A 56,983-nucleotide genomic window follows, 5' to 3' on the forward strand; every position below is an offset into this window, starting at 1 on the left:
ACCCCGACCTTGGCAAGGTCGTGCTCTACCAACTGAGCTATTCCCGCATGTCATCAAGTAAACGTCTAACCACTTGATTTCATTATCGTCCGGCTTGCTGTGCCGCCGTTCGATGCGTTGCATTCTACTGATATGACGTTATGAGTCAACGTTATTTTTTGCATCCCCGGATCGTTTGCTGAAAATTACGGCGAAACGATCACTGATCAAGCAAATCCCCGCGCGCGGCGTTCAAATATTGCAGCATTGACCACAACGTCAGCACTGCCGCCACCCACAGCAGACCAATGCCCGCCCATTCAACCCAGGCGTTTGGACGCCAGAGCATCCAGACCAGCGCCGCCATCTGCGCGGTCGTTTTCACTTTACCGATCCAGGAGACCGCCACGCTGCTGCGTTTCCCCAGTTCCGCCATCCACTCACGCAGCGCAGAGATAATGATCTCACGGCCAATCATGGTAGCCGCCGGCAGTGTTACCCACCAGGTATGATAATGCTCGGCCACCAGCACCATTGCGATAGCCACCATCACTTTATCCGCTACCGGATCGAGGAAGGCACCGAAACGGGTGCTTTGATTCCAGCGACGGGCCAGATAGCCATCAAACCAGTCGGTAACCGCCGCAATCAGGAAGATCAGTGCGCAGGCGAAAGGCGCCCAGACAACCGGCAGGTAAAACGCCAGCACAAAGAATGGAATGAGTACGACACGAAAGAGAGTGAGCAACGTAGGGATATTATATTGCATAGTGACGGTAACTATTTGTTGTCAGTAAAATTTAGCTCTATGTTGCTACAGAGCCCTCAATGTTTCAACGAGTAGTAGATCTTTTCTGCCAGCCCTTGCGAAATACCCGGCACTTTTGCAATTTCTTCCATACTGGCGTTGAGTAATCCTTGCAATCCGCCCATATATTTCAGCAGCATCTGGCGACGTTTCGGCCCCACGCCCTCAATCGTTTCCAGGGTGCTGGTATTTTTCACCTTCGCACGTTTTTTGCGATGGCCGCTAATGGCATGGTCGTGGGACTCGTCGCGAATATGCTGAATGACGTGCAGCGCCGGGGAGTCCGGCGGCAGGCTGAAGCCCTCACCTTCCGGCTCGAAGAACAGGGTCTCCAGACCGGCTTTACGATCGGCCCCTTTTGCCACACCCAGCAGCAGCGGATGGTTTTTATCCCAGCTGACGTCAAGCGATTCAAAGACCGCTTTCGCCTGGCCGAGCTGCCCTTTCCCACCGTCAATCAGGATCACATCCGGGATCTTGCTCTCTTCAATCGCTTTACCATACCGACGGCGCAGTACCTGATTCATCGCCGCATAGTCATCTCCCGGCGTAATGCCGGTGATGTTATAGCGACGGTATTCCGCGCGCAGGGGGCCATTAGCGTCAAACACCACGCAGGACGCTACCGTCTGTTCACCCATCGTATGGCTGATGTCGAAACACTCCATACGCTTCACTTCAGGAAGCTTCAGCAGTGTGGCCAGCGCCGTTAAACGCTGGCTTACCGTCGATTGCTGAGACAATTTCGTCGTGAGTGCCGTCGCGGCGTTGGTACGCGCCAGCTTCAGATAACGCGCCCTGTCGCCGCGCGGTTTGGTCTGTACATTGACCCGACGGCCGGCAAGTTCGGAAAGCGAATCGGCCAGCAGGGTTTTATCATCAAGGCTGAAATCAAGCAGGATCTCAGACGGCAGCGTGCGCATCTGGCTCCCCTGCAGATAGAACTGGCCGACAAAGGTTTCCACGACTTCACCCAGTTCGGTGCCGCCAGGCACTTTCGGGAAATAGCTGCGGCTGCCAAGCACTTTGCCCTGGCGAATAAAGAGAACGTGCACGCAGGCCATTCCAGCGTCAAAGGCCACGCCGATGACGTCGAGATCGTCCCCGCTATTGGAGACAAACTGTTTTTCCGTGACCCTGCGTACCGCCTGGATCTGGTCGCGGATGCGCGCGGCCTCTTCGAATTCCAGCGCGGCGCTGGCCTTTTCCATCCGTTCAATCAGCTGGGTTAACACCTGATCGTCTTTTCCGGCTAAAAACAGGCGCACGTACTCCACCTGCTGGGCATACTCTTCTTCGCTCACCAGCCCGGCCACGCAGGGCCCAAGGCAGCGCCCAATCTGGTACTGCAGGCACGGCCGCGAGCGGTTACGGTAGACGCTGTTTTCACACTGACGGATCGGGAAGATTTTTTGCAGCAGCGCCAGCGTTTCACGCACGGCATAGCCGTTCGGGAACGGCCCAAAATATTCACCCTTCGCATGTTTTGCACCGCGGTGCATGGCGAGGCGAGGATGGGTGTCGCCGCTCAGGAAAATGAACGGGTAGGACTTATCATCACGCAGCAGCACGTTATAACGCGGCTGGTAGAGCTTAATATAGTTGTGCTCAAGCAGCAGCGCTTCGGTCTCAGTGTGCGTGACGGTAACATCAATATTATGAATAAGTGAGACCAGCGCTTCGGTCTTACGGGAGGCAAGGTTGCTGCGAAAATAGCTGGAGAGGCGTTTTTTGAGATCTTTCGCCTTCCCCACGTAGATAACCGTACCGCCAGCGTCATACATGCGATAGACGCCAGGCTGGCTGGTAACGGTTTTCAGAAATGCTTTTGAATCGAACACATCACTCACTGACTTAACAACGTCTCTGCATTACACAAACCATGTCGGATGGCCAGATGCGTCAGTTCAACATCACCATGAATGTTCAGTTTACTGAACATGCGATAACGATAGCTGTTCACCGTTTTCGGGCTGAGATTCAGCTGTTCCGAAATCTCATTCACCTTCTGACCTTTGGTGATCATCAGCATAATCTGCAATTCACGCTCAGACAAACTGGCAAACGGGGATTCGGTTTTCTCAGGTTCGATCTGACTCAGAGCCATCTGCTGAGCGATGTCGGACGCAATGTAGCGCTGTCCGGCGAACACGGAACGGATAGCATTCACCACCTCCTGCGGCGCAGCCCCTTTACTCAGGTAACCTGCGGCACCCGCCTGCATTACTTTCGCAGGCAGTGGATTTTCCGTATGCACGGTCAGCATGATGACTTTCGTATCAACAAAGGTACGCGCGATTTTGCGTGTGGCTTCAAGACCACCGATACCGGGCATGTTCATATCCATTAACACCACATCGGCGGAATTTGTGCGGCACCATTTTACCGCGTCTTCGCCGCAGCACGCCTCGCCGGCAACTTTAATACCTTTAATATCTTCAAGAATGCGTCGTATCCCTGCGCGCACCAGTTCGTGGTCATCAACAAGAAGGACGTTGATCAAAGGAAATGTCTCCAGAATAGGGATAACGCTACTGAGTGATAATTTGGTTTATATTAACGGTTTTCCTCACAAGATTAAAACGTTAAAAAACCAGCTATTGGATTCTGCTCTCGTTTTTGGAAATTAGCCTGTACAGTCCCTGGAAAGCGAGTCCGTGCATTCAGGGCTTTTGCGCCTTTTTTTAAGCATCTGTATTCAAAAAGTTACGAAAAATCTGCACCCTTTAGCCGCCAAAAAACAGTTCTCAAATTTTTGTAACAATAATTAACGACAAACGAACCGGGCATATACAATTAATCGCCATTAACAGCGGCTCAGTTTACCGGTACGTTCTGTTTACGCAATTAAACACCCGCGTAAAAGTACGAAAAACAACCGCTGCATTTTTTGCTTCAGCTTGTGGTATACTCCGCCGCCTTGACTTTCGTCGTCGCGCTTTAGCGCCGTTTAATAATGAGGAAAATAAATGAGCACACCTGAATTTGCCACTGCGGAGAATAACCAGGAACTGGCACAGGAAGTAAACTGCCTGAAAGCACTGCTGACATTGATGCTGCAGGCGATGGGCCAGGCTGACGCTGGCCGTGTGATCATTAAAATGGAAAAACAAATCGCGGAGATGGAAGACCAGGCTGAATCAGCGGTATTTGCGAACACCGTTAAGCAAATCAAACAAGCCTACCGCCAGTAACAAAAAACGGCTGAGTGCAGTGCATTCAGCCGTTCGTTCGTCTGTCACGCAGAACGTATTGTCTAATCAGATCAGTCCTGTTGCCGCCGCGTAGCACGCGATTTGCGTCTTGTTCGGCGCGTTGAATTTCTTCTGCATATTTTTCTGATGGAAGTTAACGGTATTCTCCGAGATAGAGAGAATGATCGCTATTTCTGCTGACGTCTTCCCTTCCGCGGTCCATTTCAGAATTTCCCGCTCACGTTTACTGAATTTCATTTCGGGTGGCATCACCATCCCATCTGCAAAACGCATCAGAGAGGTTAAGGCCATTTGCACCAGCATCTGCAGCCGCAGTTCTATTTCTTCCTGCCTGAACGGCACATCCTGCACACTAGTACGGGAAACTGACAGGAAACCGAGCGCGTGATTAGGCAGCATCAGACACTGCGTTATTCCCGTGCGTAAACCGTGGTCCTGTGCGCTATGCCATAATTCCTGCGCATCAGCGAATAATGCGTCTGTCCAGGGGAGATGACCCTGAATGAAATTCTCCGCCTTTAAAACCGGATCAATCGCGAAATAGTTCGCGGAATGATATTGCGCCATCCACTGTTTTGGATAAGTGGTTTGCAACGAGATCTTCGGTCGCGTAAATGGCACGGGATGACGCACGCAGAGCGCGTAATAATCGAATTCCAGCGCCTGCGTTTGTCGCTGAAGTTCCTGATATACCTCGTCGGCACAGGTCAATTCCTGAAACCGGAGGAAGCAATCCCGTCGCCAGGTGAAAAAGTCTGAATCCTTCATACTTACTAAATGAAGCCTCTGAAAAGATAATCATTATTATGGTGAATATAACCTAACACATAAAACTTATTTCTAACTACAAAATATCGGCAATAGCACAATTAACTTTACTATTGATAAGGTTTATCCAGGCAGGATGGAATAAAAAAACATCGAACCAGGCGAAGGAGGAGAATAATTTGCCCCAGAGTAAATTTCTGGAGCAAATTAGTGCGAAAATGCTACTGCATAAGGAATTTTTCAAGGAACTGACGGGTTCGCGGCTGCTGCGGATCGGCAAACAGGCGTTTCGCCGGTCCCTGCTCCACAATGCGTCCCTGGTCCATGAAGATAGCGCGGTCAGCGACGTCGCGTGCAAAGCTCATTTCATGGGTCACGATCACCATCGTCCGTTTTTCCTGCGCCAGCTGGCGAATGGTGTTCAGCACCTCGCCCACCAGTTCCGGGTCGAGCGCCGAGGTGGGTTCATCAAACAGGATCACATCCGGGCGCATAGCCAGCGCGCGCGCTATCGCCACACGCTGCTGTTGTCCCCCCGAGAGGCGTCGCGGATAGCTGGTCTCTTTACCCGCCAGGCCGACTTTGGCGAGCAGTTCGCGCGCGCGCGCCGTCGCTTCCTCTTTCGGTTCACCTTTTACGATGACCGGCCCTTCAATAATGTTCTCCAGCACCGTCCGGTGTGGGAAAAGGTTGAAGTTCTGAAAAACGAAGCCGACATGCTGGCGCAGGCGACGAATCAGTCCTTTCTGCTGGCTGATGGATTTGCCGGTATCAATCGTTATCTCCCCGACCCGGATAGTGCCGCCTTCCGGCTGTTCCAGCAGGTTAATGCTGCGCAGGAGCGTGGTCTTTCCTGACCCGCTCGGTCCGATAATCGCCACCACTTCGCCCTGCTCGACTTCCAGGTCGATCCCGTGAAGTACCGTTTGACCGTGGAATTTTTTCACCAGGTTTTTGACATCGATAGCACTCATTTTGGATCACGCTCCTGGCGGTTAAGCTGGTTTTCGAAGTAGTTTTGCAGCGCAGACAGCACCGTCGCCATCACCCAGTAAATCAGCGAGGCGGCCAGATACATGGTGAAAACTTCAAGCGTGCGGGAGGTAATCAGCTGCGCCTGACGGAACAGCTCCGGCACCTGAATGGTTGCCGCGAGTGAGGTATCTTTCACCAGGCTAATGAAGCTGTTGCTGAGCGGCGGAAGCGCCACCCGGGCCGCCTGCGGCAGGATCGCGCGGCGCAGGGTCTGCCACGGGGTCATACCGATACTGGCCGCGGCCTCCCACTGCCCTTTATCAATGGAGGAGATAGCCGCACGCAGGGTTTCGGAGGTGTACGCCGCGGTATTGAGCGACAGCCCAATCATTGCCGCCGGGATCGGATCCAGCTCGATACCAAACTGCGGTAAGCCGTAGTAGATCATGAAGAGCTGGGCGATGAGCGGCGTACCGCGAAATACGGAGATATAAAAGCGCGCCAGCCAGCGTACCGGCAGGAGGGGCGACATGCGCATTAAGGCCAGCACAAAGCCCAGCACCAGCCCGAAGAACATCCCGCCAATACTGAGCTGTAATGTAAATACCGCGCCTTTCAGCAGATAAGGCAGCGAATCAATAACCAGTTGAATACTTTCTTGCATTATTATTTTTCGACCTGATTTTTAGACATGAGGATGGTAGGCAAACAGCGCAGGCGCCCCGCCGGTATGAACAAATAAAATCGGCCCTTCATCCTTAAAGCGTTTCTGCGCAATGCCATCAATCAGTCCGGCCATCGCTTTGCCCGTGTAGACAGGATCAAGCAGTATGCCTTCGAGGCGCGCCAGCAGCTTAACCGCTTCCATTCCCTCTTCGTTAGGCGTGCCATAACCCGGGGCAAAGTAGTCATCCCAGAGCAGGATCTCGGCCTTTGCCTGCAGATCCAGTTGCTCAGCCAGCGCCTGTTGCAGAGCCACCACTTTGGGCTTCTGATCCGCGACGCTGCGGGACACCGTGACGCCAATCAACTCCACCTCCGGCAGCAGTTGCTCCAGCCCTACCGCCAGCCCGGCATGCGTGCCCGCACTGCCGGACGCGACCACCACCGAGGAGAGGCTAACCGCCCCCTCGCACTGCTGCGCAATTTCCAGCGCGCTTTCCACATACCCCAGCGCACCCAGCGCATTCGAACCGCCAACGGGGATGACGTAGGGACGGAAGCCCTGAGCTTCGAGACGCGTCGCCAGTTCATCGAGCTGCGCGCTGGGGTCGGTCAACGCATCAACCATCTCAACCTGCACGTTAAACAGATCCAGCAGCAGGCGGTTACCGTTGGTCAGATAGTTTTCTGCCCGCGTGCCAATCGGGTTTTCCAGCAATGCCACGCAATGCAACCCAAGTTTTGCCGCCACGGCCGCCGTCTGACGAACGTGGTTAGACTGAATCGCCCCGGCAGTGACCAGCGTATCCGCCCCTTCGCGCAGGGCGTCCGCCGCCAGAAACTCCAGCTTGCGCAGCTTGTTGCCCCCCATCGCCATCGGCGTCACGTCGTCACGCTTAATAAAAATATCGCGCCCTAAATAATCAGAAAATCGCGGCAGGTACTCCAGCGGCGTTGGCGCGCCGATAAACTCCAGACGAGGAAAGCGCGTTAAATTCTGTAGTGGCATGGGTTCTCCGGTAACTCAGACAAAATGTGATATTTTTCATTATGCACGCAGACGCGTAAGAAATAAAAAAGGCGCTTTTAAAAGCGCCTTTTTTTTACGTCAAAGACTTATTTGGTGACGTCTGCGCCGAACCACTTCTCGGAGAGCGCCTTCAGGCTGCCGTCTTTTTGCATGTCAGCAATTGCGGAGTCGATCGCCTTAACCAGGTCTTCGTTGCCTTTACGTACCGCGATGCCGGATTCCTGACGAGAGAACGCATCACCGGCCACCGCCAGCGTGTTGTTGGTTTTCTTCACCAGATCCAGTGCGGCCAGGCGGTCAACCAGAATGGCGTCAATACGGCCTACGCGCAGATCCTGGTATTTGGTTGGGTCATCATCATAGGTACGAATATCCACGCCCTGCACGTTCTGGCGCAGCCACTCTTCGTAGTTGGTTCCCAGACCGACACCGACTTTCTTCCCTTTCAGGTCCGCGGCCGTTTTAATCCCACCTTCGTTGCCTTTTTTCACCAGCGCCTGAATACCGGACACGGTATACGGGGTGGAGAAGTCATACTTCTTCTTACGCTCGTCAGAAATGGTGACCTGGTTAATAACCACGTCAATACGTTTCGAATCCAGCGACGCCAGCATGCCGTCCCATTTGGTCGGTTTCAGGGACGCTTTCACGCCGAGGTGCTTCGCCAGCTCTTCAGCAAACTCCACTTCGAAACCGGTCAGCTTACCGTCATCTCCCTGGAAGCTGAAAGGAGGATACGTCCCTTCCAGCCCAACCAGCAGCGTACCGCGCTCTTTCACCTTATTCAGCAGGTTTTCTGCGGCGAACGTTTTCACGCTCATGCCTGCAACCAGCGCAACGGCCATAACACCCATCAGCGCCTGACGACCCAGAAGTGCAAATTTCATAAATACCCCGATATAGTGGAATTTTTACGTAGTGTAGAGAAATCGCCTGCAACGTCAAAGGCGACTGCGCTACATCTTATTCTTTTTTAATATATATCAGAAGTTGTTCCGGCGTGGGCTTTCTGCTTCACCGCTCCCGGCATTTGCACCTTATATTGCGCGTACTTGCGCAGCGCAATTCGGTAGTTGTTGGTGCTGGTCGCCGGCAGCCACGGCTCCAGATTCTCATCCAGATAGCCGGTCTTGAGCAGATCGCGGGAAATGTTGTTTACGGTCAGATGCTGGCCGAGGCGGCGCAGGCGAACCACATATTCGCGAACGGTGCCGTGGCTCATCTCCGTTTGTTCAAACAGGAATTGTTTGAAGCCGATAATGTCGAAGAAGTCGCTTTGCTCTTTGCAGTGGAGATCGCCACAGAAACGGCAAAGCGCCACCCACTCTTTTTGCTCTTCGAGCCATGCTGCTTCGTCCATCAACGTGTCGAGGCGCGAAATCGCGATCTTATTGACGATTTCGCCACGGCGAACCAGCGTGATACGATCGAGTAACTTGTTACAGTGGGCGCAATGCGTCTGGCTGTGTTTAAAGTCTTTCAGGTAGCGGCTTAAAGGCCGTCTTTTAGATTGCTGCACCGTCATGATAACTCCTGGTTGTCAATACGTTGTGCGGCATTTTTCAGGTGAATCAATCACCTATAACTTACCCAGTTTGGTTCGTAAGCGTTTGATGGCCTGGCTGTGCAGCTGGCTCACCCGCGACTCTCCCACCTCCAGAACAGCGCCAATCTCTTTGAGGTTAAGCTCTTCCTGGTAATAAAGGGTCAACACCAGCTGTTCGCGTTCCGGCAGAGCGTCAATCGCTTCCATCACGCGCTGGCGTAAATTCCCTTCCATTAAATGGTGTAACGGGTTCTCTTGCTGATGCTCATCCGTCACCAGCTCGATGCTATCGCCATGCTCTTCGCGCCACTCGTCATAGGAGAAGAGTTGGCTATTATTGGTATCGAGCAACATCTGACGATACTCTTCAACAGCAATGCCAAGACGTTCCGCCACTTCGGTTTCCGTTGCGTTGCGTCCCAGTTCCTGTTCCAGCTGCCCCATCGCATGCGCCACTTCGCGTGCGTTACGGCGAACACTGCGCGGTACCCAGTCACGGCTGCGCAGCTCGTCCAGCATCGCACCACGAATACGCTGAACTGCGTAAGTCGTAAATGCCGTTCCTTGCAGAGCGTCGTATCGGTCAACTGCATTCAATAACCCGATACCGCCCGCCTGTAGCAGATCGTCGAGTTCCACGCTCGCCGGCAAGCGCACCTGGAGGCGCAATGCTTCGTGACGCACCAACGGGACATAACGCTGCCACAGCGAGTGTTTATCCATTACACCTTCAGCGGTATAGAGTGAATTCACGATAAACAGCCCTGCGTTAGTTGAGTTATCGGCATGATTATCCGATTCTGCAGGGCGTTCAATTGGATGAAAAAGGGGGATAAAGTGAGGTTATTCTGAGGTTGCCCACAACAGGGGCAACTTTTTTCACTAAATTAACAGTTGTAACAATGAAAGATCGTCGCCCAGTTTGACGCTATCTATATGTTGATGAAAGAGCTTTCCCGCTTCCTGATTATGCTGGCTCAGGGAGTGAAAACTGTAAATAACATCAATAATATTATCTTGTTCAATTTTCCCCGCCACGATGGCCTGCCCGGCCAGTAACGATTTCAGGAAATAGAACTCCGCCACGATTAAATAAAGGTTATTCAACATGCTGCGGCCATTGTTTTGCGGGAAGCCCTGCTCCCAGAGTTTATATTTAAAAAAGTTCTTAAATACATAGTCATGGGTGGCCAGGTAGCTGCCCGCCGCATCGCGCCAGACGGACTCGATGTTTTCCATCACCTGCTCTGCCGGTACGCTATCACCGACAGACTCAAATTGTTGATACAGCTGGGTAAAATAACGGTTCAATACCGCGCCGCCGCGGGTGCCTGCTCTCTTCGTAAAGTAACTTTGAATCAGCGAGATTAAGGCGAATTTCAGACTGTAGTTCTGATTAAAACCGCTTAACTCCGTTTTGATTTTACCGCTCACCAGTTCGTTCACCAGTGAAAAATAAACCGTTTCGAGCGTGCCGATATTCTCCGATAGATTGTCGAGCTTTTCGGCCACCATCAGGAATTTCACTACGGCGTATACCTGCTCTTCAACGGAAACCGTTTCAACGCTGAATATATTCTGACAGAAGAGATTGATGACTTTTGCCTGGAGATCAATCATCGGCGCATTATTGACGTCCTGCTGGACGCTGATAGATTCCATCATCGACATGGCGTCCCGGTCATTCAACAGCAGTCGGGTCACTTCCGGACACGAGAGATTGAGCGATTTTTCGATTTCATTTTTATAGACCCGGTTTGTTCGTGGAAATGACGAACAGGTCGGGCTTAAGGCCTGGGCACCCATCGCGCTGTGAATAGAACAGAGCTTTTCGGTATCCATAAACGGACAATTTTTGCTTTCCGTATGGAAAATCACTTCGCCCCAGTGGCCATAGTGTTTTTTGGTGACATTTATCGCCGTTTTCGCCGTCTGACGAATCGCGGCATTTTTACTGTTCAGATAGCGGTTAACGGAGGGTTTATCAAATGCGATGGTCCAGCCCTGACAACAATGTTCACGGCATTCCCCACCGACACATGAAAAATCTGCGACCAGCTTTGGTTGAGTGACACTGATTTGTTTCACAGGCGGATTCTCAAATAGCAGAGATAAAAAAACCCCGCCGAAGCGGGGTTTCGTGCGTAAAATTAACGCAGCAGAGACAGAACAGTCTGTGGAACCTGGTTTGCCTGAGACAGAACAGAAGTACCAGCCTGCTGCAGGATCTGCGCGCGGGACATGTTGGAAACTTCAGTTGCGTAGTCAGCGTCCTGGATACGGGACTGAGCAGCAGACAGGTTGTTAGAGGTGTTGTTCAGGTTGTTGATGGCAGAAGTGAAGCGGTTCTGCACAGCACCCAGACCGGAACGTGCTTTATCAACTTTAGCGATAGCTTTGTCGATGGTGTCCAGATCGTTAGCATTCTTCGCTGTCAGGTCGATACCGACTACGCCCAGATTAGTAGAGTCAGCAACAGTGCTCAGGTCCAGATCGATGGTGTCGCCGTCGTTCACGCCAACCTGAATTTTAACTGTACCAGCAGAACCATCCAGCAGTTTGATACCGTTGAAGTCAGTTTTGCCCGCAACACGGTCAATTTCATCCAGACGCGCTTTGACTTCATCCTGCAGAGAGGACAGGTCAGTTCCGCTATTGGTGCCGTTTTTTGCCTGAACAGTCAGTTCACGAATGCGCTGTAAGTTGCTGTTGATTTCGTTCAGGGAGCCTTCAGCAGTCTGCGCCATGGAGATACCGTCGTTGGCGTTACGTGCTGCCTGGTTCATGCCTTTGATCTGAGAGGTCATGCGGTTGGCAATCGCCTGGCCAGCGGCATCGTCTTTCGCGCTGTTGATACGCAGACCTGAAGACAGACGCTCAATAGCAGTGCCCAGAGAAGACTGAGATTTGTTCAGGTTGTTCTGAGTAGTCAGGGACAACAGGTTAGTATTGATAACTGCCATAATTTTCTTTCCTTCAAAAATTGGGTTTTAGGTCCGGTGCCTAACACTCACAGCGTCTCTCACCGTCAACAAGGTTATCGACGGGTCCCCAAAAGACTTTAGAACCAATTTTGAAAAAATTATAACACACTGTTTTATAATGATTTTATTTTTAAAAAGCCATTAAGGCCCGCCAGGGGAATATTATTTACGCTTTTTAAATGCATAAAAAGATGCTCAACAGGACGCTTGCTTATCCCCGTTTTTAATACGCGTATCGCGTGCCTAAAGTGCAATCCTTTCATTAACCCCGTCAGGACGTGTCTATTCTGTGGATTATTTTTTTCTCACCATCGTAAACTTTTGCGGTAAGAGGCCGATAAGAGTCCTGAACTACTTTCGTATTTTAAGGAAAATATGCATGGCTACTATCAGCAACCTCGGGATAGGTTCTGCAGGACTCGGGGATTTATATAATCAGTTGGAAGCAGCAGAGAAAACCAAGCTGACGACGATTACTTCCCAGCAATCAACGTATAACGCACAGTTAAGCGCTTACGGCAAACTGCAGAGCGCCATGACTTCGCTGCAGAGTGCGACGGCTGCGCTGGGTAAAGCAACCACCTGGAACTCAACGTCCGTTTCCAGCACTAACACGGCCTTTACTGCCACAACCACGGCGGACGCGTCCGTAGGTTCCTATGTTGTCAACGTCAACCAGGTGGCAAAAGCACAGGCGCTCACGACGGGCTCCTATGCCAACAATGCGGATCTGCTGGGCGATACGACAGGGACGACGCGTAAAATCACCATCACCCAGCCGGGTACCAAGACACCTTTAGAGGTGACCCTGGCGGATGGCGATACGTCCCTGGCAGGGATCGCGAGTGCGATTAATAAGGCGAACGGCAACGTCACCGCCAGCGTGATTAAAGCGAAAGACGGTGATTACCGCCTGATGCTGTCATCAAAAACCACCGGTACGGATGGGGCGATGACCATCACCGTGACCGGCGATGACAAGCTGCAAAGCGCAATTGGCTACGATTCAACCACCAAAACGGGTGCCCTGACGGTGAACACCGCCGCACAGAACGCCATTGTGGTGGTGAACGACATTTCGATCGAGCGTCAGTCGAATACCATTACCGATGCGCTGCCTGGGATCACCTTCTCGGTGAAGGCCGAGAGCAAAGCGGATGAAACCCTTGAGATTACACGCGCAACGGATGCCAACCAGAAAGCGATCACCGACTGGGTTACGGCGTACAACTCGCTGCAGTCCACGATTAACAGCCTGACGAAGTACGTTCCGGTTGATGCCGGTTCGGGCAGCCAGTCTACCAGCAACGGCGCGCTGGTCGGGGATGCTAACGTGCGTGGGATCCAGTCTCAGCTGCGCGGTCTGCTGACCGAAGTCCAGGCCGGCTCGGTTCAGATTATGGCCCAACTGGGGATTACCCAGGATCCGGTGAAAGGCTCGGACGGTACGATCGGTAACCTGAAAGTGGATACTGATAAGCTGAAAAAAGCGCTGACCGACAACCCGAACGCCGTACAGCAGTACTTTGTGGGCGATGGAAAAACAACCGGTATGGCCACCCAGATGAGTAAAACACTGGATACTATGCTCAGCACCAGTGCCGGCAACGCCGGGGTGATCCAGAACGCGAAAGACGGGATCAACAAAACGCTGAAAACGCTGGGTGAACGTTACGATGCCATGGATGCCCAAATTGAAGCGACCATGGCGCGTTACAAAACGCAGTTCACCAGCCTGGACGTATTAGTCACCAAAATGACCAGTACGGCTAACTACCTGACCCAACAGTTCTCACAGAAATAGTCGTCGCATTGAGGAGTGGATATGTATAACACCTCTGGTGTTCAATCCTATCAGCAGATAGGAGTCGAAAGCGCAGTTATGAATGCCAGTCCACACCAGCTGATTGTCATGTTGTTCGACGGGGCGCATAGCGCCCTTGTCCGCGCGCGTTTGTTCCTGGAAGCCGGACAAATTCGTGAAAAAGGCGAAGCGTTATCCAAAGCCATCAACATCATCGACAACGGTTTAAAAGCAGGACTGAACATGGAGGTTGAGAGCGAGTTGTCGGGTAATCTTGCCTCCTTGTACGAATATATGGTTCGACGTTTGTTGCTGGCGAATGTCAGTAACGACGTTGACGCAATTGTTGAAGTCGAGGGTTTATTAAACAACATTGCGGATGCATGGAAGCAAATCGGCCCCAATGCGTCCTCTATTTCAGGATAATTTTGATGAATACTCCCAGCGCAGCGCTTAGCCACTGGCAGGCGTTACATGCTCAGAGCATTGCTATGCTAAATCTTGCACATTCTGGTCAATGGGATGCGCTTATCGAGCAGGAAATGCATTACGTACAACTGGTGGAAAGGATTTCTCAAACGCCCATCATGTCATGCCCTCCGGCTCAGGTTGAGCAAGCGCGTGCGCTGCTGGAAATGATCCTCGAAAATGAGAATGCGCTAAAGGCGTTGCTGAAAGTCCGCATGGACGAGCTGCGCAGCCTGATTGATCAAACCGGTAAACAGCAATCCATCACGTCTACCTATGGAAAGCTGTCAGGGAATATTCTTTATCCAGAAAGTTTGACCCGCGACACACAATTATGATTTCTTCATCCATACTCCAGAAGTCAGCTAACCGGCTTCTGGAGCAAGGATGATGAAAAACCCCACCCTGTTACAATGCTTTCACTGGTATTACCCCGCAGGCGGTGAATTGTGGCGAGAAGTCACGGCATTAGCCCCCAACCTTAACGAAATCGGCATCAACATGATCTGGCTGCCCCCCGCTTATAAAGGCGCGTCCGGGGGTTATTCAGTGGGTTATGATTCGTATGACCTGTTCGATCTTGGCGAGTTTGACCAGAAAGGCAGCGTTGCCACCAAATACGGCGACAAAGCTCAGCTGCTGGAGGCCATCGACGCCCTCAATAGCAACAACATTGCCGTCCTGCTGGATGTGGTGGTGAATCACAAAATGGGGGCCGACGAGAAAGAGCCTGTTCGCGTTCAACGCGTGAACGAGCAGGACCGCACGCAGATTGATGACGAGATTATCGAGTGCGAAGCCTGGACCCGCTACACCTTCCCTGCCCGCGCTGGGCAATATTCGCAGTTCATCTGGGATTACAAATGCTTCAGCGGCGTCGACCATATAGAAAACCCCGATGAAGATGGCATCTTTAAAATCGTCAACGACTACACCGGCGACGGCTGGAACGATCAGGTTGATGATGAGATGGGTAACTTCGATTATCTGATGGGCGAGAATATCGATTTTCGCAATCACGCCGTGACCGAGGAGATCAAATACTGGGCCCGCTGGGTGATGGAACAGACCGGCTGCGACGGTTTTCGTCTGGATGCCGTGAAACACATCCCCGCCTGGTTCTACAAAGAGTGGATTGAACACGTTCAGGAAGTCGCCGCCCAGCCGTTATTTATCGTGGCGGAATACTGGTCCCACGAGGTGGATAAGCTTCAGGCCTATATCGATCAGGTCGAGGGCAAAACCATGCTCTTTGATGCCCCCCTGCAGATGAAATTCCACGAAGCGTCACGTCAGGGGCGGGATTACGACATGCGCCAGATTTTCACCGGCACGCTGGTGGAAGCCGATCCGTTCCATGCGGTGACGCTGGTTGCCAACCATGACACCCAGCCGTTGCAGGCGCTGGAAGCACCGGTCGAGGCCTGGTTTAAACCGCTGGCCTACGCGTTGATCCTGCTGCGGGAAAACGGTGTACCGAGCGTCTTCTATCCCGATCTCTTCGGCGCCAGCTATGACGATACCGGGGGAGACGGTGAAACGTACCATATTGATATGCCAGTAATTGAGCAGCTTCACGAGCTGATCCTCGCTCGCCAGCGTTTTGCCCACGGCGTGCAGACGCTGTTTTTTGACCATCCTAACTGTATCGCCTTCAGCCGCAGCGGCACCGATGACGATCCTGGCTGCGTGGTGGTGATGTCGAACGGCGACGACGGCGAGAAGGTGATTTGTCTTGGGGAAAACTACGGCAATAAAACCTGGCGTGATTTTCTCGGCAATCGCGAAGAAATCATCACCACCGCAGCGGATGGCGAAGGGACGTTTACCTGTAAAGGGGGAAGCGTCAGCGTGTGGGTGATTGAGGATGCGTTGTAGAAACAATGCCGGGTGGCGGCTTCGCCTTACCCGGCCTACGGGAAGGCACTTTTGTAGGCCGGGTAAGCGTCAGCGCCACCCGGCAACAAACGGCTACGGCAGCTTACTCTCCAGCGGATTTTTGCTCAGGTAATCGGCACACTCCACCGTTGGGCGGTCGACCTTCTGCAGCTCCATGCCGTCGTACTCCAGCACCGAGCCATCGCGCTCCAGCGGATAGATATCCAGCTTGCGGGTCACGTTGTAATAGCTGTCTGAACGCAGCATGATTTTACCCGGCACGGCAATCACGCGCTGCCATTGACGGCAGTCCAGCGTATCGCCCTCCTCCGTCACCACTAACGTGGCAATCGCCTCCGGGCTGACCATTTTGCTCTGCGGCCCTTTTGACTGCCAGTATCCCGCCAGATGTGCCGGGACCGGATGCTTAATCACGTCCTGATAGTTATCTACCTGAACGCATCCGGTCAGTGCCAGCAGCGCGCCAGCAATTGCTATTTTTTTCATCATCTTTCCTGCATTCGAAGAAAAAAATATTGTGGCATTAAAGCGCTAACGCTGCCAGCGAAGATCGCCAGGTCTTAGACCTGCATCCCCATCACCTCTTGATAGGCGGAAACCAGCTTGTTACGCACCTGGATCCCCATCTGCAGGGAGACCGAGGCTTTTTGCAAATCGGTCATCACATCGTTTAGCGCCACGCCCGGCTCGCCGAGGGTGAACTTCTCGGCCTGGGTGCGCGCGGCGGTCTGGGTATCGCTGATACGGTCAAGCGCGGCGTGCAGTTGCCCGGCAAAGCTAATACTCGGCTGCTGTTCTGCCACATTCTGATTACGGGCCGTCATCGCGGTTGCCTGCAGCTGACTGATAACCCCTTCAATACCCTGAATAGCCATGACTCTCCCCTGGATGGTTTTTTACGCGGTCAAGACTAACAGCTTGTCAATAAGATAATGGCGGTAAATAGCGTTAAAAAACCAGGTTATTTGACGCATAGAAAATCACGAATCATCAAATAATGGCTGTGCCATCAATATGGAACTTTTGTCGTGTTTGCCGACCCGGGAGTCAGTTTTGTTTCTCTACACGAATAACGTAAACCACCAGGATTTAAGAGGTGCGCAATGAGTGCTACAGCATCGACAGCGCCGCAAAATAAATCACTCGAGTGGATGAACCGCCTTCGCGCGAATCCTAAAATCCCGTTGATCGTGGCAGGCGCTGCCGCAATTGCGATCCTTGTAGCGATGGTCCTGTGGGCGAAAAGCCCTGACTACCGGACGCTCTACAGTAACCTTTCCGATCAGGATGGCGGCGCCATCGTCACCCAGTTGACCCAGATGAACATCCCTTATCGCTTCGCCGATAACGGGGGCGCGCTGGAAGTGCCTGCGGATAAGGTACACGAACTTCGTCTGCGTCTGGCTCAGCAGGGGCTGCCGAAAGGCGGCGCGGTGGGCTTTGAGCTGCTGGATCAGGAAAAATTCGGTATCAGCCAGTTCAGCGAGCAAGTGAACTACCAGCGTGCGCTGGAAGGTGAACTGGCCCGCACCATTGAAACCTTAGGCCCGGTGAAGAGTGCCCGTGTGCACCTGGCGATGCCTAAACCCTCCTTATTTGTCCGTGAGCAGAAATCGCCTTCCGCTTCCGTGACCGTGAACCTTGAACCTGGCCGCGCGCTGGACGAAGGGCAAATCAGCGCGGTGACGCATCTCGTCTCCAGCGCCGTCGCCGGTCTGCCGCCGGGTAACGTGACGCTGGTCGACCAGAGTGGCCATCTGCTGACGCAATCCAATACCGCCGGTCGCGATCTGAATGATGCGCAGCTGAAATATGCCGCCGATGTGGAAAGCCGTCTCCAGCGTCGTATCGAAGCGATCCTCGGCCCGGTGGTAGGCAACAGCAACGTGCACGCGCAGGTCACCGCGCAGATCGACTTCTCTAATAAAGAACAGACCGAAGAGCAGTACAGCCCGAACGGCGATGCCTCTCAGGCGGTCATGCGTTCGCGCCAGATCAACTCTAACGAGCAGATTGGCGGTGCTTATCCTGGCGGCGTACCGGGTGCGCTCTCTAACCAGCCTGCCCCGGCAAACGCGGCGCCGATCTCTACCCCGCCGGCCAATCAGCAGAACGGTCAGCAGAATCAGCAGACAACCTCTACAACCAGTAACGCCGGTCCGCGTACCAGCAGCCGTAACGAAACCACGAACTATGAAGTGGACCGCACGATTCGCCATACCAAACTGAACGTCGGTGATATCCAGCGCCTGTCCGTCGCCGTGGTGGTGAACTACAAAACGCTGCCGAATGGCAAACCGCTGCCGCTGACCGCCGAGCAGATGAAGCAGATCGAAGACCTGACCCGTGAAGCGATGGGTTACTCCGAGAAGCGTGGCGACAGCCTCAACGTGGTGAACTCACCGTTCAACTCGGTTGAAGAGACCGGTGGTGAACTGCCGTTCTGGCAACAGCAGGCGTTTATCGACCAGCTGATGTCCGCAGGTCGCTGGCTGCTGGTGCTGATTGTCGCGTGGCTGCTGTGGCGTAAGGGCGTTCGTCCTCAGCTTCAGCGTCGTGCAGAAGCCGAGAAAGCGGCTCGCGAACAGATGAGCGCGCGTCAGGAAGTGGAAGAAGCGGTTGAAGTTCGTCTCAGCAAAGACGAGCAGATGCAGCAGCGCCGTGCTAACCAGCGCATGGGCGCTGAGGTGATGAGCCAGCGCATTCGCGAAATGTCAGATAACGATCCGCGCGTCGTGGCGCTGGTCATCCGCCAGTGGATGGGTAACGAACATGAGTAATACGCTTACGGGCACCGATAAAAGCGTCATCCTGCTGATGACCATTGGCGAAGATCGCGCGGCAGAGGTGTTTAAGCACCTCTCCCAGCGGGAAGTGCAAATTCTGAGTGCGGCAATGGCCAACGTGCGTCAGATCTCCAACAAACAGCTGACCGAAGTGCTGTCGGAGTTTGAGCAGGAAGCAGAACAGTTTGCCGCTCTCAACGTCAACGCCAACGACTACCTGCGCTCCGTGCTGGTCAAGGCCCTGGGTGAAGAGCGTGCCGCCAGCCTGCTGGAAGATATTCTGGAAACGCGCGATACCGCCAGCGGTATCGAAACGCTTAACTTTATGGAGCCGCAGAGCGCCGCCGACCTTATTCGCGACGAGCACCCGCAAATTATCGCGACCATTCTTGTCCACCTCAAACGTGGCCAGGCAGCCGATATTCTGGCGCTGTTCGAAGAGCGTCTGCGTCACGACGTGATGCTGCGTATCGCGACCTTCGGCGGTGTCCAGCCGGCCGCGCTGGCGGAGCTGACCGAAGTGCTGAACAACCTGCTCGACGGCCAGAACCTCAAGCGCAGCAAAATGGGCGGCGTGAGAACGGCGGCAGAGATCATTAACCTGATGAAAACCCAGCAGGAAGAGGCGGTTATTACCGCGGTTCGCGAATTCGACGGCGAGCTGGCGCAGAAAATCATCGACGAGATGTTCCTGTTCGAAAACCTGGTCGAAGTGGACGACCGCAGCATCCAGCGCCTGCTCCAGGAAGTGGATTCCGAGTCGCTGCTTATCGCCCTCAAAGGTGCCGAGCAGCCGCTGCGCGAGAAGTTCCTGCGCAACATGTCCCAGCGTGCGGCGGATATCCTGCGCGACGACCTTGCCAACCGCGGCCCGGTTCGTCTGTCTCAGGTGGAAAACGAACAGAAAGCTATCCTGCTTATTGTTCGTCGTCTGGCAGAAACCGGCGAGATGGTGATTGGCAGCGGAGACGACACCTATGTCTAATGAGCTGCCGTGGAAGCGCTGGACGCCGGACGATCTGGCCCCTCCCCTCTCCGAGTTCACGCCAGCCGTGATTCAGACCGAGGAGAGTGACCCGGACGTCGAACAGCCCGAGCTGAGTGAAGAAGAACAGCAGGCACAGATGCTGGCTCAGCTGCAAATGCAGGCGCATGAGCAGGGCTATAATGCCGGTCTGAACGAAGGCCGGCAGAAAGGCCACGAGCAGGGATACCAGGAAGGTCTGGCGAAAGGGTTAGAGCACGGCATCGATCAGGCGCGCCAGCAGCAGGCGCCGCTCCATGCTCGTATGCAGCAGCTGGTCAGCGAGTTTCAGCATACGCTGGACGCGCTGGACAGCGTCATTGCCTCGCGCCTGATGCAGATGGCGCTAGAAGCCGCCCGTCAGGTGATCGGCCAGACGCCGGTGGTAGATAACACGGCGCTGATTAAACAAATTCAGGGCCTGCTGCAGCAGGAGCCGCTGTTTAGCGGGAAGCCGCAGCTGCGCGTCCATCCGGACGACCTGCAGCGCGTGGAAGAGAGTCTGGGCGCCACGCTGAGCCTGCACGGCTGGCGTCTGCGCGGTGACCCGACGCTACATCACGGCGGATGTAAAGTCTCTGCCGATGAGGGTGACCTGGACGCCAGCGTCGCCACCCGCTGGCAGGAACTGTGTCGCCTGGCGGCACCGGGAGTCGTCTGATGACCGCACGCCTCACCCGCTGGCTCAATACCCTCGACAACTTTGAGACGAAGATGGCGCAGCTGCCATCTGTTCGTCGTTATGGCCGACTGACCCGCGCCACCGGCCTGGTGCTGGAAGCCACCGGCCTGCAGCTGCCGCTGGGCGCGACCTGTGTGATTGAGCGTCAGGATGGCCAGGAAACGCGGGAAGTGGAAAGCGAAGTGGTCGGATTTAACGGCCAGCGTCTGTTTCTGATGCCGCTTGAAGAGGTGGAAGGCATCCTGCCCGGCGCGCGCGTGTATGCCAAAAACATCACCGGCGATGGACTGCAGAGCGGAAAACAGCTGCCGCTGGGTCCGGCCCTGCTGGGTCGCGTGCTGGATGGCAGCGGCAAACCGCTCGACGGACTGCCCTCCCCGGACACCACCGAAACCGGCGCGTTGATCACCCAACCATTTAACCCCCTGCAGCGTACCCCTATCGAGCATGTGCTGGATACCGGCGTACGCCCGATTAACGCCCTGCTGACCGTTGGTCGTGGGCAACGTATGGGCCTGTTCGCCGGCTCAGGCGTAGGTAAATCGGTCCTGCTCGGCATGATGGCGCGTTACACCCAGGCCGATGTGATCGTCGTGGGGCTGATCGGCGAGCGTGGTCGTGAAGTAAAAGACTTTATTGAAAACATTCTGGGTGCGGAAGGCCGTGCCCGCTCGGTGGTTATCGCCGCACCGGCGGATGTTTCCCCGCTGCTGCGCATGCAGGGTGCCGCGTACGCCACCCGTATCGCCGAAGATTTCCGCGACCGCGGCAAACACGTGCTGCTGATCATGGACTCCCTGACCCGTTACGCGATGGCGCAGCGTGAAATCGCGCTGGCCATCGGTGAGCCACCGGCCACCAAAGGCTACCCGCCTTCGGTCTTTGCCAAACTCCCTGCCCTGGTTGAGCGTGCGGGGAACGGCATCAGCGGCGGCGGCTCTATCACCGCGTTTTACACGGTGCTGACGGAAGGCGATGACCAGCAGGATCCGATTGCCGACTCCGCACGTGCGATCCTTGACGGTCATATTGTGCTGTCGCGTCGTCTGGCCGAAGCCGGGCACTATCCGGCCATTGATATTGAGGCTTCTATCAGCCGTGCAATGACGGCGCTGATAACCGAGCAGCACTACGCCCGCGTGCGTAACTTCAAACAACTCCTCTCCAGCTTCCAGCGTAACCGCGATCTGGTGAGCGTGGGGGCGTATGCCAAAGGCAGCGACCCGATGCTCGACAAAGCGATTAACCTGTGGCCGCAGCTGGAGGCATTTTTACAACAAGGCATTTTTGAACGCGCCGACTGGGAAGATTCCATTCAGGCACTGGAGCTAATTTTCCCGCAGGTGTAACACAGGTGGAGGGCGAAGGTCATGGCGCAAAACAGCGCGTTATCAACGCTGAAAGATCTGGCAGAAAAAGAAGTTGATGATGCCGCATTGCAGCTTGGCGCAATGCGACGCGGGTGCCAGCAGGCTGAAGAACAGTTGAAGATGTTAATCGACTATCAGCATGAATATCGCACCAACCTCAATACCGATATGACACAGGGCATTGGCAGCCAGCGCTGGATTAACTATCAGCAGTTTATCCAGACGCTGGAGAAGGCGATAGAACAGCATCGCCAGCAACTGAACCAGTGGACCCAAAAAGTCGATACTGCGCTGAATTTCTGGCGTGAGAAGAAGCAGCGACTGCAGGCCTGGCAGACCTTACAGGACCGGCAGATCGCCGCAACGACCCTGGCGGAAAACCGTCTGGATCAGAAGAAAATGGATGAGTTTGCCCAGCGCGCATCAATGAGGAAACCGGAATGATCACACTGCAACAACTGCTGATGAGCGACAGCGAGCTCGCAGGCGGCACGCAGACAGGAAAAGGCACCGAGGGTGCGCAAGACTTTCTCTCTCTGCTGGCGGGCGCCCTGACGGAGGCAACGGGCAAGGGCAACGATGCGCCGCTGACCCTGGCGGACCTGAAAGCTGCTGGCAGCAAGCTCTCTAAAGTGGCTCAGGACGCCAAAGGCGATACCGCTCTGCAGGCTAAAATTGCTGACCTGCTCGCGCGTCAGCCGACACTGAATGGCGAGGAAGCTACGCCTGTCATCTCGCCTGAAACGCTGGTTTCCGGGCTGGTGCCGGTATCGAAGGGCGATGCCCTGAAAGCGCTCAATGCGGTCAACAGCAAAGATGACGGCAAAAGCGAGCTGAGCGAAGAGGAGCTGGCCGGATTAAGCGCGCTAATGGCCATGCTGCCGCACCAGCAGACCCGCACCGTCCAGGCGACAGAGCGTAACGATATTACCGCACCGTCAGCGCTGGGCTCCGCGACGCGTGCCCAAAACGGTGCGACCCAGCCGTTGCTGAACGCGGCGCAGGGCGGCCATGAAAAAGCGCAGATAACGACGCCTTATCAAAGCCAGACGCAGATGACAAACAGCGATCCGGCGCTGCCTGCCAACGCGCCGGCAGCACCGGTTGTGACCGCCACCGCAGAGAAGCAGGACCTCGCCAGTTCATCCTCCTCCTCGTCGCCGACGGCCACCCTGGCACCGATCGTCTCCAGCCATGCGACCAGCCAGCCTGCCGCCACCGTTGCCACCGCGCCGGTGTTAAGTCAGCCGCTGGGTACCCACGAATGGCAACAATCCCTGAGCCAGCACATCACGCTGTTCACTAAGCAGGGCCAGCAGACCGCGGAGCTGCGTCTGCACCCGGAAGATCTGGGGCAGGTGCAGATTTCACTTAAACTGGATGATAACCAGGCGCAGCTGCAGATGGTTTCTGCCCACAGCCATGTCCGTGCGGCACTGGAGGCAGCCCTGCCGGTTCTGCGGACCTCGCTTGCGGAGAACGGCATTCAGCTGTCGCAAAGCAGCGTCAGCAGCGAGAGCTTTGCCGGGCAGCAGCAGTCCTCCTCCCAGCAGCATCAGGCTTCGCGTTCCGGCAACACCGGCAGTTTTAATGAAGAGAGCGATGAGCTTCTGCCTGTCCCTGCGGCCCTGCAATCCGCCGCACGCGGCAACGGTGCCGTAGACATCTTCGCCTAAACGCCAGAGGTAGCGTGATTATCCCCGTCTTTTCCACGCTTTGACGACAGCAGGACACGGGATAATCACCTTATTAAGCTGTACCGAAACAGGAAGCTCGTATCAGATGACTGACTCCGCTATCACCAAAAAAAGTAAGCGTTCCATCTGGATCCCGCTGCTGGTGTTGATCACGCTCGCCGCCTGCGCTACCGCGGGCTATAGTTACTGGCGTATGCAGCAGGAACCTTCAACCGCTGCGGCCAAGGCCGAACCTGCACCGCCGCCGGCGCCGGTATTTTTCCCTCTGGACACCTTCACCGTGAATCTCGGTGATGCGGACCGTGTGCTGTATGTCGGTATTACGCTGCGCCTGAAGGATGAAGCCACCCGCGCGCGTCTGAATGATTATCTCCCGGAGGTGCGCAGCCGCCTTCTGCTGCTGTTCTCTCGTCAGGACGCTTCGGCGCTGGCCACCGATGTTGGCAAGCAAAAGCTGGTCGATGCCATTAAACAAACGCTGGCGACCCCGCTGGTAAATGGTCAACCTAAGCAGGAAGTCACTGACGTTCTGTATACAGCTTTCATTCTGCGGTAACGACATGGGCGACAGTATTCTTTCTCAGGCAGAAATCGATGCGCTGCTCAACGGCGACAGCGATAAGAGTGACGATCCGCAACCGGGTATTGGCGGCGATAGCGATATTCGCCCCTATGACCCGAATACCCAGCGTCGCGTGGTACGTGAACGTCTGCAGGCGCTGGAGATCATTAACGAACGTTTTGCACGTCAGTTCCGTATGGGGCTGTTTAACCTGCTGCGTCGTAGCCCGGATATCACGGTCGGTGCGATCCGCATTCAGCCGTATCATGAGTTTGCCCGCAATCTGCCGGTGCCAACCAACCTTAACCTGATTCATCTGAAGCCGCTGCGCGGCACCGGTCTGGTGGTGTTTTCCCCAAGCCTGGTGTTCATCGCGGTGGATAACCTGTTCGGCGGCGACGGGCGTTTCCCGACCAAAGTAGAAGGTCGCGAATTCACCCACACCGAACAGCGCGTCATTAACCGCATGCTGAAGCTGGCGCTGGAGTCTTACAGCGACGCGTGGAAAGCGATCAACCCGCTGGAAGTGGAGTACGTCCGTTCTGAGATGCAGGTGAAATTTACCAATATCACCACCTCCCCGAACGATATCGTCGTGAACACCCCGTTCCACGTGGAGATCGGTAACCTGACAGGTGAGTTCAACATCTGCCTGCCGTTCAGCATGATCGAACCGCTGCGCGAGCTGCTGGTCAACCCGCCGCTGGAGAACTCCCGCAACGAAGACCAGAACTGGCGTGAAAACCTGGTCCGCCAGGTCCAGCATTCACAGCTTGAGCTGGTGGCGAGCTTCGCCGATATCCCGCTGCGGTTATCCCAGATCCTGAAATTACAACCCGGTGATGTTTTGCCGATAGAAAAACCCGACCGCATTATTGCCCATGTGGATGGTGTCCCCGTGCTGACAAGCCAGTACGGCACGATTAACGGTCAGTATGCGTTACGCGTTGAGCACTTGATCAACCCGATTTTGAATTCGCTGAATGAGGAACAGCCCAAATGAGTGACATGAACAATCCGTCCGATGAAAACAGCGGAGCACTGGACGATCTGTGGGCTGACGCGTTAAACGAGCAAAAAGCGACCCCGAGCAAAAGTGCGGCGGATGCCGTCTTCCAGCAGCTTGGCGGCGGTGACGTCAGCGGCACGCTGCAGGACATCGACCTGATTATGGACATCCCGGTTAAGCTGACCGTTGAACTGGGCCGCACCCGGATGACCATTAAAGAGCTGCTGCGCCTGACGCAGGGTTCCGTGGTCGCCCTTGACGGTCTGGCCGGTGAGCCGCTGGATATTCTGATCAACGGTTATTTGATTGCCCAGGGTGAGGTAGTGGTGGTTGCCGATAAATACGGCGTACGTATCACCGACATCATTACCCCGTCTGAACGTATGCGTCGACTGAGCCGTTAAGCATGAAAACCCAGGCAACACTATCGCAACCTTCTGCCGTCCCCGGTTCACCTCTGCTCCAGGTGAGCGGGGCGTTGTTCGGTATTATTGCCTTTATTCTTATCGCCGCCTGGCTGGCGAAGCGCTTTGGTCTGGCGGGTAAAACCGCCGGCACCCGCGGTCTGAAAGTCAGCGCCAGCACCACGCTGGGGCCACGTGAACGCGTGGTCATCGTCGAGGTGGAAGATGCGCGTCTGGTCCTGGGCGTCACGGCCTCCAGCATCAACGTATTACATAAACTGCCGCCCGCCCCAGTTGAGGTGGACGCGCGCGCAGAGGCCCCTGCGGATTTTCAGTCCGTCATGAAGAGTTTGCTTAAGCGTTCCGGGAGATCCTGATGCGCCGTTTGTTATCCCTGACGCTTGCGGGCGTTGGCCTGTTTGCTCCCGCGGTTTATGCGCAACTGCCCGGTCTGGTATCTACCCCGCTCGCGGGCGGTGGCCAAAGCTGGTCACTTCCGGTTCAGACGCTGGTTTTCATCACCTCGCTGACGTTTATTCCGGCCATCCTGCTGATGATGACCAGCTTCACCCGCATCATCATCGTCTTTGGTCTGCTGCGAAACGCCCTGGGCACCCCGTCCGCCCCGCCAAACCAGGTTCTGCTCGGGCTGGCGCTGTTTTTAACCTTTTTCATTATGTCGCCGGTGATCGATAAGATTTATACCGACGCTTATCAGCCGTTCAGCGAAGATAAAATCTCCATGCAGGAGGCGCTGGATAAAGGCGCGCAGCCGCTGCGGGAATTTATGCTGCGCCAGACGCGCGAAGCGGATCTCGCCCTCTTTGCCCGTCTGTCCAATACCGGCGAGCTGCAGGGGCCGGAAGCGGTACCCATGCGTATTCTTCTGCCCGCCTATGTCACCAGCGAGCTGAAAACCGCGTTCCAGATTGGCTTTACCATCTTTATTCCGTTCCTGATTATCGATCTGGTGATCGCCAGCGTGCTGATGGCGCTCGGGATGATGATGGTGCCGCCCGCGACCATCGCCCTGCCCTTTAAGATCATGCTCTTTGTGCTGGTCGACGGCTGGCAGCTGCTGGTCAGTTCGCTGGCGCAGAGCTTCTACAGTTAAGGAACGGCAATGACACCCGAATCGGTCATGATGATGGGCACGGAAGCGATGAAAATCGCCATTGCCGTTGCCGCGCCGCTGCTGCTTGTCGCGCTGGTGACGGGTCTGATTATCAGTATCCTTCAGGCCGCCACGCAGATTAACGAAATGACGCTGTCGTTCATTCCGAAAATCATCGCCGTGTTCGTGGCGATTATTGTCGCCGGGCCGTGGATGCTGAACCTGTTGCTGGACTATATGCGCAACCTGTTTACCAACCTGCCGTATATCATCGGCTGATCTGACGATGCTGCACTTCACCAGCGACCAGTGGGTTCAGTGGCTCGGCGTCTATTTCTGGCCGATGCTGCGCATTATGGCGCTGGTCTCCACTGCCCCGATCCTCAGTGAGAAATCGATCCCCAAGCGTGTCAAAGTGGGGCTGGGCATTATCATCTCAATTATCGTCGCCCCGTCCCTTCCCCCGGTTGAGATCCCGATTTTCTCGGCGAACGCAGTGTGGGTGGCTCTGCAGCAGGTGATGATTGGCGTTGCCGTCGGCTTTACCATGCAGCTCGCGTTTGCCGCCGTGCGTACCGCGGGAGAGCTGATTGGCCTGCAGATGGGGTTATCGTTCGCCACGTTTGTCGATCCCGGCAGCCATCTCAACATGCCCGTGCTGGCGCGCATTATCGACCTGCTCGCCATGCTGCTGTTTCTGTCGTTCAACGGTCATCTGTGGCTCATCTCCATGCTGGTGGACACCTTCCATACGCTGCCGATTGGGGAAAATCCGGTGAACAGCAATGCGTTTCTGGCGCTGACCCGCGCTGCAGGGCTGATTTTCCTCAACGGGCTGATGCTGGCGCTGCCGATCATCACCCTGCTGCTGACCGTCAACCTGGCGTTAGGTTTACTGAACAGAATGGCACCGCAGCTTTCGGTGTTTGTCATTGGTTTTCCGCTGACGCTGACGGTCGGAATTTTATTAATGTCATTACTGATGCCACTTATCGCTCCGTTCTGTGAACATTTATTCGGCGAGATATTCAACCTCTTAGCGGATATTGTCAGCGAGCTGCCTCGTAAATAATAGCCCGCACTGTTGCTATTGTCTTTCTGAGGATATTCCTAAAATAAAACCTTAAAAACATCTTCCAGGATATATCTGACGCGGTTTAATTGTTTCTAACCACCTCACAATACTTAATATTTACTTTACTTTAAGAAGATTCCTGGCAAATTATACGTAACTTTACGGGATAGTGAGTCCGCCTGAAAGTCTTTGTCATGCTCACAGGTTTATTATTTTTTTCCATCCCGTATGGCTGTTTTGAGCTCTCAGGCAGATGGTGAATTATCGTTACGCATTGAGTGAGGGTATGCCATGTCAACGATCATTATGGATTTATGCAGCTACACCCGGCTAGGGTTAACCGGGTACCTGGCAAGCAGAGGGGTAAGAAAGAGAGACATCAACGATGCACACACCGTTGAAGAGCTCGCGGCCGCTTGTGACGAACTCAAACCAGGCGTGGTGTTTATTAATGAGGACTGTTTCATTCACGATCCAGCCAACAGTCAGCACATTAAGCAAATCATTAATCAGCATCCAAAAACCCTGTTTATTGTTTTTATGGCGATCGCAAATATCCATTTCGATGAGTATTTGTTGGTCCGTAAAAATTTATTGATCAGTTCTAAATCGATTAAACCCGAGTCGCTGGATGACATTCTGGGTGATTATTTGAATAAAGAAGTTAAAAATGTAGGAGCGGTTAACTTACCCACCCTATCATTAAGCAGGACTGAATCAAGTATGCTGCGAATGTGGATGGCGGGTCAGGGAACTATTCAGATCTCCGACCAGATGAATATTAAAGCTAAAACCGTTTCGTCACACAAAGGAAATATTAAAAGGAAAATTAAAACGCATAATAAGCAAGTGATCTACCACGTGGTACGCCTGACCGATAATGTGACGAACGGGATTTTCGTCAACATGCGTTAGTCGCTTAAGAAAAGACCCTGTGCACCCTACCTTTGATCTCTGGCCTGGCCAGAGATTTTTGCTTTTGTACAGGCGGTCGGGCTCGCGAAGCGCGACCCGACGCCGTGTTAGTCGGCTTTCTCGACAAAAATCCCATCCGGATGCCCCAGTTCGTTAAAAAACCAGATGCCGAGCGGGTAGTCTTCCAGTGAGACCAGGTACATTGTCCCTTCACTAAACTCTTCAATTGCCAGCACCACGCCCGGGCGGCGCGGCCCACCGTCCGTTTTAACGGTGACCCGATCGTTGACCTTCATACATTCCTCCTCTGGTTTTGAGCCAGTGTAGAACAAAACGCAAAAACGCACATCGCTGCCCGGTGTGAATGGCGTTTTTATACACAGGCTATACTTACCGTTGGACCGCGTTGAAGGTTGAATGAGGAGCCCCGTAATGAAGACCGATAAAGAGTACAGCGACACCATCAAGCGCGAAGTCGAGGTGGATGTCGATGCCCTGCTGGCCGCCATCAATGAGATCAGTGAGTCAGAAGTCCGCCGGACGGACGACAATTCGGACCGCGTCATTGTCAACGGAAGGGACTATCACACCTATCGTGAGCTGGCGGAGGCCTTCGAGCTGGATATACACGACTTTAGCGTGTCTGAAGCCAATCGGTAGGGCGAAAAAAATCCCGGTCATGGGGATGGCCGGGATCAAAACTTGCTTTTGCAAGAAGCACTTGAAAATTCGTTACACCAGGAAATCTGATGTACATGCCACACTATCCCCAACGAATTTGTCTGACAAGCATATATTCTTATGATGAATATACTATTTTCAGCATTATGAATTTGGTTATGAGCAGCAACATACGCCGAATGCGGGTTTGCCAGGGTCCGTTCTCATTGTTCCGGTTTTTATCCCGGCTATTTTTTAGGAATTTTCTTAGAAAGCGACGCCACCGTTACCAGGAGTCTGTATGCTTTCACTGCGGGATCCCTTGCTGATTTTTTCCGATCTGGACGGCTCGTTGCTCGATATCCATACCTACGAGTGGCAGCCCGCGCTGCCCTGGCTGGACAGGCTGCTGGATAACCAGGTTCCGCTCATTCTCTGTAGCAGCAAAACGGCGGCCGAGATGCTGGACATTCAGCAGGATCTGGGTCTGGAAGGCCTGCCGTTTATTGCCGAGAACGGCGCGGTTATTCAGCCTGACGTGCGGTGGGAAAAGGTGCCGCGTCAGATTAGAGGAATGTCACACCGGGATATTCGCCCGCGGATCGAGCAAATCCGCCTTGAGACGGGCGTTAAGTTCACCACCTTTGACGACGTGGACGATCGCATTATCAGCGAGTGGACCGGCCTGACGCGCTATCGCTCTGCGCTGGCCCGCAGGCAGGAAGCCTCGGTCACGCTCATCTGGCGCGACAGCGACGAGAAAATGGCCCAGTTTGAAGAGGCGCTGGCGCGTAGCGGTCTGCAATGTCTGCAGGGGGCGCGGTTCTGGCATATTCTTGACACCCGCTGCGGTAAAGACGTGGCGGTTAACTGGCTGATTGAACAGTACCGTGAGCAGGAAGCGATCGAACCCACGACGCTGGGACTCGGTGATGGCCCCAATGATGCGCCGCTGCTGGATAGCATGGATTACGCGGTAGTGATTAAAGGCATTAACCGTCTGGGCATCACGCTACGGGACGATAATCCCGCGCGGGTTTATCACACCCAACAACCCGGTCCCGCGGGCTGGCACGAAGGGCTGGATCACTTCCTCTCCTGATCCCGCCACACAACGCGGTTACGCCCGGTCTGTTTAGCCTGGTATAAGCGGGCGTCCGCCACGGACTGCAGTTGTTCAAAATCGTAATTCCCCTTTTCATCCGCGCTGCTGACGCCCAGCGACGCGCTGATGCGCAGGGTCGTGCTCTTCTTCACCAGAATCTCCTTGCTGTTGATGCGACAACGAATACGCTCCGCAACCCCTCTCGCCTCCTCAAGACTAATCCCCGGCAGGGCGACACAAAACTCTTCCCCGCCGACACGCCCTGCGACATCGTTTTTGCGTAATCCGGTGGCAATCAGCCCCGCCGTATGGGACAGCACCTTATCACCGGCCTGATGGCCGAAACGGTCGTTAATGCTTTTAAAATGGTCGAGATCGATCTGAATCACCGAGAAAGGCAGCGACTGCTGGCGACAGGTTTCTGCCAGCATTTTCGCGCGGTCGAACAGCGCGCCGCGATTATTCAGCCGGGTGAGTGGATCGTGCCAGGCCTGCCACTGCAGCGAATGCTGAAGCGTATACATGTTGCTTACCATCCGACGGATCACCAGCCACGAGATCAATAGCATGGCGGTAAACAGCGCCCACAGCAGCGCCAGCACAATACTGATGCTGCCGAAGTCGTCCTGCACCCCTTCATGCAGGGTGTGGATCCGCAGAACGACGCCATCGAAGTGATCGAGCCGCTCCCAGCTAATAAAACGGCTTCCGAGGCGGATGCCGCCGCCGGTATCATGTTCAATCGCCTGGGCAATCTGCGCCGTTTCGCGTTCGTCAAAGTGGTTAACCGGGTTACCCGCATGGGCAGAGGTGGCAATCAAATTGAGCCGGGTGTCGTACAGCTGATACTCCCCTTCCGTTCTGTCTTCCGTCGCGTCAGCCAGCAGGCGTTGCATCGTGCCCAGTGTAAAATCCATCGCCACCACGCCATACCAGTAATGATCAAAATAGATGGGGACGCTGGCGGTGATCGCGCGTTCATCGCCGGTCCATGCGGAGGGCGTGGAGATAAACCAGCGCACCGCGCGTGCGCGGTTGTTGCGTTCTGACTGCTCGGTGAACCAGGCTTGCGTGACCAGATGGTAATACCGGGAGGTAATGTCACCCGCCTGCTCCGGCGTGTCGGTAGAGAGATAAAACCCGGCGCGGGAGACGTAGTTCACCCGCGATTCCGTCTGCGCTCTCGATGAGGCCAGCCGGAGCAGATACCCCACTTCCAGCGCGGCAGAAATTTCATTGCTGATGCGCTCCGCGTCGCGGTTGAGAAGCGTCGTTTTTTCGACGAACGCATCGGACACCCCGTTTATCGGCAGGGTGCGTTTTTTATCCACGGCAAGCTGCCAGGTGGGGAGTACGCGCAGAGTATTGAAGCGTGACACCGCACTCTGTAAAGCGTCAAAGGCCAGAGGCGTCTGGATGGCATCGCGCATGCCCTGGCGGAACAACAGCATCCTGTCCACGCTGTTCTGTAGCTGTCTGTCCAGCGAACTGGCCACCGTATCCAGATGGTTACGCTGGCTGGAGACGTACGCGTCTTCCAGGACCACCACTTCGCGCCAGGTCAGGAGGGTGGAAAACACCAGAACGACAATAAAACAGAGATTAACAATCAGCCCCGGATTGCTACGTTTATGCAGCCATTGCAAAAAAGATTGTCTCACAACAAAGGTATCGCGCTGCACACACACTCCCTGATCACTGCCCTACACCCTGAGATAAAAACGCCCGGCAAAGCCGGGCGTTACGTGATTAAGCCTTGTCCCGCTTGTGCTGTCCGTCACCCGGCTGAAGCTCATCTTCACGGAATGCTTCCCGCTTGATGCCGTAGCCATCATGCCACCGACATTCCACCATTCCGCTGGAATACCCGGTCACAATCATACGTGGACCGCCCTTCTTCGGCTTAACTTCATCACTGACCAAAAAGACCATACCTGCCTCCTGTATCAGGGTGAAACTGTTTCAATTTAGACGAGGAATGGTCTTTTTGCATCCCGCACCGGGTAACAATTAGTGCGACGTACCGCGGAGTTTCTCAACCCCTTTTACCGCCGCAACCACGATGGCGCCAATGATAAAGCCCAACACCAGATTCAGCAGCGTGGGCAGCATCGCCGCGACAACCGCCCCCTGTGTGGCGGAGAAATGTTCAATAGCATGGTGCAGTGGGGCAATGCCGTGAACCACAATCCCGCCGCCGACGAGGAACATCGCCAGCGTACCCACCACGGACAAACTCTTCATCAGCCACGGGGCCAGCACCAGTAAGCTCTTGCCGATGCCTTTCGCCACCGCGCTCGATTTCGTCTCCAGCCAGTAGCCGATGTCATCCAGCTTCACGATCAATCCCACCAGGCCGTAGACACCTACCGTCACCAGAAGGGCAATGCCGGAGAGGATCAGCACCTGATTCAGGAGCGGCGCGTCAGAGACAATGCCCAGCGTAATGGCGACAATTTCAGCGGACAGAATAAAGTCGGTGCGGATGGCGCCTTTGACTTTATCACGCTCGAAGGTCTTCGGATCCTGAGCGGCCAGCGCTTCAAGACGCTGCTGACGCATCTCCGGGGTATCGCTCTCCTTGCGCGCGCTAAAGGAGTGCAGAACCTTCTCGACGCCCTCAAAGCAGAGAAATGCCCCGCCAATCATTAATAGCGGCGTGATCGCCCACGGAATGAACGCGCTGATGAGCAGCGCCAGCGGCACCAGAATCACCTTATTGAGGAAGGAGCCTTTTGCTACCCCCCACACCACCGGCAGTTCACGGTTGGCCCTCACCCCACTCACCTGCTGGGCGTTCAGCGACAAATCATCTCCCAGCACGCCGGCGGTTTTCTTCGCCGCCAGTTTCCCCATCACCGAAATGTCATCCAGTAAGGTGGCAATATCATCCAGCAATGTTAATAAGCTACTTCCTGCCAAAATCTTAATCCTTCATTTTTTGGTAATTAAGTGAATAGTATGGAGCAAAAGTACAAAGCCGGAAACAGGCTCCTCACGTCAACAAAAAATTCACATCAACTACACAATTAAAGGGCTCGCCAGCGCGATAGTTTTCGCGTTTACTATCAGCGAACTTTTTATTTCGTCGTGAGGGATTATGCGTTTCCGGCAATTGCTACCGCTCATCGGGGCACTCTTTTCGCTGTATATCATCTGGGGTTCAACCTACTTTGTCATTCGCATCGGCGTGGAAAGCTGGCCACCCCTGATGATGGCGGGCATTCGCTTCCTTTCGGCAGGCGTCCTGCTGCTCGCGTTCCTGCTGCTGCGCGGCCACAAGCTTCCCCCGCTGCGTCCGCTGCTGAATGCCGCGCTAATCGGCCTGCTGCTGCTGGCGGTAGGAAATGGGTTTGTAACGATTGCCGAGCACCAGAACGTGCCGTCCGGGATCGCCGCCGTGGTCGTTGCCACCGTGCCGCTCTTTACCCTCTGCTTCAGCCGCCTTTTCGGCATCCGCACCCGCAAGCTGGAATGGCTGGGGATTGGTATCGGACTCGCCGGTATTATTCTGCTCAACAGCGGCGGGAACCTGAGCGGGAATCCGTGGGGCGCAGTGATTATCCTGATAGGCTCCATGAGCTGGGCGTTTGGCTCGGTATACGGTTCACGTATCACGCTCCCCACCGGCATGATGGCGGGCGCAATTGAGATGCTCGCCGCGGGGATTGTTCTGCTGCTCGCCTCGGCGTTGACGGGAGAAAAGCTGACCACGCTGCCGGACCTGTCGGGCTTTCTCGCGGTAGGGTATCTGGCGCTGTTTGGCTCAATCATCGCCATTAACGCCTACATGTTCCTGATCCGCAACGTCTCCCCGGCGGTTGCCACCAGCTACGCCTACGTTAACCCGGTGGTGGCCGTACTGCTCGGCACGGGATTAGGCGGGGAAACGCTCTCTGCCGTTGAATGGCTGGCGTTGGGGATCATTGTGTTTGCCGTCGTGCTGGTCACCCTGGGCAAATATTTGCTGCCAGCAAAACCGGTCGTTACGCCTTGCGAGGCGGAGAAACCGTGAGCAGGTGAATCCCCTGCGTGTCGATCTGCGCGGTCTGACCGCCGCCGCAGATCCACTCTTCCAGCCGTTCCGACAGTTCAACGTCGTTCAGCTTTAATCTGCCTCTCAGCGCACACTCCCAGACGATCAGCACCCGCCAGCCCTGCGCCATCAGCGTGGTCAGATCCCGCCTGTCGCGTTCAACGTTCTTGCCAATCTTTTCCAGCCAGAAGTCGGTGCGCGTCGCCGGGACTTTAAACAGGTAGCAGTCGTGATGATGCCAGAAACAGCCGTGGGTAAAGATGATGCACTGCCAGGCGTCGATGACGAAATCGGGGCGCCCCGCGAGGGCGGCATCCTGCACGCGGAAGTCAAACCCCGCCTGCGTCAGCAGCGCGGCCACGCGCTTTTCTATGGCGGTGTCACGCGTGCCGATGGCACGCATGTTTTTACTGCGCGTCGCCTTATTGTGAACATCCGTCATTGACGGCCTCACCCTGACGAAGTGCCACCGCCTGTCTGATGCGCGAGGCCAGCAGTTTTGCCACGGCCGCGAACGCCGGCACCACTACCGAGTTGCCAAACTGGCGGTACGCCTGGGTGTCCGAAACCGGAATGCGGAAGCGATAACCCTGTGGCGTCTCAAAGCCCATCAACCGGGCGCACTCCCGCGGCGTTAAGCGTCGCGGACGGTGTCGCTGGTTGAGCGGATCGTCGAAATCTTTTTCGCCCAGCGCCTTGTCCCAGCCTCTGTCGATAAGGATTTCCGCGCCGTCTTTGTAGTAACGCGCGGAGAGCGTGCGCGTCACGCTGTGCGGATCGTTCGGATCTACCATCCCGAAGCCGAAGCCGTTGCCCTTCGCCTGATGTTTCTTGGCATAGCGGTAGAGGTATTTCCACAGCACCGGGGTGAGGATGAACTTCGCGTCAACGACAGGCTCCAGCAGGTCGGCCACGGTGGGACGGCGCTCGGGGTAGAGAGACGGGATATCCCGCAGGGTGAAATCGCCCTTCAGATTGAGATCGCGGCGGAAACCCACCAGCACGATGCGTTCGCGATGCTGGGGCAGGAAATGTTTACCATCAATGATTTTTGGGTCATCTGCGCCCATGTCCTGGGCATCGGCCACGTCATAACCCAGCTCATCCAGCGTTTGCATGATAATGCGGAAGGTTTTCCCGCCGTCATGGCTTTTTAAATTCTTAACGTTTTCCAGCACGAAAATGGCCGGGCGACGGGCGTCAATGATACGGGCTACGTCAAAAAACAGCGTTCCCTGGGTATCGCAGGCGAAACCGTGGGCGCGTCCGAGGGCGTTCTTTTTTGAGACGCCGGCCAGCGAGAAAGGCTGGCACGGGAAGCCAGCCAGCAGCACATCATGCGCCGGGATGGTCTGGCGAATATGTTCGGCGGCCTGTTCATCGCTGACACCGCTTTTATGGCTCAGGGTGACATCGCGGATGTCGGCGTTGAAATGATGCGCCTGCGGATCGCAATACCAGTTGGCCTTGTAGGTCCGCACGGCATGTTTGTTCCACTCGCTGGTAAACACGCACTGACCCCCGATAGCTTCAAAGCCGTGTCGAATGCCGCCGATACCGGCGAACAGATCGATAAAGCGGAAGGCATAGTTCGGGTGCGCAGCGGAAGGACGTGGAAGCAGGTTTTGCAGATAACGAAACTCGCCTTCACTCAGGCGACGCCCTGCCCGCTCGCTGGTCACCAGCCGTTTAAGAATGGCCGGGCTCCAGTGGTTCTCACCGTGCGCCACCAGCAGATTGGCCAGCGTTTTAGCATCATAGATATCCAACAGCTGACGCAGTAACGCCTGCACCGTTGCCGTTGATTTCTCAGCCTGCTCAGGCGCGGGCTCAGTCACTGATCGTTTTTCCTGCATTCTTTTAACCGGAGAATAAAGACTGGAGACAGATTACCACAGTTCATTCATGCAAACTGCGACGGAAGCGGTTCATCACCTGGCTATCCAGCCCGATGCAGTCGCCATGCAATTCAGCGCTGAGTTTCGCCATAAACTGGATCAGGAAATCAGCGTTGTGCCGTGCCAGCTCGCGGCCCATTTCCGTTTGCATGGTATCAGGCAGACGCAGCAGTTTGGTCTGAAAATGGTCGAGGGCAAATGCCCGATCATCAAGCGTACGCGCATCGGCAAAGGGATCGTCTGCGTCAAACAGCGCCACGCCCAGTGCGCCCGAGACGGCAAAGACGCGCGCGAGGCCGATAGCCCCTAGTGCTTCCAGCCGGTCAGCATCCTGGACAATTTTGGCTTCCACGCTCTGCGGCGCGATCCCGGCGCTGAAGCTGTGCGCCTCAATGGCATGTGCAACGCCTGCATAGTGCTCCGAGGGGAAATCCGGGAAATCGCGCTGCAGAATGTCGCGGGTTTTGCGCGCGGCCAGTTGCGATGACTGACTGCGTTCGGGGTGGTTTTTCGGCAGGCTAACGATATCGTGGAAATAGCAGGCGGTCAGGACCACCAGCGGATCGGCGGTCTGGCGAGACATGATTTTTTGCGCCGTTTTCCAGACGCGACGAAAGTGCGAAATATCATGCGCAGCATCGTCAGAAGTGTGGTTTTCGTCGAGCCAGCGCTCAAAACGCTGCTGCCACTGCGTCAGTTCCATCGTGATGCCCTGTCGTGAAATATGAGCCTGAACTATAACACAACCTAATTGAATGAATTAATAAATAGAAGCTCGAAATACTTAATAATAATTACACCGTATTAAATCAAACAATTAATTCACAAGAAAAATAAAGAGATTGATAGAAATATTTTGCAATATTTAAACGGATTTAATTACATTTATTTTTGAAACTAAAAATCAATAGCTGGAATAGTATCGACGCTGTAATTGCGGAGAGTGATTACATATATTCATATAAATTATCTTTCAAGGGAATATATAATGAAAAGAAAAGTTCTGGCTATTCTTGTACCCGCATTATTAATGTCTGGCGCAGCAAATGCGGCTGAGGTTTATAACAACAACGGCAATAAACTCGATCTGTACGGCAAAGTTGATGGTCTGCACTACTTCTCTGACGACACGGGTTCCGATGGCGACATGAGTTACGTTCGTCTGGGCTTCAAAGGCGAAACGCAAATCAACGACCAACTCACTGGTTATGGTCAGTGGGAATATAATATTCAGGCCAACAATACTGAGAAATCAAGCAACCAGTCCTGGACTCGTCTTGGTTTCGCCGGTCTGAAATTCGGTGAATACGGTTCATTCGACTATGGTCGTAACTACGGCGTGGTTTACGACGTTGAAGGCTGGACCGATATGCTGCCTGAGTTCGGCGGCGATACCTACACCTATACCGACAACTTTATGACCGGTCGTGCAAACGGCGTGGCGACATACCGCAACAACGGTTTCTTTGGCCTGGCTGAAGGCCTGAATTTCGCTGTTCAGTATCAGGGGAATAATGAAAGCGCGTCTAACGATCAGGAAGGTACCAACAACGGTCGTGATGTGCGCAAGCAGAACGGTGATGGCTGGGGTGTTTCAACTTCCTACGATTTCGGTATGGGCTTCAATGCCGCTGCAGCATATGCCTCATCTGACCGTACCAACGACCAGGTGACCAAAACAACTGCTGGCGGTGATAAGGCTGACGTCTGGACTGTAGGCCTGAAATACGATGCCAACAATATTTATCTGGCGACCATGTATGCGGAAACCCGCAATATGACGCCTTACGGCGATTTTGCTGTAGCAAACAAAACCCAGAACTTTGAAGTTACCGCACAATATCAGTTTGATTTCGGCCTGCGCCCTGCAGTCTCTTTCCTGATGTCTAAAGGTAAGGATCTGAATTCGTTCTACGGTAACGATAAAGATCTGGTGAAATATGCGGATGTGGGTGCAACCTATTATTTCAACAAAAACATGTCCACCTATGTTGACTACAAAATCAACCTGCTGGATGAAGATGACGATTTCTACGCGGCGAATGGCATCAGCACCGATGACATCGTAGCACTGGGTCTGGTCTACCAGTTCTAACCCCCCATAAACACCAAAGGCCGCAATCGCGGCCTTTTTTCTTTCTGAAGATCTTACGGCGCTTCCTGCAGCGCCACGCGGATAAACCCGTTATTCTGCGCCAGCAGCTCATGGGCTTTCCACGCATCCAGCCCTGTCAGCACCATCAGTACCGCCGTTTTACAGTGGTGGTTACAGGCTTCCAGCGCCGCTTTTGCCTGCGCCCGGGTGCATCCCCCCGCTTCCATCACAATGGCGATTTGCCGTTCCGCCCAGTGGGTATTGCTTGCCTCAAGATCCACGCGCAGGTTGCTGTAGACGCGCCCGGTACGAACGGCCAGCCCGGTGGCGATCATCGAGAGGATCATTTTTTGCGCAATCCCGGCTTTGGTGTTGAGATAACCAGCCACAACGTCAGGCCCCAACTCTGGCGCGATGACCATGCTCGCCAGCAGTGCTGCTTCACTTTGCGCATCGCTGGTTATAATCGCCACCGGCGAACCCAGCGACCAGGCATGCCGCATGGCGCCCCAGACCCACGGCGTTTTTCCGCTGACGCTCACCGCCAGCATCATATCGTGTTCACCAAAGTTGATGGCCTGCAGGTCGGCTACACCGCGCTCGTAACTCCCTTCCCCCTCTTGCGGCGTCACGGCAATCACCGGGGTTTTGCCCGGCGCATAGTCATCGGCGACCTGTTGCGCGACGCAGCCCGACGGCCCCGCGCCGACAATCACCAGGCGTCCCCCGTGGTTAAGGGTCGCGGCGGCGTTATCCACCACGCGGGCAAGCGCAGGTAAACAAGGGGTGATGGCAGCAGAAATGAGTGCATCATCCTGGTGAATGACTTTCAGCATGTCCAGCGTGGACAATCTATCAATATTCATCGTGCTGGCGTGCCGTCTTTCCTTGACCGAACCGGTAAGCATAATGCTCATAAACAGCCTCCTTATTATGAGTACCCACACACTATAAAGTGTTTTATATAGATGACCTGCGAGGGGGGTCACGAAAAGAGGACCCAATCCTCGCTTTTACATGGCTTTAAGAAAAGCGCGTCATCGGCGATAATTACCCCCTTTCTTTATCATCGCGGAGTGTTGATGAGCGATTTGCAGCCTTTCCTTCCGACGCGCAAGCGCCCCATGAAACTCAATACGCTGGTCACGCTGATGGTGTGCGCGATTATCGGTTCAGTCCTGCTGGTGGTCTTTGCGCTCTATTCGGTGCAGATCACCCGGGCAACACGCGATGATGTCAAAGACACCGCGCTCGGCATTGCCCGCACCCTCGCCGATAGCCCCGAGATCCAGCGCGGCCTGATGCAGGCACCGCAGGAGAATATTATTCAACCCATCGCCCAGGCGGTGACGAAACGAAACGATCTGCTGTTCACCGTGGTCACCGATATGCGCGGGATCCGCTATTCACACCCGAACGAGGCGCTGCTGGGGCTGCATTTTATCGGCGATGATTTGAACCCGGCTCTGGAAGGCAAAGAGAACGTCTCCGTTAACCGTGGCGCCCTCGCCGAAGCGCTGCGCGTTTTTACGCCCGTCTATGATAGCCAGCACGAACAGATCGGTGTGGTCGTGGTCGGTATCTCCCTCAAAAAAGTGGAAGATCAGATTTCCCGTGGGCGACTCAACGCCGTCTGGACCATTTTGTTCAGTATTTTTATGAGTTCTATGGCGATTTGGGGCCTGGTGCGGGTCCTCAAACGCATCCTGTTCGGACTCGAACCTTACGAAATATCCGCCCTGTTTGAACAGCGCCAGGCAATGCTGCAGTCGCTGCGTGAAGGGGTACTGGCGGTCGATATTCACGGGCGCGTGACGATGATCAACCACACCGCCAGAGAGATACTCCTCCTGCCCTCCGGCAAGCAGAGCGAAAACGCCAGCGCTCCCCTGCTGGCCAGCCTGCGGGATGTGTCAAAAACGGGCGTTGCGCGTCAGGATCAGGAGATCAGCTGCAACGGGCGGCTGCTGCTGTGCAACATGGTGCCGGTGAAAAGCCAGGATCGGGTGATAGGCGCCATCACCACCTTCCGCGATAAAACCGAGATCAGCCAGCTGATGCAGCGTATCGACGGCATGGTCAATTACGTCGACGCCCTGCGCGCCCATACGCACGAGTTTATGAACAAGCTGCATGTGATCCTGGGTCTGCTGAACATTAAGCGCTACGACAAGCTGGAAGAGTACATCCTGCAGACGGCGCATAATTATCAGACCGACATTGGCACCATCCAGAGCAAGGTGAAATCCCCGGTGATCGCCGGGTTCCTGCTGGGTAAAATCAACCGGGCGAAAGAGGCCGGGATCACCCTCACCCTCGCAGATGAATGCCAGATACCGGATACCGCCAGCGAAGAGCAGGTCGCGGTGCTGGTCACCGTGCTCGGCAACTTAATTGAAAACGCGCTGGACGCGATGGAAGGCCAGCCGGAAGGTGAGATCACCCTGCTGCTGCACTATCAGAACGGCTGGCTCAGCTGCGAAGTCAGCGATGACGGTCCGGGTATTGATCCCGACCAGCTGGAGACTATTTTTACTAAAGGCTTCTCAACAAAAGGTGAAAACCGCGGCGTTGGGCTGTTCCTTGCCCGTCAGCAAATTCAGAACCTCGGCGGAGACATTACCGTCGAATCTGAACCTGGCGTATTTACCCAATTTTTTGTTCACATCCCCTGGGATAGCGAGAGGAATATCGCGTGATAAATGTATTAATTGTCGATGATGACGCCATGGTAGCCGACCTCAACCGTCTGTACGTCAACCGTGTTGAAGGCTTTAGCTGCTGCGGCGTCGCCTCCACGCTGAACCAGGCCGAGGCCGTGATTAACGACCCGAATCAGCCGGTGGATCTGGTGCTGCTGGATGTCTATATGCAGCAGGACAACGGGCTGGATCTGCTGCCGGTTATCCGCGCATCCGGTCGTCCGATTGATGTCATCATGATCTCCTCGGCTGCCGATGCCGCGACCATTCAGACCTCTATCCACTACGGCGTGGTGGATTATCTGATTAAACCGTTCCAGTTCCCGCGCTTTGAAGAGGCGCTGAACAGCTGGAAGGCAAAGCACAGCCTGATGGGCTCGCACCAGTATTATGAGCAGGCGGACGTTGACCGGCTGATCCACGGCGGGGCGCCGGAACTGGCGGATAACAAAAAGCTGCCGAAAGGGTTAACGCCGCAGACGCTGCGGACGATCTGCCAGTGGATTGACGCCCATCCGGAAACCGAGTTTTCCACCGATGACCTGGCAAGTGCCGTGAATATCTCCCGCGTCTCCTGCCGTAAATACCTGATCTGGCTGGCGCAGATCAATATCCTGTTCACCAGCATTCACTACGGCGCCACCGGGCGTCCGGTGTATCGTTATCGTCTCCAGCCGGAGCAGACGGGCCTGCTCAAGCAGTACTGTCAGTAACGCGGTAGTCGTTATCCAGCAGGGTAAAACGGAAGTGGTGCGCTGAAGAGAGCACCACTTCTTTTGTTTTGGTGACAAAAATAGCTTCAATATCGGGGCGCGAGCGCAGGGCCGCACAGCCCTTCTCCACGCCCATGCCATACATCAGCGTGGTCCAGATATCGCCATCAATGGAATCTGTCGAAATGATGGTCACGCTGTCAAGTTCGTTATCCAGCGGGTATCCGCTGCGCGGATCGAGAATGTGGTGATAGCGTTTGCCGTTTTGTTCAAAGTAGCGCTCATAGGTGCCGGACGTCACCACGGAGCGGTTCTCTACCGTCATGGCGCCGATCAGTTCATCACCGGCAAACGGTTTTTTAAGCCCTACGCTCCAGCCCCCTTCCGGCGAGCCTAACGTCTGGATATTCCCCCCGAGGTTGATCAGCCCAAGTTCAGCGCCCTCTTTGCGCAGGTAATCCCGCACCCTGTCGGCGATATAGCCTTTGGCTATGGCCCCGAGATCAATCTCCATGCCTGCCCGGGTCAGGAACACGCTGCTGCTGGCGTCATCCAGCACCACATCCTCAGGACGGGTAATCGCAAGCAGGGTCGCAATCTCATCGGCTGGCGGTACGCTATCGCCGCGAAACCCGATTTTCCAGCGCTTCACCAGCGGGCCGATGGCCAGGTTAAACGCACTGTCTTTAAGGAGGCTTGCCGCTTTCGCGCAGCGAATCAGCTCAAACACCGGACGGCTGACGCTGACCGGATGCAGCCCCGCAGCATGGTTGATATCCATTACCTGCGAGTGGGCTCGGTTGACGGTGAGCAGATCTTCGTACTGTTTGATCAGGCGAAACACGCGGGACGCGAGGGCTTCGTCATGAGAGAAGAGTTTCAGGAGGATGAGCGAGCCCATCAGGACGGCGGAGTAACTGTAGACGCGGGTGTCATCAGGCATGGCATGTCTCCTCAGATATCGCCCCGGCCAGCACCACGCCGCCGGGGAGAGTGCCGGATGCGCGCATCCGGCTTACAGAACAGGAGCCTTACATTCTTTTCGAACGCATCGCCGCCTGATGTCCGGCAAGGGTACCAAAAATAATGATATCTGCCACCGCGTTACCGCCGATACGGTTACCGCCGTGGATCCCGCCAACCACTTCACCGGCGGCAAACGCCCCTGGCAGCACGTTGTGGTTGCTGTCCAGCACACAGGTATCGGTGTTGATGGTCACGCCGCCCATGGTGTGGTGCACGCCCGGCGCAATCTGAATGGCGTAGAACGGCCCTTCGTTGATCGGCGCACGCAGCGCGGTGGTACGGCCAAAGTCGTCATCGTGCTGTTTTTCCACAAAGCCGTTGTAACGCTCCAGAGTGGCCAGGAACGCGTGATAATCCATTCCCAGCGCCTCTGCCAGGGCTTTTGGCGAGCTGGCGCTGGTCACGAAACCTTTGGCAATGTACTCATCCGCGGCTTTGTTTTTAGCACGAACATGCTCGTCAAAGACGATGTACGCGTATTTCTCCGGCAGCGCGATGATCTGCGCCGAGACTTTATCGCGGGTTTCCATCTCATTGAAGAAGCGGTTCCCCTGCTGGTTCACCAGAATCGCCCCGCCCCCGCGGATGGATTCGGAAATCAGATACGAGGTTTTCTGCTCAACGGTCGGGTGGATCTGGATCTCGCCCATATCCACCGTGCCGGCACCGATACGCTCCAGCAGTGCGATACCGCCACCGGTCGCCCCTTTGTGGTTGGTGGTCACGAAACCTTCGAGGTCCGGACGGTATTTCACCACCATCTGGCTGTTGGCGCTGAAGCCGCCGGTGGCGACAATCACGCTTTTGGTGGCCACGGTGATCGTTTCGTTCTCTTCGGTGGTCAGACGCACGCCGGTCACTTCACCGTTCTCAAAGATGATGTCGCTGACGGAGGTATCGAGCATCACCTCGATGTTGCGTTTGTTGACGTTACGCACCAGACCGCTGATCAGATAGCCGCCGACCGCAGAGCCGTCTTTTGGACGGTGGGTACGGTCAATGCTCATCCCGCCGGTGGTGGTGATGTCGTTCAGCATAATGCCGCGGGTAGCCAGCCACTCAATCGCCTGTGGCGCATTCTCCACGAAGCGGCGCAGCAGTTCAGGGTTGTTCTTGTTACCGCCCCCTTTCAGGCTCTCCTGGTAGAACAGCTCTTTGCTGTCCTGAATGCCTTTCACCCGCTGGAAGCGCGTCTCTGCGGCGTTCATCCCGGCAGAGGCTTTAATGGTATTCCCGCCGATGGTAGGCATTTTCTCGACGATCAGCACGCTCGCCCCTTCGTCATGCGCCTGGATGGCCGCGGCCAGACCGGCACCGCCGCTGCCGACCACTACCACATCCACGCTGCGGGTCTCATTCGGGTCGACACCCTCTTCTGCGGCCCGCGCTTTGCTGGATTTCAGCATCGCTTTAGAGACCGCTTTTTTCACCGCCTCGCTCTGGCTGGTGGCACCGGTGATGGCGTCCACGTGCGGGGTATTGGCATCCAGAATGCGGGAACGGATCTCTTCAAAGCTGGTGACAAACTCAACGTCGTCACCCGGGCCAGAGGCCAGCTCAATATCGGCGATGCGATCGGTTTCCAGGCTGACGTTTATCACCAGCTCGTTCGCCTCGTCCTGCACCTTCTCGGTGAACGTGCCCGGTTTGAATTTCGATTCGCCCATGCTCATGTCGCGGATCATTGCTTCCACCAGCGAGAAACGCCACAGCGGTTCAGGAATGCTCAGCGCCTCGCGTTTGGTGCTGTCCATAAACAGCTCCAGGGTTTCCCCGGCCGCGATGCGGTCAGTCCAGTCCGGGTAAGCAATGGTGGCGCGGCCGACGGCGATCAGATCGTAACCGTGGTCCAGCGCCTCACAGGCATCGGCAGCATTCACCACGCCGCCCACGCCCATGACCGGGATCTGTGCCAGGGTTTCAGAACGCATGGCGCAGTATTTTTCGATAAGCGGCGTCGGGTCCTGGGTATCTACGATGGAAGGACGCAGGGTGGCGCCCACGGAGAAGTGCAGGTAGTCCACACCGCGCGCCGCCAGTTTTTCCAGCAGGTACATGGTGTCTTCAAAGCGGATCCCCGGGACTTCCAGCTCTTCCGGGGAGAAACGGTAGCCAATAATGAACGCGTCGTCCGCGTACTGGCGCACCATTTTGTGGGTAATGTCCAGTACCGCCAGCGGGAATCTGGCGCGGTTGTCGCGGCTGCCGCCCCACTCGTCGTCGCGCTGGTTAGAGTTTGGCGAGTAGAACTGCTGAATCAGATAGGTGTTTGCCCCGTGAATTTCCACGCCGTCGAAACCGGCCTGGATGGCGCGGCGCACTGCTTCACCAAACTTGCCGATCATGCCTTCCACTTCTTCAGCGGTCAGCGCAACCGGTGTGGCCGCACCGTCACGCGGCGCAGCGACGGCGCTTGGGCCCACCGGCGTGCGGCCACCGATCAGTTTCGGGTCAACCATACGGCCGCCGTGGTAGATCTGCAGCAGGGCTTTCGAACCCTTGGATTTAATCGCCTCGGCGATTTTCGCCAGCCCGGCGATTTTCTCGTCGTTATCGATGCCAATCGCGCCCGGGAAAGCGAGACCGAGATCGTCGACGAAGCAGCACTCCACAATAATGGTCCCAATGCTGCCGGAACGGGCCCGGTAGTACTCCACCAGCTCGCTGGTGACCGTGCCATCGTAATAGCCGGTACAGGTGGTCATTGGTGCCATTAACAAACGGTTTTTCAGTTCAGTACCATTCGGTAATGTGAAGGGAGTCAGAATGCGTTCGTTAGTGCTCATAATAGAAACTCCAAACTTTTAAAAATTAAGAATTCGTTATCGGATTGGTTTTTTATTTCGTCGTTATTTGCCGATGTCATGATATTAATATAATGATTTTTTTAGTTTCTAAAGCTATTACGTTAGTTAATAAACTATTTAATCCCTTCGATAACATTAATAACACATTGGTGTTAGCGATTGTGATTCAGGTATTCACATTAATTTAAAATCCGTTAAATTTTTAAAGGTAAGACCATTTCACCGTTAACAACAAAAATCTATATTTTTCAATCAAATACAAAATTACCCACTGCGCAATTGTTACAAGCTTGATAAAAGCACTTAAGAAATTACCTAATACCCACATACGCCTGAATGGTTATTAATAAAAGCACAAAAATAACGCTGTAATTCTCTTTTTTTGATCGCGATCAATAGTTATGGCATCCAAAAGCGCAATATAAAAACATCATCAATTTTTAATTTAGCGCAATCAAAAATGCGTTAAATCGCTATTACTGAAAATACAAAATTGCACCTTTAATAACTAAAAAAAGCAAAGAAACTTAAGAAAGCGAATTTGTCTTTTCACTGCGACCGAATTCTTGACAACTTAAGACGTGAAACTATGAATACAAAAACTGCTGTAACGCCCCCTGTGGCGAACCAGGCATCAAATGGAAAAGCAAAACGACTGCTGATGATGGCACTGCCCGTCATTGTCGCCGTACTGCTGCTGTTTGTTCCGGTACCGGAAGGTCTGCCGCCTTACGCGTGGCACTACTTCGCTATCTTTGTTGGCGTGATCGTCGGCCTGATCTTCGAACCCCTGCCGGGCGCGGTGATCGGCCTGACCGGCGTCGTGGCGATTGCGCTCTGCAGCCAGTGGGTGCTGTTCAGCCCCGATCAGCTGGCCGACCCGAAATTCAAGCTGGCTGGCGCCTCCTTTAAATGGGCGGTGAGCGGGTTTGGTAACTCGACCGTCTGGCTGATTTTCGGTGCCTTTATGTTTGCCGCAGGCTACGACAAAACCCGCTTCGGTCGCCGTCTGGCGCTGATTCTGGTGAAGTATCTCGGCCGTCGCAGCCTGACGCTCGGTTACGCCATTACCTTCGCGGACCTGCTGCTGGCACCGTTTACCCCGTCCAACACCGCGCGCAGCGGCGGGACCATCTACCCGATCATCGCTAACCTGCCGCCGCTGTACGGTTCAAAACCGAACGACCCAAGCGCGCGTAAAATTGGTTCATACCTGATGTGGGTGGCGATCACCGCGGCCTGTATCACCAGTTCAATGTTCCTCTCCGCCCTTGCGCCGAACCTGCTGGCGCTGGCGCTGGTGAAAAGTACAGTGGGGATTGATATCTCCTGGGGGACCTGGTTCCTGGCCTTCCTGCCGCTGGGCATCCTGTTGATTCTGACCATGCCGCTGCTGGCCTACTGGTTCTACCCACCTGAAGTCAAAGTGAATAATGAAGTGCCGCTGTGGGCGACCCGCGAGCTGGAAAAACTGGGCAAACTGTCCCGCAATGAAATTCTGTTGCTGGTATTCGTGTGCTGTGCCCTGCTGATGTGGATCTTCGCTGCCGCGTGGATTGAACCGGCGATGGCCGCCCTGCTCATCGTGGGTCTGATGCTGTGGACCGGCGTGCTGGAGTGGAACGATATCACCGGTAATAAAGCCGCGTGGAACACCTTCGTCTGGTTCGCCACCCTGGTGGCGCTGGCGGACGGCCTCTCCTCTACCGGCTTTATCAGCTGGCTGGGTAAAGAAGGCGGTCTGCTGATGAGCGGTATCTCGCCGGGCGTTGCCACCATCGTGCTGCTGCTGGCGTTCTACCTGCTGCACTACCTGTTTGCCAGCACCACCGCGCATACCACGGCGCTGCTGCCAGCGATGCTGACCATCGCTTCCACCATTCCGGGGATGAATATGGAAGTCTTCGTTCTGCTGATGGTGACCTCGCTGGGTGTAATGGGGATCATCACCCCGTACGGTACGGGTCCAAGCCCGATTTACTATGGTAGCGGCTACCTGCCAACCAAAGACTACTGGCGCCTCGGCACGATCTTCGGTGCCATCTTCCTGGCAGCCCTGCTGCTGATTGGTTATCCGTGGATGTCCATGATGTTCTGATTCCTGACCGCCGGACGTTTCCTCCGGCGGTTTTATTTTTGTGGAGCAATACTATGTCGAATAAACCGTTTTTTTATCAGAACCCCTTCCCGCTTTCCCATGACGACACCGAATACTATCTGTTGACCAAAGAGCATGTCTCCGTTGCCGAATTCGACGGTCAGGAGGTCCTGAAGGTCGAGCCTGAAGCGCTGACCCTGCTGGCACAGCAGGCATTCCACGATGCGGCCTTTATGCTGCGCCCGTCGCACCAGAAGCAGGTTGCCGCAATTCTCAACGACCCGGAAGCCAGCCAGAACGACAAATACGTTGCCCTGCAGTTCCTGCGCAACTCTGAAATCGCGGCCAAAGGCGTGCTGCCAACCTGTCAGGATACCGGCACGGCAATCATCATGGGTAAAAAAGGCCAGCGCGTCTGGACCGGCGGCGGGGATGAAGCCGCGCTGAGCCAGGGCGTGTACAACACCTACATCGAAGATAACCTGCGCTACTCCCAGAACGCCGCGCTGGATATGTATAAAGAGGTTAACACCGGCACCAACCTGCCGGCACAGATCGATCTCTACAGCGTCGACGGCGACGAATACAAATTCCTCTGCATGGCAAAAGGCGGCGGCTCGGCCAACAAAACCTACCTCTACCAGGAAACCAAAGCGCTGATCACCCCGGCGAAGCTGAAAAATTATCTGGTGGAAAAAATGCGTACCCTCGGTACCGCAGCCTGCCCGCCGTACCATATCGCGTTTGTGATCGGCGGGACCTCGGCGGAAGCGACGCTGAAAACCGTCAAGCTGGCCTCCACCCGCTATTACGACGCACTGCCCACCGAAGGGAACGAACACGGACAGGCATTCCGCGACGTGCAGCTCGAACAGGAACTGCTGCAGGAAGCGCAAAATCTCGGCCTCGGCGCGCAGTTTGGCGGTAAGTACTTCGCCCACGATATCCGCGTGATCCGCCTGCCGCGCCACGGTGCCTCCTGTCCTGTCGGCATGGGCGTCTCCTGCTCCGCAGACCGCAACATCAAGGCCAAAATCAACCGCGACGGGATCTGGATTGAAAAACTGGAACCCAACCCGGGCCAGTATATTCCTGAATCACTGCGCCAGCAGGGCGAAGGCGACGTGGTCAGCATCAACCTGAACAAGCCGATGAACGAGATCCTGGCGCAGCTTTCCGCGCACCCGGTCTCTACCCGCCTGTCGCTGAACGGCACCATCATCGTGGCGCGCGACATCGCCCATGCGAAGCTGAAAGAGCTGCTCGACAACGGCGAAGAACTGCCGCAGTACGTCAAGGACCATCCGATTTACTACGCGGGCCCGGCCAAAACGCCGGAAGGTTACGCCTCCGGCTCACTCGGCCCGACCACCGCAGGGCGTATGGACTCGTATGTCGATTTGCTGCAGTCCCACGGAGCGAGCATGATCATGCTGGCGAAAGGTAACCGCAGCCAGCAGGTGACCGATGCCTGTCACAAACACGGCGGCTTCTACCTGGGTAGCATCGGTGGCCCGGCGGCGGTGCTGGCGCAAAACAGCATCAAGAGTCTGGAATGCGTCGCGTATCCGGAGCTGGGCATGGAAGCCATCTGGAAAATCGAAGTGGAAAACTTCCCGGCGTTTATCCTGGTGGATGACAAAGGCAACGATTTCTTCCAGCAGATCCAGAATAAACAGTGCAAAGGCTGTTCACAGCGCTGAGATTTCCCATAACGCTGGCAGCAGCGACAGCGTATCGTTAATTAACGCGCGCTTGTCGCTGCCCTGTATGGAGAATAGTTTTCTTATTCTCCATACACGCCATACAAACGCTTTTTCTTCATTTTAGCCAGCCCGTTACATTTATGGTGGCTGACCCGTTTTGGTGTGATGTGATATCTTTCGGCCACCTGACTGACGTTTAGCCCCTGAGACAAGGCATTTAACACGAGATATTCCTGGCGAGTTAGCGCCGTTTTATTCCCTGATTTCGTTACCTCTACATCTTTCCGATCGTGCCCGGAGAGGGACCTGACCTTATGCTCGACGCTCTTTATACCGCGAGCCGCATTAACCACTGAAAAAGACGCATAACAGTCCCGCGAAGGCAGGCAAATGTATTTGTTATAGCAAAGCAAGACCCGCAGACGCCGGTTTAAGGTGGTCTTTAGATCCACCAGCACGGTTAAAAGATCTAAAAACAAGAGCGTATTGTTGAAATAGTTATCGACATCAACAATCCAGCATCTTCCTGCATCAGCGCCTTTATGTTTATTGATATTTACGCCCACCTGCACGGGCGTCCAGACAGTGCAGCGCTCTTGCTCGTCCTGGGTTAAAAGGGACATTATCCCTTGAGAAAAATAGCGGTTGTTTGTTACCACAACGATATTTAGTTTTTCCATATATGCTAACGCCGCAAACTATTTTCGAACTACGGTCTGATAGTCACGATAATTACCGTCATCAGTAATCACACGATAGGTTAAATTTATTCCCGGCAATAGGGGCTTATCAGGCGACACTGCCTGTTCCGTCCGTGGCGAAACCATAATATTGTTCAGCGGCCTTTGCCCGGGTATCTCAACGTTGAGGCTGATATTCCAGGGCGTCGGGTTAGTAATGATTAACCGGGTATCCTGGGCCCTGAACTGGAGTGTCTGATACTGAAGCGCATCAGGGTCGCCAATGCCGGCAGGACGAATAAAGACTTTCATCCTTAAGCGTAACGGCAGAATTAACTTTTGCTTTTTCTGCCGGGTCAGGTCGCTCTCAGGCTGGAACTGAAAAATATTCAGCCAGAAGACGCTTTCCCGATCGTTCGGCAGCCCCTGACGTGCCGTAAGCAGCAAACGCAACGAACGAATTTCCTTCGGCAACATTTTGAAAACCGGAGGTGTAGCCACAATCGGCGTGCTGACCTTATCCGGCGGCACCAGCGGGTCGCCCATGTCTGTCCAGACCTGAATCATGGCTGGCGTTTCACCATCGTTAGAGAGATTCAGCGACTGGGCCATTTCGCCTGCGCTGAAAATCACGCGAGTCCGATCGACATTAACCACGCCGAATGCCTCACCAATGAGGCTCATCATCAGCAAGCCTGCCAGAGCAAGCCTACTGGAAATTAACAACGACTTGTAATTGCGCATTAACCGTACCCGGCGTCACAGTCTGCCCACTGAGGGCCTCTAATGATGCGGTAAAGTCACCGGTATAGGTGTTTACCTCCCCCGTCGACGTCAGGCTGGTAAGATCCTGATACGCGTACCAGCCGCGCGAGTTTCCCGTGCCGGTAGTGCTTCTGTCGGGTAACAAATTGATTGCCTTTCCGCTCCGGTTAAGGATTTTTATACCCACGCCAGAAGCCACGCCGCTGTTGCCGTAATGCGAATCCAGTAACCAGGTTAGCCCTCCACCGCTGGTTACCAGCCCCAGCGCCTGCGCAGCTCTGACAGCTACGGGCTGGTTGACCAAAAATCCCATGGCTACGTTTGCCTTGCTGGCCGTGGACGTGGCGGTACCGGAAACCGCACCTGACTCACACTCAAGGCTGACCGAGAATGGTGCCTGACTGTTACCACCGGCCTGCAACACCGCGGAGCTGATGGTGGGTAAAAGCACAACGGCGGGATAGTCTTTAACCTGACACAGTGCGCCACGGACATAGCTCACGGCATTATAGGTACTCCATGCACCGGGCCAGTTTGCATACCAGCCATGATAATAAGACGCGCTATCCTGGCCCACCACGATGGAATTTGATGCCAGCCCAGGACCTTTAAAAGCAATATAACCTCGCGGTTGGGTATAGGCATCTTTATAGTAATTGCTGGCGTTAAGATAATAGGTAGTGGATGAAATTTTATACATTTCATACAGCACATTGCTGAATGCGCTGGCTGGAATGTAAATATAGGTTCCATCCTGATACCAGTCTGCCGGGGTGATTTGTCTTTGCTTCCAGTAGCGGCTGTAATATTCCCCGGTGCTGAGATTGGTCATTCTTACCGCGACGTTTTTTGCGACATCATAATACGCACCCTCAATTTCAGCGGAGGCATACATGCCGGTATAGGCGTTATCACCGTTGGTGGCATACATTTCATATAAACTGCCGGCGTCAGACAGGGTACAGCGAAACAGAATTTGCTTACTGGTATAGGTTTTATTGGTCGCTGCCGTTAAAAAATTGCCCACCGCGCTGGCAAGCAACGTCCCCGACGGCTGAAAGTTAGTGCCGCTGTTGATGTTGATTACCGCCGGCAGCCCAATATTGCCATGGCAGGTATCACAGGCACCCGTCCAGTCAGCGGCGGTATACCCTGCCGCGATGGCCATGCTGGAAAGTGATGACGTGCTGGTCACCCTGATGCAGTTTGCCCACGCGGGCTGGCTTATTAGCAAAAACAGCCCCAGCATCAGAAAATGTTTTAACCCGTCCTGCATTTTAATTCTCCTTTTCACATATCTGGCTCAGGTAAACCAGCGGCTCTGCGTTTCGCCCGGTAATTTGATACGGCACACGGCAGTTCTGGTCGCGCTCTTTGCCCCATTTCACGCGCAATACGCCGGAGGCCTCCGGGACTCGGGCATAAATTTGGCCGCCCTGACCCACCATGCCAATCAATGTTCCCTCGGCATCCCGCACCTCCGCCCCCATTGGCGGTAGTTCCCCATCCCCGTTGTTGAGGGTGATGAGAACGGCTTTGCCTTTCAGCGTGGCAAAGTCCACCCGGACCACGGCCCCCGCATAGGGCACGACGCGCTGATTTCCACCTTTCAGTTCGGCATCCGCCATCATATTGCGCGAGTCCAGGCTGACGGTGTTGCTACGGTAAGGGGAAAGCGACGGTAGAATGGCGTAGCCGAGCGCGTCAATAATTGCCCCCTGCCCGTTCTGTACACGCGCCCCCTGTGCGCCATCGGCGTGTACCAGTGCGAACGTGTCACTGGTATACGGCCCGAGCGTTAATCCTCCGGGATGTAGCACCAGTGTTCCGGATGCGCCGAGCCCTGCCTGCCGGTAGTTATCCCCCTGGTCATAGCTGGCCTGCACGGACCCCACGCGGGTATTTTCCTGAACGTTTCCGCCAAACGTCGTGGCGTTATCACCGCTCCCATTCCGATAACGTTCATATCCGCCGTATACGGAGTACGATCTGTCTCGACCGTCCCCTGCCGTGCCGGTTAACGATACGGTCGAGGATCGGCTGGCCCGCGACTGGTTGTAGTTGTAAGCCGCCGATGCCAGGTTGTTGCCCCAGTCGAGAGGGATCGACACGTTGAAAGAGACAGTATTTTCGGTGTATTTCTCTTTTGAACTGTCATCAACCGGCTCGCGGGTGCTGGTATAAAAGCGTCCGTAGTCCCAGCTCGTCCGTTGTCTGGCAACGTTCACCCCGTAGCTAATTCGTCGCCACTGATTGCTGTAGCCCAGCTGCAGCTGGGTCATACGCGACTGATTGCTATAGTAATCCGCCGTGCTGGCACTCAGATTAAGTACCCCCCAGCTTCCCATCGGCTGGCTGACCGTCGCCGTCAGTCTATTGCGCTGATGCAGGGTGTCCGAATAGTACTCCGTACCGTTTTTCTGCTGGCGACGAACGCCCAGCACATCCTCCAGATCGCGATAACCGCTCGTCGAATAACGGTATGCGGCAAGCACAAGGTTAGTGCCTGCCGTGAACGTCTTGCTGTAACTGATTTCTGCACGCCAGCCCTGTTGCCGCTCATCATTTTCAACCAGGGCATCAGACCAGGTGGCATTCAGACCAATGGCGCCGATATCTGTCGCCAGTACGCCTCCTGCCAGAAAAGCCGTGTAATCCTTAGCCACACGCAGGCCAAGGTTGCTGGTGACTTCATTACTCAGCCCTCGCTGTAACACACCTTCCATGAAGGTGTTTTCGATACTATAGTACTGACGAACGCGTCCGAATGAGAGACCATATTGCCAGTTGCCCGGGCGCACGGAATCAGGCACAGCGGAATAAGGCACGGTAAAACGGGATGTTTTCCCGCTAGCCTCAATGACCTCAACCTCAAGATCCCCCTGGCTGCGGGTGTTATATAAGTCATTGATGACGAATGGTCCCGGTGGAACGTTGGTTTCATAAATGACGTTATTTAGCTGCTTAATCACTACGTGCGCGCTGCTGGATGCCACGCCCCTCACTTCCGGAGCGTAGCCCCTCTTCCCCTGCGGCCACATGCGTTCATCGGTTGCCAGTTTCATCCCATTGAACGAGAGGCTGCCAAAGAGGCTGCCATCGGTATAGTTATCCCCCAGCGCCAGCACGCTATCGATCGGTTCGATGGGACGTTGTACCCAGGTTCGAACAACGTTATAACTCGAATCGCTTCCGCTTATGCTGCTGTCCGCATAGCGCAGGTTTCCCTGGTGTCGAACCTGCCACAGTCCAAGGTTGGTTCCGGCATTGATACCGCTCCACAAATAGTGATAGCGATAGTGCGTATCCGTATTTTCCGTCCACGTGTAGCGGGTGTTATGCCGCAAAAAAATCGCCGCCATACCCGCGTCCCATTCACTGACCGGAATATAACCGCGAGGCATATGCTGGAGCGCCGTCATCGGGATAGCCAGTTGAAGGCGCAATGAAGCCTGGTCAAACTGCCAGGTAGCATGTTCCGCCCACTCACTCAAAAGGCGACACGCTGTCTCATTACTGTGGTTTGCTGCTTTCAGTTTTGCGGCCTGCATGAGCGATTTGCCCAGACAGGGTTCAGGCTCCTGGCCGTCTGTTTTAGCGCGAAAAATGACCTTTTCTTCGCTTTTCACCAGCGTATTGTTGACATATACATCAACCAGATAGCGTCCGGGTGAGACCTGATGTCGGTTGAACTGCTCCAGATCCATGCCCCAGGACGAGCCCTGCAGCAGTGAAGAGTCAAAAACATATTCTTTCGCCTCCACCAGACCCGTGCAATTCAATGAGATACACAGCGCCAGCAGATTGCGTCGAAACTCAGGGGTACGAGACAGGATATTGCCCATTGATCCGTGCTCCCTGATCGTTGACAAGCCAAACCCTCACCGTACCGTTTCCCGCGGTTTTGGTTTTCCAGTTGTTAAACCAAAACGTCTGACGATCGAAAGGCGCTACCGTATCAGCTGTGAGGGTATGCTTTTCTCCCCCCACCTCAGCCTCAATGAGGGTCAATGACGCATACCACGGCTGAGGATTCTCTATCGAAATTCCATACCCCTTTTGCGCATCAAAAGTGGCGTTTACCCGCAGCCCATTCAGCTGATTTTTTGGGGAGCCAATGCCGGCAGGCCGGTAAATAACTTTTACCCGGGTACGCAGCATGACCAGCATTTTGTTCTGCCCTTTTTCACTCTCGAGATTTGAGGGTGGAACCTGGAGCGCATTGAACCAGTACAGGGATTCCCGATCCTGCGGTAAATCGCGCGCGCCTGTGTGGGTCACGCGGATAACTTGTCCCGCTTTCGCCTGAATTCGAAACACGGGTGGGGTCGTCAGAAAGGGGATTTTCGCGCCCTGAGCTGGCGTCGCGTTAACATCACCTTCGTCAAACCAGGTTTGAATCACGTAAGGAATGTCGTCATTGTTCTTGAGCTGCACGTCGACGGATAAGGCCCCGGCAGGATAAATAATCCGGCTACCCAGTATTGTGACGCTTGCGGATACGGTGTTTGTCAGCATCAGTACACATGGCAAATAAAGCAGGCACTGAGCGATACGCTTAAGATATGCGCTTATCATTATTAACAACTCCCGGGCCGAATGAACCTGGTGTGGCGAGACCCTGACTGCAATGAGCTGAATGGAATGTGCACGTTTGCATCCTGCAAAACGTGCACACGTTAGTTCCAGTGCGGCCTGTTACTGATAGGAAACGGCGTATTGCAACGTGGCTTCTACCGTACCCGCCGTCGCCGCTGCGTTGGCATAATACTGCGCGGTATAGGTCGCGGAGGCGTCCGTCTGGTTCGCTGCCAGCTTGAGGTCGCCATTACCGGTGAAACCATTGCTCAGGTTCACGACGGCGTTTGCGGTATCCAGGATCTGGACTTCAACGTTCTTCGCAGTACCGGTATTGCCGAGATTACCGTTAGACGTTACCTGGTTGCCGACAAACACCGTTGAGATTTTCGTTTCCCCACTGGCGTTACCCGTGCAACCGCTGACCCCGATATCAAACGTGACCGGTCCCGCAGTATCACCGCTGGCGGCAAGATCAGAGGCGCTGACCGTTGGCAATAACACCACCGGAGAGGCACTGTTACCGTTTACGGCAACTGAACAGGTTTCATCAGTGACTTCCCCCTGGAACGTGATGGTGTTGTCAGACGCAGCAAAAGCCCCACCAGAGACCAATGATGATCCCAGTACTAACGCAATAATATTTTTCTTGTTCATAACGCTTATTCCTGTTTTATCAATTGAACCGATAATGAAAACTTCCTTTTTTACAGACAAACCGGTCATATAAAATAGAACGCCAAATAAAGGCGAACGCGTAAACCCTGCCCGGTAAGTTGCAGAAACAAATCTATACGAAAATTCTTATTACAAAAACAATTAACTATTAAATCACAAATCTTAAGCTTATAATCCTGGTGATTAAGGTTATTTAATGTTGAGTTAAGGTTTTTATATCGGCCACATCATAATTGCAGTGATTACTTATGCGCCTGTGAGGAAGACGAAAAGGAATTATGCTTTTCACAATATGATGAGTGAGAAAAGGCTGTTGACTGTCTGGGTGAAATAAACCGGTAATCAAGAAGGAAGGAGAAATTCCCGGTGAATACCGGGAAAATAAGAGGATAATGCACTCAGCGTGGTGGCAATAACCCCCAGCATATCTCTGCTTTGCCCTCACTCATTATGCCGCAGCGCATGAAGTAGAGACGCGAGAGATTGGAAGAATACGTTTTAAACGAACTGCTTTTGATGATCAGGACATACTCATTACTCTTACATACGGGGTTTAGCTTTATCGCAAAATCCATCACGCCTTTCTTTACGTCAGGATTGGTTATACTGTTCAGCGCCTGTTCAGACATCATGACCTTACAGGAGCCAGCATTTCCTAT

At 54.6% G+C, this 56,983-nt stretch carries 57 protein-coding genes and 1 pseudogene (1 of these 58 cut by a window edge); 27 read left to right on the top strand and 31 right to left on the bottom strand.

Going from position 1 to position 56,983, the window contains the following annotated elements:
• Positions 1-199: 199 nt before the first annotated feature.
• From pgsA to uvrY, 3 genes are read right to left on the bottom strand one after another with little or no spacing between them, the layout of a single operon-like run.
• Positions 200-748: a CDP-diacylglycerol--glycerol-3-phosphate 3-phosphatidyltransferase gene (pgsA, locus tag LDK53_RS00130; protein ID WP_008500348.1), complete on the bottom strand. Its 549-nt coding sequence runs from the start codon at positions 746-748 to the stop codon at positions 200-202.
• 56 nt (positions 749-804) lie between these two features.
• The gene (uvrC, locus tag LDK53_RS00135) at positions 805-2,637 is read right to left on the bottom strand and encodes an excinuclease ABC subunit UvrC (protein WP_059385038.1); all 1,833 of its coding nucleotides are present in this window, start codon (positions 2,635-2,637) and stop codon (positions 805-807) included.
• Positions 2,634-3,290: a UvrY/SirA/GacA family response regulator transcription factor gene (gene uvrY, locus LDK53_RS00140; protein WP_013096026.1), complete on the bottom strand. Its 657-nt coding sequence runs from the start codon at positions 3,288-3,290 to the stop codon at positions 2,634-2,636. The genes uvrC and uvrY overlap by 4 nt, the downstream gene beginning before the upstream one ends.
• 466 nt (positions 3,291-3,756) lie before the next feature.
• On the opposite strand from uvrY, the gene LDK53_RS00145 reads away from it, so the two are divergent.
• The gene (locus tag LDK53_RS00145) at positions 3,757-3,981 is read left to right on the top strand and encodes a DUF2594 family protein (protein WP_008500345.1); all 225 of its coding nucleotides are present in this window, start codon (positions 3,757-3,759) and stop codon (positions 3,979-3,981) included.
• A gap of 66 nt (positions 3,982-4,047) precedes the next feature.
• On the opposite strand, the gene sdiA is transcribed toward LDK53_RS00145, so the two are convergent.
• The 9 genes from sdiA to LDK53_RS00190 form a co-directional block, all read right to left on the bottom strand.
• Positions 4,048-4,770, bottom strand: coding sequence for a transcriptional regulator SdiA (sdiA, locus tag LDK53_RS00150; RefSeq protein WP_025759910.1), 723 nt, complete (start codon positions 4,768-4,770; stop codon positions 4,048-4,050).
• Positions 4,771-4,991: 221 nt separating this feature from the next.
• A complete protein-coding gene (gene tcyN, locus LDK53_RS00155; protein WP_045285389.1) occupies positions 4,992-5,744 on the bottom strand; it encodes an L-cystine ABC transporter ATP-binding protein TcyN in 753 nt (250 codons plus the stop codon).
• Positions 5,741-6,409 (bottom strand): cystine ABC transporter permease, encoded by a 669-nt coding sequence (tcyL, locus tag LDK53_RS00160; protein ID WP_025759914.1) that lies wholly within the window; start codon positions 6,407-6,409, stop codon positions 5,741-5,743. The genes tcyN and tcyL overlap by 4 nt, the downstream gene beginning before the upstream one ends.
• A 21-nt stretch (positions 6,410-6,430) precedes the next feature.
• Positions 6,431-7,417 carry a D-cysteine desulfhydrase gene (gene dcyD / locus LDK53_RS00165; RefSeq protein WP_128339634.1) on the bottom strand — a complete coding sequence of 329 codons (987 nt, stop codon included), beginning with the start codon at positions 7,415-7,417 and terminating at the stop codon, positions 6,431-6,433.
• 107 nt (positions 7,418-7,524) lie between these two features.
• Positions 7,525-8,325, bottom strand: a complete 801-nt coding sequence (gene tcyJ, locus LDK53_RS00170; RefSeq protein ID WP_059385041.1) for a cystine ABC transporter substrate-binding protein — start codon at positions 8,323-8,325, stop codon at positions 7,525-7,527.
• Positions 8,326-8,411: 86 nt separating this feature from the next.
• Complete coding sequence (fliZ, locus tag LDK53_RS00175) at positions 8,412-8,963, bottom strand: flagella biosynthesis regulatory protein FliZ (protein WP_025759916.1); 552 nt, start codon at positions 8,961-8,963, stop codon at positions 8,412-8,414.
• A gap of 54 nt (positions 8,964-9,017) precedes the next feature.
• A complete protein-coding gene (locus LDK53_RS00180; RefSeq protein WP_025759917.1) occupies positions 9,018-9,737 on the bottom strand; it encodes an RNA polymerase sigma factor FliA in 720 nt (239 codons plus the stop codon).
• Positions 9,738-9,866: 129 nt separating this feature from the next.
• Positions 9,867-11,072: a flagellin lysine-N-methylase gene (gene fliB / locus LDK53_RS00185; protein ID WP_225283004.1), complete on the bottom strand. Its 1,206-nt coding sequence runs from the start codon at positions 11,070-11,072 to the stop codon at positions 9,867-9,869.
• A 62-nt stretch (positions 11,073-11,134) separates the two neighbouring features.
• On the bottom strand, positions 11,135-11,947 hold the full coding sequence (locus LDK53_RS00190) for a flagellin (protein ID WP_126800860.1): 813 nt from the start codon (positions 11,945-11,947) through the stop codon (positions 11,135-11,137).
• A gap of 400 nt (positions 11,948-12,347) precedes the next feature.
• On the opposite strand from LDK53_RS00190, the gene fliD reads away from it, so the two are divergent.
• The 4 genes from fliD to amyA are packed head-to-tail and all read left to right on the top strand — an operon-like array spanning position 12,348 to position 16,118.
• Positions 12,348-13,772 (top strand): flagellar filament capping protein FliD, encoded by a 1,425-nt coding sequence (gene fliD, locus LDK53_RS00195; RefSeq protein WP_225283013.1) that lies wholly within the window; start codon positions 12,348-12,350, stop codon positions 13,770-13,772.
• Between the two features lie 21 nt (positions 13,773-13,793).
• A complete protein-coding gene (gene fliS / locus LDK53_RS00200; RefSeq protein ID WP_025912252.1) occupies positions 13,794-14,198 on the top strand; it encodes a flagellar export chaperone FliS in 405 nt (134 codons plus the stop codon).
• Positions 14,199-14,203: 5 nt separating this feature from the next.
• Positions 14,204-14,578, top strand: a complete 375-nt coding sequence (gene fliT, locus LDK53_RS00205) for a flagella biosynthesis regulatory protein FliT (RefSeq protein ID WP_045285399.1) — start codon at positions 14,204-14,206, stop codon at positions 14,576-14,578.
• A 52-nt stretch (positions 14,579-14,630) separates the two neighbouring features.
• Entirely contained in the window at positions 14,631-16,118 is a 1,488-nt protein-coding gene (amyA, locus tag LDK53_RS00210) for an alpha-amylase (protein WP_225283175.1), read from the top strand.
• A 93-nt stretch (positions 16,119-16,211) separates the two neighbouring features.
• Here the strand turns inward: amyA and yedD are convergent, their stop codons facing one another.
• Complete coding sequence (yedD, locus tag LDK53_RS00215; RefSeq protein WP_025759923.1) at positions 16,212-16,625, bottom strand: lipoprotein YedD; 414 nt, start codon at positions 16,623-16,625, stop codon at positions 16,212-16,214.
• A 74-nt stretch (positions 16,626-16,699) separates the two neighbouring features.
• The gene (fliE, locus tag LDK53_RS00220; protein WP_028019587.1) at positions 16,700-17,014 is read right to left on the bottom strand and encodes a flagellar hook-basal body complex protein FliE; all 315 of its coding nucleotides are present in this window, start codon (positions 17,012-17,014) and stop codon (positions 16,700-16,702) included.
• Between the two features lie 228 nt (positions 17,015-17,242).
• Between fliE and fliF the strand changes: the two genes are divergently transcribed.
• From fliF to rcsA, 14 genes and pseudogenes are all read left to right on the top strand, one after another.
• The gene (fliF, locus tag LDK53_RS00225; protein WP_059385097.1) at positions 17,243-18,919 is read left to right on the top strand and encodes a flagellar basal-body MS-ring/collar protein FliF; all 1,677 of its coding nucleotides are present in this window, start codon (positions 17,243-17,245) and stop codon (positions 18,917-18,919) included.
• The gene (gene fliG / locus LDK53_RS00230) at positions 18,912-19,910 is read left to right on the top strand and encodes a flagellar motor switch protein FliG (protein ID WP_008500327.1); all 999 of its coding nucleotides are present in this window, start codon (positions 18,912-18,914) and stop codon (positions 19,908-19,910) included. Before fliF ends, fliG begins: the two co-directional genes overlap by 8 nt.
• Positions 19,903-20,610 (top strand): flagellar assembly protein FliH, encoded by a 708-nt coding sequence (fliH, locus tag LDK53_RS00235; protein WP_025759464.1) that lies wholly within the window; start codon positions 19,903-19,905, stop codon positions 20,608-20,610. The genes fliG and fliH overlap by 8 nt, the downstream gene beginning before the upstream one ends.
• Positions 20,610-21,980 carry a flagellar protein export ATPase FliI gene (gene fliI / locus LDK53_RS00240; protein ID WP_045285403.1) on the top strand — a complete coding sequence of 457 codons (1,371 nt, stop codon included), beginning with the start codon at positions 20,610-20,612 and terminating at the stop codon, positions 21,978-21,980. Before fliH ends, fliI begins: the two co-directional genes overlap by 1 nt.
• A 21-nt stretch (positions 21,981-22,001) precedes the next feature.
• The gene (fliJ, locus tag LDK53_RS00245; RefSeq protein ID WP_014170734.1) at positions 22,002-22,445 is read left to right on the top strand and encodes a flagellar export protein FliJ; all 444 of its coding nucleotides are present in this window, start codon (positions 22,002-22,004) and stop codon (positions 22,443-22,445) included.
• Positions 22,442-23,677, top strand: a complete 1,236-nt coding sequence (gene fliK, locus LDK53_RS00250) for a flagellar hook length control protein FliK (RefSeq protein ID WP_225283016.1) — start codon at positions 22,442-22,444, stop codon at positions 23,675-23,677. Before fliJ ends, fliK begins: the two co-directional genes overlap by 4 nt.
• Positions 23,678-23,783: 106 nt before the next feature.
• Positions 23,784-24,254, top strand: a complete 471-nt coding sequence (gene fliL, locus LDK53_RS00255; RefSeq protein ID WP_021241388.1) for a flagellar basal body-associated protein FliL — start codon at positions 23,784-23,786, stop codon at positions 24,252-24,254.
• Between the two features lie 4 nt (positions 24,255-24,258).
• Positions 24,259-25,263, top strand: a complete 1,005-nt coding sequence (gene fliM / locus LDK53_RS00260) for a flagellar motor switch protein FliM (RefSeq protein WP_008500320.1) — start codon at positions 24,259-24,261, stop codon at positions 25,261-25,263.
• Positions 25,260-25,673, top strand: a complete 414-nt coding sequence (gene fliN, locus LDK53_RS00265) for a flagellar motor switch protein FliN (RefSeq protein ID WP_025759467.1) — start codon at positions 25,260-25,262, stop codon at positions 25,671-25,673. Before fliM ends, fliN begins: the two co-directional genes overlap by 4 nt.
• A gap of 2 nt (positions 25,674-25,675) precedes the next feature.
• Complete coding sequence (gene fliO / locus LDK53_RS00270; RefSeq protein WP_025759468.1) at positions 25,676-26,050, top strand: flagellar biosynthetic protein FliO; 375 nt, start codon at positions 25,676-25,678, stop codon at positions 26,048-26,050.
• The gene (fliP, locus tag LDK53_RS00275) at positions 26,050-26,787 is read left to right on the top strand and encodes a flagellar type III secretion system pore protein FliP (RefSeq protein WP_008500316.1); all 738 of its coding nucleotides are present in this window, start codon (positions 26,050-26,052) and stop codon (positions 26,785-26,787) included. Before fliO ends, fliP begins: the two co-directional genes overlap by 1 nt.
• 9 nt (positions 26,788-26,796) lie before the next feature.
• Positions 26,797-27,066: a flagellar biosynthesis protein FliQ gene (gene fliQ / locus LDK53_RS00280; RefSeq protein ID WP_008500315.1), complete on the top strand. Its 270-nt coding sequence runs from the start codon at positions 26,797-26,799 to the stop codon at positions 27,064-27,066.
• 7 nt (positions 27,067-27,073) lie between these two features.
• A pseudogene (gene fliR / locus LDK53_RS00285) lies at positions 27,074-27,914 on the top strand (flagellar biosynthetic protein FliR).
• A 239-nt stretch (positions 27,915-28,153) separates the two neighbouring features.
• Complete coding sequence (rcsA, locus tag LDK53_RS00290; protein WP_013097740.1) at positions 28,154-28,777, top strand: transcriptional regulator RcsA; 624 nt, start codon at positions 28,154-28,156, stop codon at positions 28,775-28,777.
• Positions 28,778-28,884: 107 nt separating this feature from the next.
• Here rcsA and dsrB read toward each other — a convergent pair whose 3' ends face one another.
• A complete protein-coding gene (gene dsrB / locus LDK53_RS00295) occupies positions 28,885-29,073 on the bottom strand; it encodes a protein DsrB (protein ID WP_008500312.1) in 189 nt (62 codons plus the stop codon).
• A 136-nt stretch (positions 29,074-29,209) separates the two neighbouring features.
• On the opposite strand from dsrB, the gene yodD reads away from it, so the two are divergent.
• Positions 29,210-29,437, top strand: coding sequence for a YodD family peroxide/acid resistance protein (gene yodD, locus LDK53_RS00300; RefSeq protein ID WP_013097742.1), 228 nt, complete (start codon positions 29,210-29,212; stop codon positions 29,435-29,437).
• 301 nt (positions 29,438-29,738) lie between these two features.
• Complete coding sequence (locus LDK53_RS00305) at positions 29,739-30,539, top strand: mannosyl-3-phosphoglycerate phosphatase-related protein (protein WP_225283018.1); 801 nt, start codon at positions 29,739-29,741, stop codon at positions 30,537-30,539.
• On the opposite strand, the gene dgcQ is transcribed toward LDK53_RS00305, so the two are convergent.
• The 3 genes from dgcQ to LDK53_RS00320 all read right to left on the bottom strand — a co-directional run bounded on the left by dgcQ (position 30,524) and on the right by LDK53_RS00320 (position 33,464).
• Positions 30,524-32,224, bottom strand: coding sequence for a cellulose biosynthesis regulator diguanylate cyclase DgcQ (gene dgcQ / locus LDK53_RS00310; RefSeq protein WP_025759474.1), 1,701 nt, complete (start codon positions 32,222-32,224; stop codon positions 30,524-30,526). The genes LDK53_RS00305 and dgcQ overlap by 16 nt on opposite strands.
• Before the next feature lie 67 nt (positions 32,225-32,291).
• Positions 32,292-32,474 carry a YodC family protein gene (locus LDK53_RS00315; protein ID WP_025759475.1) on the bottom strand — a complete coding sequence of 61 codons (183 nt, stop codon included), beginning with the start codon at positions 32,472-32,474 and terminating at the stop codon, positions 32,292-32,294.
• 78 nt (positions 32,475-32,552) lie between these two features.
• Positions 32,553-33,464: a DUF808 domain-containing protein gene (locus LDK53_RS00320; protein WP_025759476.1), complete on the bottom strand. Its 912-nt coding sequence runs from the start codon at positions 33,462-33,464 to the stop codon at positions 32,553-32,555.
• A gap of 178 nt (positions 33,465-33,642) precedes the next feature.
• Between LDK53_RS00320 and yedA the strand changes: the two genes are divergently transcribed.
• Entirely contained in the window at positions 33,643-34,557 is a 915-nt protein-coding gene (gene yedA, locus LDK53_RS00325; RefSeq protein WP_025759478.1) for a drug/metabolite exporter YedA, read from the top strand.
• Here yedA and LDK53_RS00330 read toward each other — a convergent pair.
• The 3 genes from LDK53_RS00330 to LDK53_RS00340 form a co-directional block, all read right to left on the bottom strand.
• Positions 34,529-35,020, bottom strand: a complete 492-nt coding sequence (locus tag LDK53_RS00330; RefSeq protein ID WP_126800851.1) for a very short patch repair endonuclease — start codon at positions 35,018-35,020, stop codon at positions 34,529-34,531. The two genes, yedA and LDK53_RS00330, sit on opposite strands and share 29 nt — an antisense overlap.
• Entirely contained in the window at positions 35,001-36,416 is a 1,416-nt protein-coding gene (locus LDK53_RS00335; RefSeq protein WP_047958994.1) for a DNA cytosine methyltransferase, read from the bottom strand. Before LDK53_RS00335 ends, LDK53_RS00330 begins: the two co-directional genes overlap by 20 nt.
• 61 nt (positions 36,417-36,477) lie before the next feature.
• Positions 36,478-37,179, bottom strand: a complete 702-nt coding sequence (locus LDK53_RS00340; protein WP_095441699.1) for a phosphohydrolase — start codon at positions 37,177-37,179, stop codon at positions 36,478-36,480.
• A 285-nt stretch (positions 37,180-37,464) separates the two neighbouring features.
• On the opposite strand from LDK53_RS00340, the gene ompC reads away from it, so the two are divergent.
• A complete protein-coding gene (ompC, locus tag LDK53_RS00345) occupies positions 37,465-38,571 on the top strand; it encodes a porin OmpC (RefSeq protein WP_225283020.1) in 1,107 nt (368 codons plus the stop codon).
• Between the two features lie 53 nt (positions 38,572-38,624).
• Here the strand turns inward: ompC and LDK53_RS00350 are convergent, their stop codons facing one another.
• Positions 38,625-39,488, bottom strand: coding sequence for an N-acetylmuramic acid 6-phosphate etherase (locus LDK53_RS00350; protein ID WP_059385102.1), 864 nt, complete (start codon positions 39,486-39,488; stop codon positions 38,625-38,627).
• Between the two features lie 165 nt (positions 39,489-39,653).
• On the opposite strand from LDK53_RS00350, the gene LDK53_RS00355 reads away from it, so the two are divergent.
• Together LDK53_RS00355 and dcuR are read left to right on the top strand one after the other, a co-directional pair.
• Complete coding sequence (locus tag LDK53_RS00355; protein WP_059385103.1) at positions 39,654-41,270, top strand: sensor histidine kinase; 1,617 nt, start codon at positions 39,654-39,656, stop codon at positions 41,268-41,270.
• Entirely contained in the window at positions 41,267-41,986 is a 720-nt protein-coding gene (dcuR, locus tag LDK53_RS00360) for a two-component system response regulator DcuR (protein WP_025759484.1), read from the top strand. Before LDK53_RS00355 ends, dcuR begins: the two co-directional genes overlap by 4 nt.
• On the opposite strand, the gene LDK53_RS00365 is transcribed toward dcuR, so the two are convergent.
• Positions 41,967-42,929 (bottom strand): FAD:protein FMN transferase, encoded by a 963-nt coding sequence (locus LDK53_RS00365; protein WP_225283022.1) that lies wholly within the window; start codon positions 42,927-42,929, stop codon positions 41,967-41,969. The two genes, dcuR and LDK53_RS00365, sit on opposite strands and share 20 nt — an antisense overlap.
• A gap of 88 nt (positions 42,930-43,017) precedes the next feature.
• Entirely contained in the window at positions 43,018-45,798 is a 2,781-nt protein-coding gene (locus LDK53_RS00370) for a flavocytochrome c (RefSeq protein ID WP_225283024.1), read from the bottom strand.
• A gap of 610 nt (positions 45,799-46,408) precedes the next feature.
• On the opposite strand from LDK53_RS00370, the gene LDK53_RS00375 reads away from it, so the two are divergent.
• Positions 46,409-47,917: an anion permease gene (locus LDK53_RS00375; RefSeq protein ID WP_014884418.1), complete on the top strand. Its 1,509-nt coding sequence runs from the start codon at positions 46,409-46,411 to the stop codon at positions 47,915-47,917.
• Between the two features lie 53 nt (positions 47,918-47,970).
• Complete coding sequence (fumA, locus tag LDK53_RS00380) at positions 47,971-49,620, top strand: class I fumarate hydratase FumA (RefSeq protein WP_225283026.1); 1,650 nt, start codon at positions 47,971-47,973, stop codon at positions 49,618-49,620.
• Between the two features lie 83 nt (positions 49,621-49,703).
• Here fumA and LDK53_RS00385 read toward each other — a convergent pair whose 3' ends face one another.
• The 7 genes from LDK53_RS00385 to LDK53_RS00415 form a co-directional block, all read right to left on the bottom strand.
• Positions 49,704-50,303 (bottom strand): LuxR C-terminal-related transcriptional regulator, encoded by a 600-nt coding sequence (locus LDK53_RS00385; protein ID WP_225283028.1) that lies wholly within the window; start codon positions 50,301-50,303, stop codon positions 49,704-49,706.
• A gap of 18 nt (positions 50,304-50,321) precedes the next feature.
• Positions 50,322-50,990, bottom strand: a complete 669-nt coding sequence (locus LDK53_RS00390) for a fimbria/pilus periplasmic chaperone (protein WP_225283031.1) — start codon at positions 50,988-50,990, stop codon at positions 50,322-50,324.
• 22 nt (positions 50,991-51,012) lie between these two features.
• Complete coding sequence (stbD, locus tag LDK53_RS00395; RefSeq protein ID WP_412174817.1) at positions 51,013-52,344, bottom strand: fimbrial usher protein StbD; 1,332 nt, start codon at positions 52,342-52,344, stop codon at positions 51,013-51,015.
• A 1-nt stretch (position 52,345) separates the two neighbouring features.
• Positions 52,346-54,901 carry a fimbrial outer membrane usher protein gene (locus LDK53_RS00400; protein WP_412174818.1) on the bottom strand — a complete coding sequence of 852 codons (2,556 nt, stop codon included), beginning with the start codon at positions 54,899-54,901 and terminating at the stop codon, positions 52,346-52,348.
• A complete protein-coding gene (locus LDK53_RS00405) occupies positions 54,885-55,586 on the bottom strand; it encodes a fimbria/pilus periplasmic chaperone (RefSeq protein WP_225283034.1) in 702 nt (233 codons plus the stop codon). Before LDK53_RS00405 ends, LDK53_RS00400 begins: the two co-directional genes overlap by 17 nt.
• A gap of 180 nt (positions 55,587-55,766) precedes the next feature.
• Complete coding sequence (locus tag LDK53_RS00410; protein WP_025760222.1) at positions 55,767-56,303, bottom strand: fimbrial protein; 537 nt, start codon at positions 56,301-56,303, stop codon at positions 55,767-55,769.
• 419 nt (positions 56,304-56,722) lie between these two features.
• A protein-coding gene (locus LDK53_RS00415) for a winged helix-turn-helix domain-containing protein (protein WP_225283036.1) crosses the window boundary here: on the bottom strand, positions 56,723-56,983 show its end. Its footprint extends 558 nt past the window's final position; the window shows 261 of its 819 coding nt (coding positions 559-819); its start codon lies beyond the right edge, outside the window; its stop codon occupies positions 56,723-56,725.

The organism is Enterobacter sp. K16B (assembly GCF_020216105.1).
In the GTDB taxonomy this organism is placed as follows: Bacteria; Pseudomonadota; Gammaproteobacteria; order Enterobacterales; family Enterobacteriaceae; genus Enterobacter; species Enterobacter sichuanensis.

Excerpts from the sequence above, each read along its gene's own strand:
- LDK53_RS00405 (WP_225283034.1), bottom strand. The coding sequence starts at position 55,586 with ATGCTGACAAACACCGTATCCGCAAGCGTCACAATACTGGGTAGCCGG.
- fliZ (WP_025759916.1), bottom strand. The coding sequence starts at position 8,963 with ATGACGGTGCAGCAATCTAAAAGACGGCCTTTAAGCCGCTACCTGAAA.
- sdiA (WP_025759910.1), bottom strand. The coding sequence starts at position 4,770 with ATGAAGGATTCAGACTTTTTCACCTGGCGACGGGATTGCTTCCTCCGG.
- tcyL (WP_025759914.1), bottom strand. The coding sequence starts at position 6,409 with ATGCAAGAAAGTATTCAACTGGTTATTGATTCGCTGCCTTATCTGCTG.
- fliI (WP_045285403.1), top strand. The coding sequence starts at position 20,610 with ATGACCGCACGCCTCACCCGCTGGCTCAATACCCTCGACAACTTTGAG.
- fliK (WP_225283016.1), top strand. The coding sequence starts at position 22,442 with ATGATCACACTGCAACAACTGCTGATGAGCGACAGCGAGCTCGCAGGC.
- tcyJ (WP_059385041.1), bottom strand. The coding sequence starts at position 8,325 with ATGAAATTTGCACTTCTGGGTCGTCAGGCGCTGATGGGTGTTATGGCC.
- pgsA (WP_008500348.1), bottom strand. The coding sequence starts at position 748 with ATGCAATATAATATCCCTACGTTGCTCACTCTCTTTCGTGTCGTACTC.
- fliF (WP_059385097.1), top strand. The coding sequence starts at position 17,243 with ATGAGTGCTACAGCATCGACAGCGCCGCAAAATAAATCACTCGAGTGG.
- yedD (WP_025759923.1), bottom strand. The coding sequence starts at position 16,625 with ATGAAAAAAATAGCAATTGCTGGCGCGCTGCTGGCACTGACCGGATGC.
- LDK53_RS00370 (WP_225283024.1), bottom strand. The coding sequence starts at position 45,798 with ATGAGCACTAACGAACGCATTCTGACTCCCTTCACATTACCGAATGGT.
- yodD (WP_013097742.1), top strand. The coding sequence starts at position 29,210 with ATGAAGACCGATAAAGAGTACAGCGACACCATCAAGCGCGAAGTCGAG.
- fliP (WP_008500316.1), top strand. The coding sequence starts at position 26,050 with ATGCGCCGTTTGTTATCCCTGACGCTTGCGGGCGTTGGCCTGTTTGCT.
- fliN (WP_025759467.1), top strand. The coding sequence starts at position 25,260 with ATGAGTGACATGAACAATCCGTCCGATGAAAACAGCGGAGCACTGGAC.
- ompC (WP_225283020.1), top strand. The coding sequence starts at position 37,465 with ATGAAAAGAAAAGTTCTGGCTATTCTTGTACCCGCATTATTAATGTCT.
- stbD (WP_412174817.1), bottom strand. The coding sequence starts at position 52,344 with ATGCAGGACGGGTTAAAACATTTTCTGATGCTGGGGCTGTTTTTGCTA.
- fliM (WP_008500320.1), top strand. The coding sequence starts at position 24,259 with ATGGGCGACAGTATTCTTTCTCAGGCAGAAATCGATGCGCTGCTCAAC.
- LDK53_RS00340 (WP_095441699.1), bottom strand. The coding sequence starts at position 37,179 with ATGGAACTGACGCAGTGGCAGCAGCGTTTTGAGCGCTGGCTCGACGAA.
- fliO (WP_025759468.1), top strand. The coding sequence starts at position 25,676 with ATGAAAACCCAGGCAACACTATCGCAACCTTCTGCCGTCCCCGGTTCA.
- fliS (WP_025912252.1), top strand. The coding sequence starts at position 13,794 with ATGTATAACACCTCTGGTGTTCAATCCTATCAGCAGATAGGAGTCGAA.
- yedA (WP_025759478.1), top strand. The coding sequence starts at position 33,643 with ATGCGTTTCCGGCAATTGCTACCGCTCATCGGGGCACTCTTTTCGCTG.
- rcsA (WP_013097740.1), top strand. The coding sequence starts at position 28,154 with ATGTCAACGATCATTATGGATTTATGCAGCTACACCCGGCTAGGGTTA.
- fliJ (WP_014170734.1), top strand. The coding sequence starts at position 22,002 with ATGGCGCAAAACAGCGCGTTATCAACGCTGAAAGATCTGGCAGAAAAA.
- tcyN (WP_045285389.1), bottom strand. The coding sequence starts at position 5,744 with ATGAGTGCTATCGATGTCAAAAACCTGGTGAAAAAATTCCACGGTCAA.
- fliT (WP_045285399.1), top strand. The coding sequence starts at position 14,204 with ATGAATACTCCCAGCGCAGCGCTTAGCCACTGGCAGGCGTTACATGCT.
- LDK53_RS00355 (WP_059385103.1), top strand. The coding sequence starts at position 39,654 with ATGAGCGATTTGCAGCCTTTCCTTCCGACGCGCAAGCGCCCCATGAAA.
- dcyD (WP_128339634.1), bottom strand. The coding sequence starts at position 7,417 with ATGCCACTACAGAATTTAACGCGCTTTCCTCGTCTGGAGTTTATCGGC.
- LDK53_RS00145 (WP_008500345.1), top strand. The coding sequence starts at position 3,757 with ATGAGCACACCTGAATTTGCCACTGCGGAGAATAACCAGGAACTGGCA.
- amyA (WP_225283175.1), top strand. The coding sequence starts at position 14,631 with ATGAAAAACCCCACCCTGTTACAATGCTTTCACTGGTATTACCCCGCA.
- LDK53_RS00365 (WP_225283022.1), bottom strand. The coding sequence starts at position 42,929 with ATGCCTGATGACACCCGCGTCTACAGTTACTCCGCCGTCCTGATGGGC.
- LDK53_RS00190 (WP_126800860.1), bottom strand. The coding sequence starts at position 11,947 with ATGGCAGTTATCAATACTAACCTGTTGTCCCTGACTACTCAGAACAAC.
- LDK53_RS00305 (WP_225283018.1), top strand. The coding sequence starts at position 29,739 with ATGCTTTCACTGCGGGATCCCTTGCTGATTTTTTCCGATCTGGACGGC.
- LDK53_RS00410 (WP_025760222.1), bottom strand. The coding sequence starts at position 56,303 with ATGAACAAGAAAAATATTATTGCGTTAGTACTGGGATCATCATTGGTC.
- fliL (WP_021241388.1), top strand. The coding sequence starts at position 23,784 with ATGACTGACTCCGCTATCACCAAAAAAAGTAAGCGTTCCATCTGGATC.
- LDK53_RS00375 (WP_014884418.1), top strand. The coding sequence starts at position 46,409 with ATGAATACAAAAACTGCTGTAACGCCCCCTGTGGCGAACCAGGCATCA.
- fliD (WP_225283013.1), top strand. The coding sequence starts at position 12,348 with ATGGCTACTATCAGCAACCTCGGGATAGGTTCTGCAGGACTCGGGGAT.
- fumA (WP_225283026.1), top strand. The coding sequence starts at position 47,971 with ATGTCGAATAAACCGTTTTTTTATCAGAACCCCTTCCCGCTTTCCCAT.
- LDK53_RS00330 (WP_126800851.1), bottom strand. The coding sequence starts at position 35,020 with ATGACGGATGTTCACAATAAGGCGACGCGCAGTAAAAACATGCGTGCC.
- fliG (WP_008500327.1), top strand. The coding sequence starts at position 18,912 with ATGAGTAATACGCTTACGGGCACCGATAAAAGCGTCATCCTGCTGATG.
- fliH (WP_025759464.1), top strand. The coding sequence starts at position 19,903 with ATGTCTAATGAGCTGCCGTGGAAGCGCTGGACGCCGGACGATCTGGCC.
- LDK53_RS00390 (WP_225283031.1), bottom strand. The coding sequence starts at position 50,990 with ATGATGAGCCTCATTGGTGAGGCATTCGGCGTGGTTAATGTCGATCGG.
- fliE (WP_028019587.1), bottom strand. The coding sequence starts at position 17,014 with ATGGCTATTCAGGGTATTGAAGGGGTTATCAGTCAGCTGCAGGCAACC.
- fliQ (WP_008500315.1), top strand. The coding sequence starts at position 26,797 with ATGACACCCGAATCGGTCATGATGATGGGCACGGAAGCGATGAAAATC.
- LDK53_RS00385 (WP_225283028.1), bottom strand. The coding sequence starts at position 50,303 with ATGGAAAAACTAAATATCGTTGTGGTAACAAACAACCGCTATTTTTCT.
- LDK53_RS00315 (WP_025759475.1), bottom strand. The coding sequence starts at position 32,474 with ATGGTCTTTTTGGTCAGTGATGAAGTTAAGCCGAAGAAGGGCGGTCCA.
- LDK53_RS00350 (WP_059385102.1), bottom strand. The coding sequence starts at position 39,488 with ATGAGCATTATGCTTACCGGTTCGGTCAAGGAAAGACGGCACGCCAGC.
- dsrB (WP_008500312.1), bottom strand. The coding sequence starts at position 29,073 with ATGAAGGTCAACGATCGGGTCACCGTTAAAACGGACGGTGGGCCGCGC.